Annotated in this window: 50 protein-coding genes (1 of these 50 only partly in view); 28 read left to right on the top strand and 22 right to left on the bottom strand. The window is 70.2% G+C overall.

What is annotated here, in order from left to right; all coding sequences use genetic code 11:
• Both CQ044_RS13615 and CQ044_RS13610 read left to right on the top strand, forming a co-directional pair.
• Positions 1–1,683: the 3' portion of an ATP-binding protein gene (locus tag CQ044_RS13615; protein ID WP_105688996.1), read on the top strand. The gene continues 1,089 nt to the left of window position 1, outside the view; the window shows 1,683 of its 2,772 coding nt (coding positions 1,090–2,772); the start codon falls outside the window, past its left edge; its stop codon occupies positions 1,681–1,683.
• The gene (locus CQ044_RS13610) at positions 1,680–2,360 is read left to right on the top strand and encodes a response regulator (RefSeq protein WP_105688964.1); all 681 of its coding nucleotides are present in this window, start codon (positions 1,680–1,682) and stop codon (positions 2,358–2,360) included. Before CQ044_RS13615 ends, CQ044_RS13610 begins: the two co-directional genes overlap by 4 nt.
• Before the next feature lie 113 nt (positions 2,361–2,473).
• On the opposite strand, the gene CQ044_RS13605 is transcribed toward CQ044_RS13610, so the two are convergent.
• The 3 genes from CQ044_RS13605 to CQ044_RS13595 form a co-directional block, all read right to left on the bottom strand.
• On the bottom strand, positions 2,474–4,588 hold the full coding sequence (locus CQ044_RS13605) for an iron ABC transporter permease (RefSeq protein ID WP_258133312.1): 2,115 nt from the start codon (positions 4,586–4,588) through the stop codon (positions 2,474–2,476).
• Positions 4,589–4,598: 10 nt separating this feature from the next.
• Positions 4,599–5,624, bottom strand: coding sequence for an iron-siderophore ABC transporter substrate-binding protein (locus CQ044_RS13600; protein ID WP_105688963.1), 1,026 nt, complete (start codon positions 5,622–5,624; stop codon positions 4,599–4,601).
• Positions 5,625–5,760: 136 nt separating this feature from the next.
• Positions 5,761–6,618, bottom strand: a complete 858-nt coding sequence (locus CQ044_RS13595; RefSeq protein WP_105688962.1) for an ABC transporter ATP-binding protein — start codon at positions 6,616–6,618, stop codon at positions 5,761–5,763.
• A gap of 24 nt (positions 6,619–6,642) precedes the next feature.
• Here CQ044_RS13595 and CQ044_RS13590 point away from each other — a divergent pair, with 24 nt between their 5' ends.
• On the top strand, positions 6,643–7,566 hold the full coding sequence (locus CQ044_RS13590; RefSeq protein WP_105688961.1) for a siderophore-interacting protein: 924 nt from the start codon (positions 6,643–6,645) through the stop codon (positions 7,564–7,566).
• Positions 7,567–7,880: 314 nt separating this feature from the next.
• A complete protein-coding gene (locus CQ044_RS13585) occupies positions 7,881–8,840 on the top strand; it encodes a DMT family transporter (protein ID WP_105688960.1) in 960 nt (319 codons plus the stop codon).
• A gap of 33 nt (positions 8,841–8,873) precedes the next feature.
• On the opposite strand, the gene CQ044_RS13580 is transcribed toward CQ044_RS13585, so the two are convergent.
• From CQ044_RS13580 to CQ044_RS13570, 3 genes are all read right to left on the bottom strand, one after another.
• On the bottom strand, positions 8,874–9,710 hold the full coding sequence (locus CQ044_RS13580) for an oxidoreductase (RefSeq protein ID WP_105688959.1): 837 nt from the start codon (positions 9,708–9,710) through the stop codon (positions 8,874–8,876).
• 129 nt (positions 9,711–9,839) lie between these two features.
• Positions 9,840–12,683, bottom strand: coding sequence for a helix-turn-helix transcriptional regulator (locus CQ044_RS19920; RefSeq protein WP_181158319.1), 2,844 nt, complete (start codon positions 12,681–12,683; stop codon positions 9,840–9,842).
• A 221-nt stretch (positions 12,684–12,904) separates the two neighbouring features.
• A complete protein-coding gene (locus tag CQ044_RS13570) occupies positions 12,905–13,273 on the bottom strand; it encodes a hypothetical protein (RefSeq protein ID WP_105688957.1) in 369 nt (122 codons plus the stop codon).
• Between the two features lie 239 nt (positions 13,274–13,512).
• On the opposite strand from CQ044_RS13570, the gene CQ044_RS13565 reads away from it, so the two are divergent.
• Entirely contained in the window at positions 13,513–14,550 is a 1,038-nt protein-coding gene (locus tag CQ044_RS13565) for an aromatic acid exporter family protein (protein WP_105688956.1), read from the top strand.
• 81 nt (positions 14,551–14,631) lie between these two features.
• Here the strand turns inward: CQ044_RS13565 and CQ044_RS13560 are convergent, their stop codons facing one another.
• Positions 14,632–16,401: a beta-galactosidase gene (locus tag CQ044_RS13560; protein WP_181158318.1), complete on the bottom strand. Its 1,770-nt coding sequence runs from the start codon at positions 16,399–16,401 to the stop codon at positions 14,632–14,634.
• A gap of 163 nt (positions 16,402–16,564) precedes the next feature.
• On the opposite strand from CQ044_RS13560, the gene CQ044_RS13555 reads away from it, so the two are divergent.
• On the top strand, positions 16,565–17,227 hold the full coding sequence (locus CQ044_RS13555) for a DNA alkylation repair protein (RefSeq protein ID WP_105688954.1): 663 nt from the start codon (positions 16,565–16,567) through the stop codon (positions 17,225–17,227).
• Between the two features lie 51 nt (positions 17,228–17,278).
• Here the strand turns inward: CQ044_RS13555 and CQ044_RS19610 are convergent, their stop codons facing one another.
• Entirely contained in the window at positions 17,279–18,451 is a 1,173-nt protein-coding gene (locus CQ044_RS19610) for a TetR/AcrR family transcriptional regulator (RefSeq protein WP_181158317.1), read from the bottom strand.
• A gap of 136 nt (positions 18,452–18,587) precedes the next feature.
• On the opposite strand from CQ044_RS19610, the gene CQ044_RS13545 reads away from it, so the two are divergent.
• The 3 genes from CQ044_RS13545 to CQ044_RS13535 are packed head-to-tail and all read left to right on the top strand — an operon-like array spanning position 18,588 to position 23,697.
• Positions 18,588–20,345, top strand: a complete 1,758-nt coding sequence (locus CQ044_RS13545; protein ID WP_105688953.1) for a sulfatase — start codon at positions 18,588–18,590, stop codon at positions 20,343–20,345.
• A gap of 47 nt (positions 20,346–20,392) precedes the next feature.
• On the top strand, positions 20,393–21,727 hold the full coding sequence (locus CQ044_RS13540; RefSeq protein ID WP_219844970.1) for an MFS transporter: 1,335 nt from the start codon (positions 20,393–20,395) through the stop codon (positions 21,725–21,727).
• Entirely contained in the window at positions 21,724–23,697 is a 1,974-nt protein-coding gene (locus CQ044_RS13535) for a sulfatase (RefSeq protein WP_105688952.1), read from the top strand. Before CQ044_RS13540 ends, CQ044_RS13535 begins: the two co-directional genes overlap by 4 nt.
• Before the next feature lie 56 nt (positions 23,698–23,753).
• On the opposite strand, the gene CQ044_RS13530 is transcribed toward CQ044_RS13535, so the two are convergent.
• Both CQ044_RS13530 and CQ044_RS13525 read right to left on the bottom strand, forming a co-directional pair.
• Complete coding sequence (locus tag CQ044_RS13530; protein WP_258133316.1) at positions 23,754–25,313, bottom strand: beta-N-acetylhexosaminidase; 1,560 nt, start codon at positions 25,311–25,313, stop codon at positions 23,754–23,756.
• A 99-nt stretch (positions 25,314–25,412) separates the two neighbouring features.
• The gene (locus CQ044_RS13525) at positions 25,413–26,096 is read right to left on the bottom strand and encodes a TetR/AcrR family transcriptional regulator (protein ID WP_181158315.1); all 684 of its coding nucleotides are present in this window, start codon (positions 26,094–26,096) and stop codon (positions 25,413–25,415) included.
• Positions 26,097–26,152: 56 nt separating this feature from the next.
• On the opposite strand from CQ044_RS13525, the gene CQ044_RS13520 reads away from it, so the two are divergent.
• The 7 genes from CQ044_RS13520 to CQ044_RS13490 all read left to right on the top strand — a co-directional run bounded on the left by CQ044_RS13520 (position 26,153) and on the right by CQ044_RS13490 (position 35,523).
• Positions 26,153–27,562, top strand: coding sequence for a GH1 family beta-glucosidase (locus tag CQ044_RS13520; RefSeq protein WP_219844969.1), 1,410 nt, complete (start codon positions 26,153–26,155; stop codon positions 27,560–27,562).
• Positions 27,559–28,815: an MFS transporter gene (locus tag CQ044_RS13515; RefSeq protein WP_105688948.1), complete on the top strand. Its 1,257-nt coding sequence runs from the start codon at positions 27,559–27,561 to the stop codon at positions 28,813–28,815. The genes CQ044_RS13520 and CQ044_RS13515 overlap by 4 nt, the downstream gene beginning before the upstream one ends.
• 25 nt (positions 28,816–28,840) lie before the next feature.
• Complete coding sequence (locus CQ044_RS13510) at positions 28,841–30,523, top strand: FAD-binding dehydrogenase (protein WP_105688947.1); 1,683 nt, start codon at positions 28,841–28,843, stop codon at positions 30,521–30,523.
• A 70-nt stretch (positions 30,524–30,593) separates the two neighbouring features.
• On the top strand, positions 30,594–31,307 hold the full coding sequence (gene deoD / locus CQ044_RS13505) for a purine-nucleoside phosphorylase (RefSeq protein WP_105688946.1): 714 nt from the start codon (positions 30,594–30,596) through the stop codon (positions 31,305–31,307).
• A 134-nt stretch (positions 31,308–31,441) separates the two neighbouring features.
• A complete protein-coding gene (locus tag CQ044_RS13500; protein WP_105688945.1) occupies positions 31,442–33,970 on the top strand; it encodes an RNA helicase in 2,529 nt (842 codons plus the stop codon).
• Between the two features lie 172 nt (positions 33,971–34,142).
• Entirely contained in the window at positions 34,143–35,186 is a 1,044-nt protein-coding gene (locus CQ044_RS13495) for a M4 family metallopeptidase (RefSeq protein ID WP_258133315.1), read from the top strand.
• Complete coding sequence (locus CQ044_RS13490) at positions 35,167–35,523, top strand: protealysin inhibitor emfourin (protein WP_258133311.1); 357 nt, start codon at positions 35,167–35,169, stop codon at positions 35,521–35,523. Before CQ044_RS13495 ends, CQ044_RS13490 begins: the two co-directional genes overlap by 20 nt.
• 69 nt (positions 35,524–35,592) lie before the next feature.
• Here CQ044_RS13490 and CQ044_RS19745 read toward each other — a convergent pair whose 3' ends face one another.
• Positions 35,593–35,886, bottom strand: coding sequence for a hypothetical protein (locus CQ044_RS19745; protein ID WP_219844968.1), 294 nt, complete (start codon positions 35,884–35,886; stop codon positions 35,593–35,595).
• A gap of 30 nt (positions 35,887–35,916) precedes the next feature.
• Positions 35,917–36,843 carry an NAD(P)/FAD-dependent oxidoreductase gene (locus CQ044_RS13480; RefSeq protein WP_105688991.1) on the bottom strand — a complete coding sequence of 309 codons (927 nt, stop codon included), beginning with the start codon at positions 36,841–36,843 and terminating at the stop codon, positions 35,917–35,919.
• A 77-nt stretch (positions 36,844–36,920) separates the two neighbouring features.
• Between CQ044_RS13480 and CQ044_RS13475 the strand changes: the two genes are divergently transcribed.
• The gene (locus tag CQ044_RS13475) at positions 36,921–37,523 is read left to right on the top strand and encodes a helix-turn-helix domain-containing protein (protein WP_105688943.1); all 603 of its coding nucleotides are present in this window, start codon (positions 36,921–36,923) and stop codon (positions 37,521–37,523) included.
• A gap of 21 nt (positions 37,524–37,544) precedes the next feature.
• On the opposite strand, the gene CQ044_RS13470 is transcribed toward CQ044_RS13475, so the two are convergent.
• A complete protein-coding gene (locus CQ044_RS13470) occupies positions 37,545–38,507 on the bottom strand; it encodes a YafY family protein (RefSeq protein ID WP_105688942.1) in 963 nt (320 codons plus the stop codon).
• A gap of 61 nt (positions 38,508–38,568) precedes the next feature.
• On the opposite strand from CQ044_RS13470, the gene CQ044_RS13465 reads away from it, so the two are divergent.
• Entirely contained in the window at positions 38,569–39,741 is a 1,173-nt protein-coding gene (locus CQ044_RS13465; RefSeq protein ID WP_105688941.1) for an epoxide hydrolase family protein, read from the top strand.
• A 110-nt stretch (positions 39,742–39,851) separates the two neighbouring features.
• On the opposite strand, the gene CQ044_RS13460 is transcribed toward CQ044_RS13465, so the two are convergent.
• The 5 genes from CQ044_RS13460 to CQ044_RS13440 all read right to left on the bottom strand — a co-directional run bounded on the left by CQ044_RS13460 (position 39,852) and on the right by CQ044_RS13440 (position 43,572).
• On the bottom strand, positions 39,852–40,040 hold the full coding sequence (locus tag CQ044_RS13460; RefSeq protein WP_105688940.1) for a hypothetical protein: 189 nt from the start codon (positions 40,038–40,040) through the stop codon (positions 39,852–39,854).
• A gap of 123 nt (positions 40,041–40,163) precedes the next feature.
• Positions 40,164–41,243: a DUF998 domain-containing protein gene (locus CQ044_RS13455; protein WP_105688939.1), complete on the bottom strand. Its 1,080-nt coding sequence runs from the start codon at positions 41,241–41,243 to the stop codon at positions 40,164–40,166.
• A 209-nt stretch (positions 41,244–41,452) separates the two neighbouring features.
• Positions 41,453–42,004 carry a hypothetical protein gene (locus tag CQ044_RS13450; RefSeq protein ID WP_146116793.1) on the bottom strand — a complete coding sequence of 184 codons (552 nt, stop codon included), beginning with the start codon at positions 42,002–42,004 and terminating at the stop codon, positions 41,453–41,455.
• Positions 42,005–42,174: 170 nt separating this feature from the next.
• The gene (locus tag CQ044_RS13445; RefSeq protein ID WP_105688937.1) at positions 42,175–43,152 is read right to left on the bottom strand and encodes an SRPBCC family protein; all 978 of its coding nucleotides are present in this window, start codon (positions 43,150–43,152) and stop codon (positions 42,175–42,177) included.
• A gap of 21 nt (positions 43,153–43,173) precedes the next feature.
• The gene (locus CQ044_RS13440) at positions 43,174–43,572 is read right to left on the bottom strand and encodes a helix-turn-helix transcriptional regulator (protein ID WP_105688936.1); all 399 of its coding nucleotides are present in this window, start codon (positions 43,570–43,572) and stop codon (positions 43,174–43,176) included.
• A gap of 141 nt (positions 43,573–43,713) precedes the next feature.
• Here CQ044_RS13440 and CQ044_RS13435 point away from each other — a divergent pair, with 141 nt between their 5' ends.
• Complete coding sequence (locus tag CQ044_RS13435) at positions 43,714–44,340, top strand: hypothetical protein (RefSeq protein ID WP_105688935.1); 627 nt, start codon at positions 43,714–43,716, stop codon at positions 44,338–44,340.
• Positions 44,341–44,398: 58 nt separating this feature from the next.
• Here the strand turns inward: CQ044_RS13435 and CQ044_RS13430 are convergent, their stop codons facing one another.
• Positions 44,399–45,154, bottom strand: coding sequence for an SDR family oxidoreductase (locus tag CQ044_RS13430; RefSeq protein ID WP_105688934.1), 756 nt, complete (start codon positions 45,152–45,154; stop codon positions 44,399–44,401).
• 177 nt (positions 45,155–45,331) lie between these two features.
• Here CQ044_RS13430 and CQ044_RS13425 point away from each other — a divergent pair, with 177 nt between their 5' ends.
• The 3 genes from CQ044_RS13425 to CQ044_RS13415 all read left to right on the top strand — a co-directional run bounded on the left by CQ044_RS13425 (position 45,332) and on the right by CQ044_RS13415 (position 47,172).
• Positions 45,332–46,219: an RNA polymerase sigma-70 factor gene (locus CQ044_RS13425; RefSeq protein WP_105688933.1), complete on the top strand. Its 888-nt coding sequence runs from the start codon at positions 45,332–45,334 to the stop codon at positions 46,217–46,219.
• Complete coding sequence (locus CQ044_RS13420; RefSeq protein ID WP_146116792.1) at positions 46,216–46,611, top strand: hypothetical protein; 396 nt, start codon at positions 46,216–46,218, stop codon at positions 46,609–46,611. The genes CQ044_RS13425 and CQ044_RS13420 overlap by 4 nt, the downstream gene beginning before the upstream one ends.
• 90 nt (positions 46,612–46,701) lie before the next feature.
• Positions 46,702–47,172 carry a hypothetical protein gene (locus tag CQ044_RS13415; protein ID WP_105688931.1) on the top strand — a complete coding sequence of 157 codons (471 nt, stop codon included), beginning with the start codon at positions 46,702–46,704 and terminating at the stop codon, positions 47,170–47,172.
• Between the two features lie 120 nt (positions 47,173–47,292).
• Here CQ044_RS13415 and CQ044_RS13410 read toward each other — a convergent pair whose 3' ends face one another.
• A complete protein-coding gene (locus CQ044_RS13410; protein ID WP_258133310.1) occupies positions 47,293–49,269 on the bottom strand; it encodes a bifunctional lysylphosphatidylglycerol flippase/synthetase MprF in 1,977 nt (658 codons plus the stop codon).
• Positions 49,270–49,433: 164 nt separating this feature from the next.
• On the opposite strand from CQ044_RS13410, the gene CQ044_RS13405 reads away from it, so the two are divergent.
• The 3 genes from CQ044_RS13405 to CQ044_RS13395 all read left to right on the top strand — a co-directional run bounded on the left by CQ044_RS13405 (position 49,434) and on the right by CQ044_RS13395 (position 51,820).
• On the top strand, positions 49,434–50,084 hold the full coding sequence (locus tag CQ044_RS13405) for a response regulator transcription factor (RefSeq protein ID WP_258133309.1): 651 nt from the start codon (positions 49,434–49,436) through the stop codon (positions 50,082–50,084).
• On the top strand, positions 50,081–51,196 hold the full coding sequence (locus CQ044_RS13400; RefSeq protein WP_105688928.1) for a sensor histidine kinase: 1,116 nt from the start codon (positions 50,081–50,083) through the stop codon (positions 51,194–51,196). The genes CQ044_RS13405 and CQ044_RS13400 overlap by 4 nt, the downstream gene beginning before the upstream one ends.
• A gap of 126 nt (positions 51,197–51,322) precedes the next feature.
• A complete protein-coding gene (locus CQ044_RS13395) occupies positions 51,323–51,820 on the top strand; it encodes a DUF2076 family protein (protein ID WP_105688927.1) in 498 nt (165 codons plus the stop codon).
• 81 nt (positions 51,821–51,901) lie between these two features.
• On the opposite strand, the gene CQ044_RS13390 is transcribed toward CQ044_RS13395, so the two are convergent.
• Complete coding sequence (locus CQ044_RS13390) at positions 51,902–52,507, bottom strand: hypothetical protein (protein WP_105688926.1); 606 nt, start codon at positions 52,505–52,507, stop codon at positions 51,902–51,904.
• 31 nt (positions 52,508–52,538) lie between these two features.
• On the opposite strand from CQ044_RS13390, the gene CQ044_RS19605 reads away from it, so the two are divergent.
• Positions 52,539–53,288, top strand: a complete 750-nt coding sequence (locus CQ044_RS19605; protein WP_181158314.1) for a hypothetical protein — start codon at positions 52,539–52,541, stop codon at positions 53,286–53,288.
• A gap of 160 nt (positions 53,289–53,448) precedes the next feature.
• Positions 53,449–54,807, top strand: coding sequence for an esterase family protein (locus CQ044_RS13380; RefSeq protein WP_258133308.1), 1,359 nt, complete (start codon positions 53,449–53,451; stop codon positions 54,805–54,807).
• Between the two features lie 50 nt (positions 54,808–54,857).
• Here CQ044_RS13380 and CQ044_RS13375 read toward each other — a convergent pair whose 3' ends face one another.
• The gene (locus tag CQ044_RS13375; RefSeq protein WP_105688924.1) at positions 54,858–55,178 is read right to left on the bottom strand and encodes a helix-turn-helix transcriptional regulator; all 321 of its coding nucleotides are present in this window, start codon (positions 55,176–55,178) and stop codon (positions 54,858–54,860) included.
• 83 nt (positions 55,179–55,261) lie between these two features.
• On the opposite strand from CQ044_RS13375, the gene CQ044_RS13370 reads away from it, so the two are divergent.
• Positions 55,262–56,500, top strand: a complete 1,239-nt coding sequence (locus CQ044_RS13370; protein WP_105688923.1) for an MFS transporter — start codon at positions 55,262–55,264, stop codon at positions 56,498–56,500.
• Positions 56,501–56,673: the final 173 nt, after the last annotated feature.

Below are 56,673 nucleotides of genomic sequence, written 5' to 3'. Positions count from 1 at the left end.
GTCACGCATGCCGCGGCCGGCCGCCGCGGACCGCTCCCGTCGATCAGCGGCGGAGCCCTCGGGTGGCGACGCCAGCTGATCGGCTTCGCGGTGGCCCTGGTCGGCGGACCGCTGCTCTCGTGGCTGCTGTTCGCGCTCAAGGCGCCGGGATCCATCACGAGCGACGTGCTGAGCTACCAGCTGCTCGTCGTCGTGGTCGCCCTCATCGGCGGGCTCCGCCCCGCCCTGTTCGCCGCGGTGCTGAGCGGCATCACGCTCGATTTCCTCTTCGTCGAACCGCTCTTCACGGTGACGATCGCGGATCCGCTGCACGCCCTCGCGCTCGTCCTGTACGTCGTGATCGCGGTGCTCGTGAGCATCGTCGTGGACCAGGCCGCCCGGCGAGCCCGTGCCGCCCAGCGCGCCGCCGGAGAGGCCGAGCTGCTCGCCGCCGTGGCGGGCAACGTGCTGCGCGGCGACAGCGCCCCCACGGCCCTGGTCGCGCGGGCGCGCGAGGCGTTCGGGCTGAGTGGCATCCGGCTGCTCTCCCCCGACGGCACGGTGATCGCCGCCGACGGGGAGCCGCTGGCGGGGCACATCGACGGGACGGATCCCTCCGATTCCACGTCCGGCGAATCCGCGGCGGCACGACTGGGGCCTGCCGCGATGACTGCACCGCAGGTCGAGACGGTTCCGGTCGGCGTCGGTACGGACGGACGCCCGCGCGCGGTCCTCGAACTGCACGGGGCCGATCTCGACGCCGCGGGCCGCCGTCTGCTCGACGCGATCGTCGCCCAGCTCGCCGCGGCGATCGAGCACACGGATCTGCGCGAGACCGCGAGCCAGGCGGCGGTGCTCGCCGAGACCGACCAGGTGCGCAGCGCGCTGCTCTCCGCGCTCAGTCATGACCTGCGCCGGCCGCTCGCGGCCGCCGTCGCCGCGGTCGGCGGGCTCCGCAGCGCACACCGCCTGTCGGCGGAGGACCGCGCCGAGCTCGTCGAGACCGCCGACGAGAGCCTCGCCACCCTGTCCCGCCTCGTGACGGACCTGCTCGATGTCAGCCGCGTGCAGGCAGGAGTCCTGGCCGTGTCGCTCGCCCGGGTGGACGCGGGGGGCGGCGTGGTCTCGGCGCTCGATGAGCTGTCGCTCGGTCCCGCCGATGTCGAGCTCGCCCTGGATCCGGCGCTGCCGGGACTGCGCGCGGATCCGGTGCTCCTGCAGCGCGTGCTCGTGAACCTGCTCACCAACGCCGTGCGGCACTCGCCCGCAGGCGTCCGGGTGATCGTGTCGACGAGCCGGCTCGGCGAGCGCGCGGAGATCCGCGTCGCCGACCGCGGCGAGGGCATCCCCGAGGATCAGCGCGAGAGCGCGTTCCTGCCGTTCCAGCGGCACGGCGACACCGACAACACGACAGGTCTCGGCCTCGGCCTCGCTCTGTCCCGCGGTTTCACCGAGGGCATGGGCGGTACGCTGACGGCCGAGGACACCCCCGGCGGCGGCCTCACGATGGTGGTGTCGTTGCCGCTCACGGAGGCTCCCGGTCCGGAGGTTCCGGATCCCGACGCCCTCGTCGACGGCCCCGGCCCCGAGACCGGATCCCTCTTCTCGCTCCCGTCGCGAAAGGTGCCGGAAAACCGCGCGGAAAGCGGCAGTCTTCGCGACGGGAACGACCTGAATACGCCCACCGAGGAGGACCCGCGATGAAACTGCTCGTCGCCGACGACGACCCGCAGCTCGTGCGCGCCCTGCGGATCACGCTCGCCGCGCACGGCTACGACGTGATCGCGGCTCCGGATGGCGCCGCCGCGATCGCGATGGCCGCGCAGGCGCACCCCGACATCGTGCTGCTCGACCTCGGGATGCCGAAGCTCGACGGGATCGCCGTGATCGAGGCGCTGCGCGGCTGGAGCGACGTGCCGATCCTGGTCGTGTCGGGACGGACCGGATCCGCGGACAAGGTCGAGGCGCTCGACGCGGGCGCCGATGACTACGTCACGAAGCCGTTCCAGGTCGACGAGCTGCTCGCACGGCTGCGCGCCCTCGCCCGCCGTCGCGGCGGGGCTCCCGCCGAGTCGTCCGTTGCGTTCGGCGAGGTGGAGGTGGACCTGGCGGCCAAGGCGGTGACGCGCGGCGGATCCCGCGTGCACCTTACGCCGACGGAGTGGCAGATCCTCGAGCACCTGGCCCGGCATCCCGGCGCGCTCGTGACGCGGCAGGAGCTGCTGCGCGAGATCTGGGGCACCGAGCAGATCACGGACACCGGCTACCTGCGGCTGTACCTGTCGCAGCTGCGCAAGAAGCTCGAGCGCACCCCCAGCGCCCCCGAGCACCTGCTCACCGAGCAGGGCATGGGCTACCGCCTGGTGCTGGACCCGGCCTGACCCCCTTCGGGGTCGTTGAGCGCCCTTCGTCTCGTCGCTGCGCTCCTCGCTCAGGGACCGATCATCGGTCGCTGCGCTCCTCGCTCAGGGACCGGACCGAGGGCAGCCCGGGCTCACACGTCGCGGGAGCGCCAGAGCAGCCAGACGAAGTACGGGGCGCCGAGCACCGCGACCACGAGCCCCGCGGGCAGCTGCGCGGGGGCGATGACCGTGCGGCCCACCGCATCCGCGAGGCCCACCAGCACTGCGCCCAGCAGCACCGCGACCGGGACCACACGCGCATGCCGGGCGCCGACCAGGGCGCGCGCCGCGTGCGGGGCGACCAGACCGACGAAGCCGATGACCCCGACCGCCACCACGCTGAACGCCGCGAGCAGCGCGGCGACCGCGAGGATCAGCAGGCGCGAGCGCTCGAGCTTCACGCCGAGCACGCGCGGGGTGTCCTCGTCGAGCGCGAGCAGGTCGAGCTCCCGGCGGCGCAGCAGCACCACGGGCAGCGTGATCAGCAGCACCACGGCCAACGGCACCACCTGATCCCAGATCCGGCCGTAGGTCGTGCCGCTCAGCCACGTGTAGATCTTCGGGGTGTCGAACGGGCTCGACCGCAGCAGCACGAACGACGTGAGCGCGACCGCCGCCGACGAGACACCGATCCCGATCAGGATGAACCGGTCCGCGCTGAGTCCGCCGCGCCAGGCCAGCAGGTACACGAGCGCGAAGGCCGCGATCGCGCCGACCACCGCCGCCACGAGCATGCCAAACGTCGAGGCCGCGGCGCTCGTCACCACGAGCACGGCTCCGAGCCCCGCCCCGCCGGTGATGCCGAGGAGGCCCGGATCCGCGAGCGGGTTGCGGCTCACGGCCTGCGTGAGGCATCCGGCGAGCGCGAGGGCCGCGCCCGCGGTGACGGCGGCGATCACCCGAGGAGCCCGCTCGTCCAGCGCGAACGCGATCTGCGGGGGCGCCTGCCCCTGCAGCCAGAGCAGCACATCCCCGGTGAGCAGCGGCGTCGCGCCCAGCAGCATCCCGGCGATCACGACGACGACCACGAGCACTGCCGAGATCGCGAGCACGAGCCGGAAGCGCAGCGGCCCCCGCACGCCGAACCGGATCGACGGCGGACGCCGCGTGGGTCCGGAATCGCGCAGCCGCCGCGCCATCACCACGAGCACGACGGATCCGAGCACGGTCGTCGCCACCCCCGTGGGCACGGCGATCGCGCCCTCGGCCCCGATGACGAGCCGCAGCAGGGCGTCGGCGACGATCACCACGAGCGCGCCGATGAGACCGGACGCGGGCAGCAGCAGCGCGTGCCGGCCGAGGCCGGGCACGATCCGCACGAGCAGCCGCGCGAGCACCGGCGCGCACAGTCCGACGAAGCCGAGCGGGCCGGCGAGGGTGACGGCGGTCGCGGTCAGCACCACCGACAGCAGGATCCCCAGGATGCGCGTGGAGCGGATCCGCACGCCGAGGGACGCCGCCAGGTCGTCGCCGAGGGCGAGCACGTCGAGGCGGCGGGCGAGGAGCAGCGCCAGCAGCCCGGCGACCACGACGACCGGAGCTGCGCGCAGGAACGCCTCGAGGCCGAGCTGCGACAGACTGCCGCTCCCCCAGGCGAGCAGGCCCTTGGTCTGCTCGCTGAACAGGATCAGCAGGGCGGAGGTCGCGGCCTGGAACGCGAGGGCCAGGGCGGATCCGGCCAGCACGAGCCGGGTCGTCGAGGATCCGGCCCCTCCCGCGAGTCCCAGCACGATCACCGCGGCCAGGAGCCCGCCGGCGAACGCGACGATCCCCGATGCCCAGAACGGGATCGAGATCCCGAAGGCGGCGACCCCGGTGATCGCGAGATACGAGCCCGCCGTCACACCGAGGGTGTCGGGTGAGGCGAGCGAGTTGCGCGCCAGCGACTGCATGAGCAGGCCGGCCACGCCCAGGGCGACACCGACCGCGACGCCCGCCGCGAGGCGGGGCAGGCGCGCACCGAGCAGGATCTCCGGATCGGCCCAGACCGCCCCGCTCGTCCCCTGTGTCAGATGCCAGCCCGCGGCGGCGACGAGCGCGAGCAGGAGGAGGATCAGCACCCCGACGGCGCCGAGGCGCGCGCGGACGCCCGTGCTCGGGGTCGCCCCGCGAACCGAAGGCGAGACGAGACGCCGCACTCTCGCTGGGGTGCCGCGTTTCGTCACTTCGACCGGCTCCGCCCGCTCTTCGACCCGCATCGCGCTCATCGCCTCCGGGTCACCGGGTGAACGCGGCGACGTACGCGTCGGCGATCCTCTCGGCCGAGCGGGGTCCGCCGAACGTCCAGATGCCGGTCGGGAACGCGTGGGTCCGCTTCTCCTTGACCGCCGGGATCGAGGCCCAGGCCGGGTTCTTCTCGGCCGCCGTGATGAAGCTGTCGCTGTCGGGGTCGTCGGTGCCGGTGTACAGCAGCGTCGCGGATCCGACGGTCGTCATGCCCTCGATGTCGGTGCTGCCGAGCCCGTAGGCGGGGTCGGTCTCGCCCTTCCACACGTTCGTGAGGCCCAGCTCGCCGCCGATCGCGCCGATGAGCGAACCGGTGCCGAACGGCCGCAGCGAGACGGTGCCGCCGTCGACCCAGCCGTCGAAGTAGACGAAGTCGGTGCTCTCCGGCTTCGCGGCGGCGAGGGTCTTCTTCGCCTCCTCGAGGTGGCTCTTCATCTCCGTCGTGACGACCTGGGCACGCTCGGTGCGGCCCGTGGCCTGCGCGATCAGGTCGAAGGTCGCGAGCAGTTGCTTCACCGGGTCCTTCGCATCGGCGCCGATGGTCACGAGCACGGGAACGCCGTACTTCTCGAGCTGGCCGATGATCGCATCGTCGCGGGTCTTCGCCTCGACGACCACCAGGTCGGGCTTGGTCTGGAACAGCGCGTCGAGGTTCGGCTCCTGGCGGGTGCCGACGTCCTTGACGCCTTCGGGCAGCGTCTCCGCCTTGTCCCACTGGCGGTAGCCGGCGGCATCCGCCACCGCGACGGGCGTCACGCACAGCGAGAGCGCGTCCTCCACCTGCTGCCACTCCAGCACGGCGACGCGCTCGGCGGGCTTGTCGAGCTTCACAGTGCGGCCGAGGGCGTCGGTCACGCTGACCGGCCCCGTGGCGGTGGTCGTGCTGTCCTTGGCGCACTCGGCGCTCGCGGCGGGTGCGGCACTGTCGGTGGGTGAGGCGACGGAGGTCGTCCCGCAGCCGGCGAGGGCGAGGGTGGTCGCCGCGAGCAGCGAGAGGACGGCGAGGGGCTTGCGCATGGTTCTCCAGGGTCGGTGGTCGGGGATGGTGAGGAAGATCGAGATCGGGGATCCGGCCGCGCCGAGACGCGTCAGCGCGGGGATGCCGTCGTGCGGCGCACCCGCAGGGATGCGGTGCGGACGCGTCCGCCGGCGGTCAGGCCGGCTGCGGTTCGCGAGCGGGGCGACGTGCGGCGTGCCGCCCGCGCGGGATCACGCGTACTCGACCGTCGTCGTCGAGCGCGGTGTCGATGCGCAGCCCGTAGGCCGCGGACAGGTTCTCGCCGGTGAGCACTTCGGCCGGGGTGCCGTCGGCGCGCACGCGACCGTCGTGGAGGAGCACGACGCGGTCGGCGACCGCGGCGGCGTGGTCGAGGTCGTGCAGCACGACGCCCAGGGCCGTGCCCGCGTCGGCGAGGTCGCGGATGAGGTCGAGCGTCTCGATCTGGTAGCGCAGGTCGAGGTGGTTGGTCGGCTCGTCGAGCAGCAGGATGGGCGTGGTCTGCGCGAGCGCGGTCGCCAGCCAGACGCGCTGCAGCTCCCCTCCGGAGAGCTCGTCCACGGGACGTGCGCCCATCGCGCCAAGGCCGGTGAGGTCGAGCGCCCTGTCGATGGCCGCGCGGTCCTCGTCGCGCAGGCCGGAGAAGCGGCCGCGATGCGGGTGCCGGCCAAAGGCGACGACATCGCGCACCTCGAGGCCCGAGGGATGCGGACGCGACTGCGACAGCATCGCCACGGTGCGCGCGAACTCCTTCGCGTCCAGCGCCGCGGCGTCGCGGTCGGCGCCGGCGGCGTCGATGCGCACGGATCCGGCGTGGATGCGGTGCAGCCGCGCGATGGCCCGCAGCGCCGTGGATTTCCCGCTGCCGTTCGGGCCGATGAGCGCCGTGACGGACCCGGGCCGGAGCGTGAGGGCGACGTCGTGCACGACGGGCGTGCGGCCGTAGTGCAGCGCCAAGCCCTCAGCCACGAGTCCGGCCGCCGGGAAGGAGCCGGAGGAATCCCGATTCGTCATGTTAGGGGAGCCTAACCTATCCTGATGAACGTGTCACATCACCCCTACCGCACCTATCGCACCACCGTCGCGCGTCGCGAGCAGCTGTCGCCGAACTTCCTGCGCATGACGCTGACCGGCCCCGATCTCGTGCATTTCGGCACTGCGGGCCTCGATCAGCGGATCAAGCTCGTGCTGCCGCTGTCCGACGGATCCTTCACCGACGTCGGCCAGTTCGACGAATCGGTCGGCATGATGGAGTGGTATCGCCGGTGGCGAGAACTCCCAGATGAGACCCGCAATCCGATTCGCACGTACACGATCCGCGCTGTCCGGCCCGAGACCCGCGAGATCGACGTCGACTTCGTGCTGCACGGCACGGAGGGCCCCGCATCCGCCTGGGCCTCCGCCGCGGGCCCCGGAGCGCCGCTGGTCGTGATCGGCCCCGATGCGCGCGCCGACGAGACCGGCGGGCTGGAGTGGAACCCGGGCGATGCCGGGTCGGTGCTCATCGCCGGGGACGAGACCGCGGTGCCGGCGATCTGCGCGATCGTCGAATCGCTTCCCGCGCACGTGACCGGATCCGTCTACATCGAGGTGCCCACCGAGGCGGACGCGCTGCCGCTCGCGGCCCCCGAGGGCGTGGCGGTCCGGTGGCTGGCCCGCGGAAGCGCCGCGCACGGGCTGCGGCTGAGTGCCGCCGTGCACGCCTGGGGCGAGACGAGGGTCGCCGAGACGACCGCCTCGGCCGGCGCCGCGCCCGCCGGGACGGAGCTCGCGGATCCGGACGAGGACGAGGTGCTCTGGGAGGTGCCGGAGTCGTCGGTCGGATCCTGCTACGCGTGGCTGGCGGGCGAGGCGAGCACGATCACGGCGCTGCGCCGCCACCTCGTGCGCGGCCTCGGCATCGACCGACGCTCGGTGGCGTTCATGGGTTACTGGCGCCGCGGACGGGCCGAGGCCGCCTGAAGGCGGCCGGGTCCGGGTCGGTGCTCCGCGCTGTCCCGTGCGCGGAGCACCCACCGGACCCCAGAACGCCTCATCGAGCGATTCCATCCGCACCGCGAGCCTGCGGGGGGCAACACCTCGCGACGCGGCGATCGCCCGCCCCGGCGAACCGAGGTGAGGCGCATGCGGGCGTGTCCGGGCACGCCCGACTAACAGTCAATCAGCCGCAGGGATGACCGGGGCCGGAATCCGCATCATCTCACCCTGTATTTCACCCGGATCGCCACGTCCGATTTCCGCCAGACCCGAGGTCGCGACAGGACGACGCTGGAGTCATGGCCGCTCCTTCGCGCTCCGCACTTCTCACCGCATCGGCGTATCTCGCACTCGCGCTCACGTGGGGATCGAGCTTCCTGCTGATGAAGGTCTCGCTCGGCTCTTTCAGCCCTGCGCAGATCGCGATCGGCCGCATCCTCATCGGCGCGCTCACCCTCGGCGCCCTCATGGCGCTCACGCGGCGCCGATGGCCAAGGGAGCGGCGGATCTGGGGGCATATGACGGTCGTCGCGGTGTTCCTGTGCGTCCTGCCGTTCCTGCTCTTCGCGTGGGCGGAGACTCTGCTGCCTTCCGGGATCGCCGCCGTCATCAACGCGACAACCCCGATCTGGACCGCGATCGCGACGGCGCTCACCGTGCGGGGAACTCGCCTGCATCCCGGCCAGGTCGTCGGCGTCCTGCTCGGCCTCTGCGGCGTCGCCCTGGCCATGGGCGCATGGCAGGTGGTGAGCGATCCGGCCTTCCTCGCCTCCTTCCCCGCGCAGCTCGCGTGCCTCGGAGCGACCGCCTCATACGGGATCGCCTTCACCTGGATGCAGCGCTTCGTGACGGGACGGCACCACCACGACGCGCTGTCGACCGCCGCCGTGCAGCTGACCGCGGCCGCGGCGATCGGGCTCCTCCTCGCTCCGTTCCTCGCGCTCGAGCCGATCCGCGGCGGTTTCGCGCCTGCTCCGGTGCTCGCGCTCACGACGCTCGGGGTGCTGGGGACCGGGTTGGCCTACATCTGGAACACCCGGGTGCTCTCGGCCTGGGGCGCCGTCGCCGCCGCGAGCGTCACCTACCTCACGCCGCTCGTCGGCATCGCGCTGGGCGTGATCCTGCTCGCGGAACCCCTCACCTGGTACGAGCCCTTGGGGGCTCTGGTGATCATCCTCAGCGTGCTTCTCGTGCAGCGCCGGTTCGACGAGCTGCTGCTCGTCCTCAGGCGCCGGTCGAGTGACGCCGCCGCCGTGTGACGGCGCCGTCCCATCGGCGCGGTCGGCCCTCGCTCAGCCGCCGATGCCCACGCCTCGCTGGATGAGGCGGTCGAACACACGGGCAGGCAGGATCCGGTGCGCGAAGACCAGGGGCTTCGCACCGAAGCCGATGCGATAGCGGGCGCGCGGCCGGCGGGCGGTCGCCGCCTTCGTGATCGCGCGGGCGACGACGTCCGGCGAGGAGGTCATCCTGGCTCCCGGCGATGAGCTGCCGGCGAGGGTGGTCGCGACCGCCTCCGCCTGAGCCCGATACGGGCCGTTGCCGGAAGTCTCCCGAACATTGGCCGCGGCGATCGCGCCCCACTCGGTGCGGATGGATCCGGGCTGGACGACGACCACCTCGATGCCGAACGGCGCCAACTCCATGCGCAGGGCGTCGCTGATCGCCTCGACCGCGTACTTGCTCGCGTGGTACCACGCGCCCAGCGGGGTCGTGAAGTTGCCGCCCATCGAAGAGATGTTGATGATCGTGCCGCTGCGCTGTGCGCGCAGCTGCGGCAGCACCAGCTGCGCCATCCTCGCGAGTCCGAGCACGTTCACGTCGAGCTGCGCCTGCGCCTCGGAGAGCGGCACGTCCTCGAGCGCGCCATACGATCCGTACCCCGCGTTGTTCACGAGGACGTCGATCCGCCCCTGCTCCACGAGGATCTGCGCGACCGCGGCCTGCGCCGAGGCATCGTCCGTCACGTCCAGGGCGATCGTGTGCACCCCGGCGTCCCGCAGCCCCGCCATCCGGTCCAGGCGGCGCGCGGCGGCGTAGACCGTGAAGCCCGCATCCTTCAGGTGGCGCGCGGCGGACTCTCCGATGCCGGAGGAGGCCCCCGTGACGAGTGCGACCTTCGTATCCATGACGACCTCTCCGCTTCTCCTGGAACCCGTGTTCATTATCGGACCGATGTTGGTCGGTCCGGGGATCCGTCGTTCCGCGCATGCCGCCGACTCGCGAGACGTGCGAGCGGGATTCGCAGGGCAGCCGGCTCAGCGGGCGCGCTGGGCGACAGCGGCCTCCGTGCGGGAGGAGACGCCGAGCTTGCGCAGGATCGCGGAGACGTGCACGCTCGCGGTCTTCCCGCTGATGAACAGGCGCTCGCCGATCTGCCGATTGCTGAGCCCCTCTGCGATGAGGTCGAGCACCTGCTGCTCGCGCGCGGTGAGCTCCACGCTCTCCGCGGCGTGCGCTGCACGCGATCCCGCGCGGTGCAGCCCTGCCGCCTCGATGAACTCCGCGGTACGCCGTCGCAGCCGGTCGTGGCCGAGCGCCTCCGCGGATGCGGCAGCCTCCGCGGCCATGTCGACCGCGGACGCCCTGTCGCCGTCCGCCACGAACACCCGTGCCCGCTCCAGCCGGACGAGCGGGCGGAACACCGCCGGCACGTCGTCGCCGTCGGCAGCCATGATCGCCGCATCGAGCTGCGCCCCGTCCGCATCCAGCACAGCCATCAGCACAGCCGCCCAGTGCGGATGCTGCAGCTCGACCGGCAGCGACGACCACGCGGCTCGCACGATCCCGGCGGTCTCCTCGGCGAGCGCGCCGTGGCCGTCCGCGCGCAGATCCGCGACCGCCCGACCGCCCTCGAGCAGGATCCGTCCCAGCAGCGCGAGCCGCTGCCCCGGATCCTCGATCACCTCGCGCAGCCCCGCCGCGGCACGGACCGGATCCCCGAGACCGAGCGCGATCAGGATCTCGACATCGTGCAGCGAGTACCAGACCTGTCGCTCGACGTCGGCGACGGCCTCGGCGGTCGCGCGCCACTCGCGCAGCAGCTGCTCCGCCTCATCCATACCGCCGCGCCACACCAGCGTGCGGATCCGCGACATCGTCGAGTACATCCGGAACACCTGCAGGGTGCGCATCGTCATGTCGTGCGCGGTCGCCTCCTCGGCGCGCGCGATCTCGCCGAGCTCGATGAGCGGCTCGACCATGTTGTGGGACAGGATCGAGCCGGTCGCCCGCTCGACGCCCAGCCGACGGGAATGCGCGACTCCGGCCTCGGCGACCTCGACCGCCTCGCGGAAACGGCCGATCATGTTCAGCGTGTCCGCGTAGTTGACCCGGTAGCGCAGTTGCGCATCGTGGTCGGTCGCGTGCTGCCAGGACAGCCGGAAATCATCGAGCCCCGCGGCCACCTGCCCCAGATGCACACGCGCGCAGCCGCGGAGGTTCCCTGCGACCGACATCGCACCGTCGAAGCCGATCGCCTCGGCGGCGCGGTACGCCTCATCCGCGGTGCTCACGGCCTGCTCCAGCTGCCCGCCCACGAGGTAGCGCCCTGCCAGATAGCCGAGCAGCGTCGTGCGCAGCCGCTCCTCGCCCTCGCGCCCCTCGATGACCGAGAGCGCTTCGGTCAGCAGCTCCACGGATCCATGCCGGCCGAGGTTCTGCAGGTAGAGGGCCTTGTCTCGCAGCAGCCGGGCGTGCACGGCCGGCTCGACCTCGGCGCGGTCGATCTCGGCGAGCGCGAGCGAGACGACGGTGAGCGCCCGCTCGCCGTCGCCGCCGTTGCGCAGGATCGACCCGAACTGGGCGAGCAGCGGGATCCGCCCGATGCCGGCGACCTCCTGCGCATCGGGCACCTGGTCCCACAGCTCCAGGGCGAGCTCGCCGAAGCGTGCGGAGGTCGAGAAGGCGTAGCTGTTCTTGGCCTGCAGCATGGCGGTGACCGCGGCGGCGAGCGCCCGCGGCGAATCGTGCGACTGATGCCAGTGGAAGGCGAGGGCGGACGCGGATCCCCCCGAGGCCTCGAGCGCATCGGCGTAGGCCCAGTGCAGGCGGGCGCGCTCGCCCGGCAGCAGGTCGTCGTGCACGGCCTCGCGCAGCAGCGCGTGCCGGAAGCCGTATGCGGAGTCGCCGCGCACCGCGAGCACGCCCGTGGCCATCGCCTCGCGGAGGGCGTCGTCGAGACGCTCGCCGTCGAAGCCCGCGAGCGTGGTGAGCAGGTCGTGCGAGATCGGATCGTCGGATCCCGACGCCAGCCGGACGATGCGCTTCGCGTCGTCCTCGAGGGCGTCGAAGCGCGCGAGCAGCACGTCGCGGAGGGTGTCAGGCATGGGCCCCTGCACGTTGCAGAGCAGTTCCTCGATGAAGAACGGCACGCCCTCGCTGCGCTCCATGAGTCGCGCGAGCCCCGCATCGTCGACCGTTCCGCGCAGGCGCTGCACCAGGTCGCGCACCTCGATCGCGTCGAGCCGCTTCAGGGTGACCCGGTCGAGCAGCCGGGCGCGCTCCGCCTCGGCGAAGAACGTGCGCACCTCGCCCCCGCGGCGCACCTCGTCGATGCGGCAGGTGAGCAGGAACAGCACGGGGCGGCCCGCAAGGGCGCGGAGCAGGAAGGAGAGCATCGACAGCGTCGCGGCGTCGGCCCAGTGCAGGTCTTCGATCACGACCACCACGGGACGGGTCGCGGAGGCCGCCTCGAGGAGGTTCGCGATCGTCTCGCGCAGCCCCTCCGGACGGATCGCGGACCGGTCGACCGGAGCGGTCGCGCGCTCGGGCAGCAGCAGCTGCAGGGCGTCGCGGCCCGGGCCTGCGGCCTCGTCTGCACGATCGCCGAGCTCGTCGAGCAGTCCGCGCAGGATCGCCGGGAGCGGGCCGAAGGGCGCCGGCGTGGATCCGTAGTCGAGGCACCAGCCCGTCAGCACGGTGACCTCGTCCGCCACGCGGCGGCGGAACTCGGCCGTCAGCCGGGACTTGCCGATGCCCGCCTCGCCGCCCACGAGCACGGAGGCGGACTCGCCGGCACCGGAACGGCGCAGGGCGTCGTCGAGGAGCGCGAGTTCGGCATCGCGCCCGACCATGGCGGCCGACGTGGTGGCGAGGGACATGTCTTCATCGTGCCACCAGCCACGGACATCGGGCGCCGCCACGGGCACTGCGCCGCTCTCGGCAGAACCGGGGGATGCCCCGCGAGACGCGGAAGAGCCTCCCGACGGCAGTGGATCCGGTGCCGGATCCGTCGTCGGGAGGCTCTCGAGGTCGGGCGCATCCTGGGTCGCAGGTCGCGCGGACGTCGCGGTGTCGGGCGCCGAGGCGGACGCCGGAGCGCTCATGCGGCGTGCGAGCCGCAGCCGACCAGCTCGCTCGCGCGGGCGTCGTCCTCGGTCTGCACGGATGCGGCGGGCACGAGCCCGGCGATCGGTGCGGGGGTTGTGGCTGCCGCGGGCACCGCGCTCGCACTCGCACGGCTCGCGGGAGCGGGCTCGGCGGGCGCCGTCGCGGCCTGCGCAGGCGCGGGGGCCGGCACGACCTCGGCACGGCGGTCCTGCAGCCGACCCAGCATCCGACGCAGGAATCCGTCGCGGCGCACGATCATGTCGGCGTGCTCTGCGGCCATCCTGGCGCGCTCGGCACGGATCGCGGCCTGCTCGATCTCGAGCGTGGTGATGCGGTAGCTCATCGCGTAGTTCAGTTCCATGATGTCTCCTCCTCCGGTACTCATACGCTCGTCGCTAAGGCCCCCTCCCCCCATCCGTCAGATGCCTTAACTTCCGCCCCAGGCACCTCAGATCTGATCCGCGAGACTGCAACTGGGCGACGAGACAGCGCCGCAGAAGCGCAGTCTCGTCGCGGAGATGGAGTCTCGCGGTCAAGGAGGGCGGGGGCACGGAGCCGCGCACGCCCGCGGGGCACAGGCGGCCGGACTACCGTGGGAGCATGCGCCCGCTCGCCGCCCTCCGTGCCGCCCGACGCGCGCCGCTGCTGCAGGTCGCGAAGTCGGCGGCGGCCACGATCGCGGCCTGGCTGGTCGCGGGCTGGCTCGTCCCGGGGCACCTGCCCGTGTTCGCGGCGATCGCCGCGCTGCTCGTGGTGCAGCCGAGCGTGAACCAGTCGTTCGCGAAGGCCGTGGAGCGCAGCTTCGGAGTGATCGCCGGCGTCGTGATCGCGGTGCTCCTGAGCCTCGCGCTCGGCGGGCTCAGCTGGGTCGTGCTGCTCGCGGTCGTGGTGGCGATGGTCGTCGCGTGGTCGTTCAAGGCCACCCCTGGCACCGCGAACCAGGTCGCGATCTCGGCGATGCTCGTGCTCGCGCTCGGCTCCGCGAGCCCCGACTACGCGGTGGACCGGATCCTGGAGACCCTGATCGGCGCGGCGATCGGCTTCGTGGTGAACGTCGCCGTGGTGCCGCCCGTGCTGGTCGCCCCTGCACGGCGCGACCTGACGCTCCTCGGCGGGGAGCTCGCCGCGACCCTCGACCGCCTGGGCGACGCGATCGCGGTGGAGCAGAGCCCCGCCCGCCTGCAGGAGCTCATGCTCGAGGCACGGCTGCTGCGCCCGATGAAAGACGCGGCCGACGCCTCGGTGATCGCCGGGGAGGAGTCGCTCACGCTGAACCCGCGCGGCTCGCGGCACCGTTCCGAGCTCGCCGCGTCGCGTGCGCTGCTGGAGCGCCTCGGACCGATCGTGACGCAGGTGATCGGCATGACCCGCGCCTATGTCGACCAGTACGACGACGCGCTCCCCGCTGAGCGGTCCGTCGCGCCGATCGCCGAGCAGCTGCACCGCGCGGGCCACGACGTGCGCCTCGCCGTGCAGCTGGCCGAGGTGGATCCGGAGCCCGAGGCGCTGACCTCCGCGATCCCGGCACTGACGTCGCCGCTGGACATCCGCCCGCCCTCGTCACGCCATTGGGTGCTGATCGGATCCCTCACGGAGGATCTGCGTCGTATCCGCGCCGGGCTGCGCGACGAGGACTGAAGCGAGAGTCCCGCACAGGGGCCGACCACAGACCGGTCCCTGAGCGAGGAGCGCAGCGACGACGAGTGCGATGCGCGCGCCTCAGGCCCCGATGAACTCCTCCACCGGGCCGAAGTCGGGTTCCTCGCGGATCTCGACCACGGATCCGAGCACGTCCGTCTCGAGCACGCGGATCTCGTTGCGACCGTTGCGCCAGAGCGGCGCCGGGGCGTACAGCGTGACCTGCGGGCCGACCGCGCGATAGCGGCCGAGCAGGAATCCGTTCAGCCACACCATGCCGTTCGCGCCGCCGGGGAAGGCGAGCCAGGCATCGGCGGGATCCGCGACGTCGAACACCGCCCGGGCGAGGCCGTCGGCCGGCCCGGCGCCGGCCGGAGCCGGAGCAGCGGCAGCGGGATCCGCCGGAGCGTCCTGCGGGAGGACCCGGTGCGTCCAGCCGTGCGCGAACCGGCGCCCGATCCGCACGCCCGCCATGATGCCCTTGCCCTCGCCGGTGTGCGGCCCGTAGTTGACCCGCCCCTGGCTCTCCACGATGAGCGTGAGCAGTCCGGATCCGCCCGTGGCGGGCAGGTTGAGCGACCGCACCCCGTCGCGCTCGAGCACGCCGAGGCGCACGCCGTCGAGATAGACGACCGCGCGGTCGTGCAGCACGTCGACCGTCAGGGCCGCCGCGGGCGCGTAGGTGATCTCGGACTCGTACGCGACCAGCCCGTCCTCGGCGACGAGCTCCTCGAAGGTGAGCGGCATCGGGGCCGTCGCGCCGGCGGGCTCCGCGCGCGCGACGTCGAACAGTGACGCCACGGGCACCAGCGATGCGGACGCGGCGGCCTGCCGACGCGGGGCGTCCGGCACCGGCGGGAGATCGCCGTCGTGGAACGGGGCGAAGGCCGCGCGCAGCGCGTGGAACTTGTCGTTCAGGGATCCGTCCTCCCCGATCGGCGCATCCGAGTCGTAGCTCGTGACGGTCGGCTGCAGCACGCCGTCGTGGTTCGCCCCCGCCCAGAGCCCGAAGTTCGTGCCGCCGTGCGCCATGTAGAGGCTCACGGATCCGCCCGCGGCCAGCAGCTCCTCGACCGTGCCGATCATGCTCGCGGCTGAGCGCACGTGGTGGTGCTCGCCCCAGTGGTCGAACCAGCCGCCCCACAGCTCCGCGCAGAGCAGCGCCTGGTCAGGTACGTGCAGGCGCTGCGCCTCGGCGACGCCGGTGCCGAACGTGAACGACCCCATCGCGCCCTCGACGCTGCCGTTGCGCACCATGTCGGCCGTGGTCCCGTCGGCGGTCGTGAGCAGCTCCACGATCCCCCGCGCGCGCAACCCGTCGCGCAGGTGCACGAGGTAGTCGTGGTCGCTGCCGAAGGATCCGTATTCGTTCTCGATCTGCAGTGCCGTGATCGGGCCGCCGTGGGCCGCCTGCAGCGCGGCGAGCCGGGGGATCAGCTCGTCGTACCAGGCGTCGACCGCGGCGAGGAAGGCGGGGTCGCTCGTGCGGAGGGAACGGGTGCGGCCGCTCAGCCAGAACGGGATGCCGCCGTTCGACCATTCGGCGCAGATGTAAGGGCTGGGGCGCACGAACACGTCGAGCCCGATCTCGCCCGCGAGCCGGATGAACCGCTCGGCATCGCGCCAGCCGTCGAAGTCGCTCTCCCCCTCGACCCGCTCGTGGAAGTTCCACGGGATATAGGTGTCGACCGTGTTCGCGCCCATCGCAGCGAGGCGGCGCAGCCGGTCCTCCCACTGATCGGGGTGGACACGGAAGTAGTGCACCGCGCCGGAGAGCATCCGGAAGGGACGGCCGTGGCGCCGCAGCGCCCCGTCCTCGTAGGTGAGCGCGGCGCGCGGGGACTCGGTCATGGCTCTCCTCGGGGTGCGACACGATGTTTGCGTCACCATAGTCTCGCAGGCAGCACGTGTCGACCGAAACCGGTCTCGAACTCAGTCGAATCCGCCCGCCACGCTCGGATCCGGCGCGGGGGCGGCCCGGATCGACTGAATTTCGCACGCGTAGGCTGGCGACATGCCCGTCACCCTCGCCGAAGCCCTCGCCGATCTGGCCGCCCTGGAGGATCCGAAGGCGCGCGCCGTCAACGAGCGGCACGGCGATGCCCACGGGGCGAACCTGTCTCGGATGCGTGCGCTCGCGAAGCGGATCGGCACGGATCCGGAGCTCGCCGGAGAACTGTGGGCATCCGGCGACGTGGCGGGGCAGCTCCTCGGGATCCTCGTGACGAAGCCTCGCGTCCTCGACGCGGGCGATCTCGACCGCATGGTGCGGGAGACCCTGAGCTCCAAGGCGCACGACTGGCTCGTCGCGTACATCGTGAAGAAGTCGCCGCTCGCGGAGGAGCTGCGCGTGCGCTGGCTGGACGACGCCGATGCCGACGCGCGCGCCGCGGCCTGGTCGCTCACCTCCGCCCGGGTCGCGAAGAGTCCGGAGGGGCTCGACCTCGATGCGCTCCTGGACCGGATCGAACGCGAGCTCGCCGGCGCCCCGGCGCGCGAGCAGTGGGCGATGAACGAGACGCTCGCCACGATCGGCATCCACCATCCCGCGGAGCGCGACCGCGCGATCGCGATCGGCGAACGGCTGCAGGTGCTCGCCGACTACCCCACCCCGCCGAACTGCACCTCGCCCTTCGCGCCGCTGTGGATCGCGGAGATGGTGAGCCGCCAGGGCTGAGGGCATCCTCGCACGCGGCGGGAAGTGCGGAGGCGATGCCGCCCGCACTCGTCAATCGATGCGTTCGAAATGGTGGCTGAACTCCTGGATGATCGCACCGGGCACGTCGATGTTCGGCGAATACCGGCGATGCACCTGCAGCCCGTCCCAACACGCCGTGAGCCAGATGGCGAGATTGCGGGGCGTCGTTCTCGTAGCGATGTGACCCGAGGCGAGGAGCGACACGATCCCTTCCTCGAAGCGATTCAGCACACGCAGATATCGGGACTGCAGGAACGAGTGCGCCGGATGACTGGGATCCACCGCCTCGCACAGGAGCGCTGAGTACAAACGGCTGACGTCCGGTCGTGTCTCCGCGAACTCGAGCCGGCGTGCGAGCTGCTCCAGTGGGTCATCGCCGCCATCGGCTGCGGTGAGCGGATAGTCGACGGCATCCGGCGCACGGAGGATGGCGTCGAGCAGCTGATCCTTGGTCGAGTAGTGGTAGATCAACGAGCCATGTGAGACGCCGAGTGCGTTCGCGATCGACCTCAGGCTTGCCGACCGGTACCCTTCATCCGCGAATGAACGCGTGGCCTGCTCGAGGATGCGGCGCGAGAGAGAGTCCTTGACAGGAACCGAGGCCGCGCGAACGATGCGGGCCGCCGCTCGCGCCCGTTCGAACATGCCCTCGTCGATCGGAGCCGGCGCGCGGCTGCAAAGGATGTCCGCCACGACCTCCGGCGGAGATACGTGGTCGGGCACATAACGCGCCGCGATGTCGATACCGTCCCACGCCGATGCGATCAGGTCCCCCCGGGAAGGGAAGAGCGACTCGACCCAGGCCTTCTGAGAACGCACCGATTTCGACAGGGCAGCGTGAGCAGGATGATCCGAGGAAGCAGCCTCTCCCATGAGCGTCAGATAGACGCCGAGGTTCTCGGCGTCTGATGACCGCGCGCGGACCGCCGAGAGGAGGTCCTCAACGGGTGTCGCCGCCGACGCTGCCGCCGGAGGATGCCAGAGCGAGATATCGAGCACGCTCATCAAGAGGGCGTCGCGCGTCGGGAAGTGCCGGAGGATCCCGTTGTGGCTGCGCCCGATGGACGATGCGAGCGCCCGAAGCGAAGATCCGCGGTAGCCGTTACGGCTGATATGCGACCTGGCGGCGCGGACGATGTCGCCCTTCGCAGAGGCTCGGGTCCGAGAGCCGTCCACCGGCGGACTCACTCCGTCGGTCGCCATGGATCGAGTGTATCGACCCGCCCAGATTTGACCAACTGGTCGCATCATCGTATGGTTTGACCAACTGGTCGCATTCCTCGGTTCCCGCCGAGCAGGCGAAGCCGCCCGGCCGGGATCGAATCGAAGGAGATCGCGGATGCGCGCCGTCATGGTCATGTTCGACAGCCTGAATCGTCACATGCTGCCGCCATACGGCTCCGACGAGATCGTGGCGCCGAACTTCCAGCGGCTGGCCGAGCGGACCGTGGTCTTCGACCGGTTCTATGCGGGGTCTTTGCCCTGCATGCCCGCGCGTCGTGAGCTGCACACGGGGCGCCATAACTTCCTGCATCGCTCCTGGGGTCCACTGGAGCCCTGGGACGATTCGATGCCTGAGCTGCTGAAGAAGGCCGGGGTGCACACGCATCTCGCCAGCGACCACTTCCACTATTGGGAGGACGGCGGGGCGACCTACCATTCGCGATACTCGACGTGGGAATTCTTCCGCGGGCAGGACGGCGACCCGTGGAAGGGGCGGGTGGACACTCCGGACATCCCATTGAAGTCGTTCCGTGGAGCCGTCCACCGCCAAGACGCCATCAATCGCGGCTATCTGCAGCGGCAGGCGGATCACCCCCAGTCGAAGACCTTCGATGCCGGCCTGGAGTTCATCCGTACGAACGCGAGCGCGGACGACTGGTTCCTTCAGATCGAGTGCTTCGACCCGCACGAACCCTTCTTCACGTATGACGAGTACCGGGCCCTGTATCCCCACAATTATGACGGCCCGGACTTCGACTGGCCTCCCTATCAGCGAGTCACTGAACCCGAGTCGCAGGTCGAGCACGCGCGGAACGAGTACAAGGCCCTGGTGTCGATGTGCGATCGATCCCTGGGGCGCGTCCTGGACGCGATGGATGAGCATCACCTCTGGGAAGACACGCTGCTCATCGTCAACACCGATCACGGATTCCTGCTGGGAGAGCACGGATGGTGGGCGAAGTCCGTGCAGCCTTGGTTCGACGAGCTGGTCCACCTGCCGGCTTTCCTCTGGGATCCGCGCACGAAGCAGTCCGGCGTGCGCAGCGATGCGCTCGCGCAGACGATCGACATCGCGCCGACCCTGCTCAGGCATTTCGGCATCGAGACCCCCGCGGACATGCAGGGCCTCCCGCTGCGGACGGAGGACGACCAGGCCGGACATGCCCCTCGTGACGGTGCGCTGTTCGGCATCTACGGAGGTCACGTCAACGTCACCGACGGCCGGTACGTGTACATGCGCGCGTGCGCTGCTTCCGGCAATACGCCACTCGAGGAGTTCACGCTGATGCCCACTCACATGAGAAGCCGGTTCGGCGTCAACGAACTTCTCCACGCGGAACTCGCTTCGCCGTTCGGCTTCACCAAGGGTGTGCGACCGCTCAGAGTGGCTGGTCGAACGCTCTACAACCCGTTCCGATTCGGCACGCTGCTGTACGACCTCGAAACGGATCCCAAGCAGGAGAAGCCCCTTCAGGATCAAGACCTCGAACTCCGCATGCTTCGCCTGCTGGCCCGCCTGCTGCGGGAGACGGATGCGCCGAGGAGTCAGTTCGAACGACTCGGGATCCCCTGGGACGGAGAGCCTTCGGAGGAACACCTCCTCGTCGGTGCTCAGCGCGACCTCTCCGAGGCCGCGGCCGCTCCTCTACCGCCCCGCACCGAGTTCGCGGCCGATTCCGGCGTGCACACCCCCATCCGTACGCTTCTGGGCGACCCGGCTGCTCGCACGGTCGTCCACAAGCACCTTCCGATCCTCGCGGACACCGAGGTGCTCGGGTTCGTGGCGGGCACGACCCTCTACGACGCCGCGGCGACAGCCATGATCCCGCCCCGCGTCCTTCGCGCGCTCAGCGCGGAACTCGCCGCTCTTTGACCCACCCCATCCGCCCGCTCCAATCAACGAAGATTCAGGAGGATCCCTTGACCGTCACGACCCCCACGGCCACCATCCGCGCGAACAAGGCTTCCCACGTCAAGCACCGTTGGCGGAATCTGTTCACCCTCACCGGCATCAACGTGATCGAGAACGCCGAGACGGGAATGGCGTCGACGCTCTTCCCGACGATCGCGAAGGCGCTCGATCTCAACAACGGCCATCTCGGCATTCTCGCCGCAGCGGGCAAGATCGTCGCCGTCCCGCTCGGGCCCGTCTGGGTGGCCGTTTCCAACCGCGTCCCCCGCCGCACCATCATGGTCGTCAGCACCGCGCTCGCAGGAGTCTTCGGCCTGCTCGCCGGTTTCGCAGAATCGTTCGAGATGCTGCTGTTGTTCAACACCCTCATGGCCGCGACCCTCGTAGGAATCGGGCCGATCGCGAACTCCGTGATCTCAGACTCGTTCGACGACGCCCACCGGGCGCGCGCCGTGGGAATCTACTTCGGCGTGGCCGGAGTCCTGTCTTCGCTGCTCGGGCCCGTCGTCGGACAGCTCTCCCGCTTCGACAGCGGCTGGAGATGGGGGCTGTGGGGCATGAGCGCCATCTGCATCCTCTCCTCGATCGGGATCCTGGTCGTGTTCAAGGATCCCGGTGTCGGCGCCGCGGAGAAGCAGCTCGTCGACCTCGACGAATCGGATCGGCGGGGCGGGGCCCAGTCGTTCCGCGAAGCCGTGTCCGTGGTGAAGGTCCCGACCTTCGCCGTGATGCTCCTGTCTCGGCTGCTGTCCGGTCACATGCTCTTCCTCGTGTTCGGGGTGCAGTTCCTCGTGACCGAACGAGGATTCTCGAACGCGGTCGCCGCCATCGCGATCGTCCCCTACGGGCTGGGGTTCTTCCTCGGAACGGTCGGCGGCGGCCTGCTCGTCTCCTGGATCGATCGCAAACTGCCCCTGCGCGGGAGGGTGCTGCTTCTGCAGCTCGCGCAGGTGTGCTTCGCCACCGCGGCCCTTCTCGGCACACAGCACGCGTTCGAGCACTTCTGGGTCTACCTGATCTGCTGGGGTGCGATCGGGCTGTCGCAGGGCCTCAACCCGACGATCAATCGGCCGATCATCATGGCATCGATCATGCCCGAGTCCCGAGCGCCTGCGCTGGCCGTCCTGATGACGATCGTGGAGCCGTTGGCGTGGGTGATCTATGCCCTCGGCGCAGGCGCCCTGGCGAACGTGCTCGGCCTGCAGACCGTGTTCTTCTTCGTTCTCGTCGTGATGATCCTCATCAACGCGGTCGTCCTCTCCGCGCTGTACGTCACCTACCCGCGGGACGTCCACAAGGTCGAGCACGCCCTCGACGCCCGCCGCAGGGAGGCGCTGTCGTGACCGAACACGCGCGCGAACGGCGACGGGAGCCGAAGACCCGCCCGGTTCGTCCCAACATCCTCTGGATCGTCGGCGAAGACTGCCCGCCACGGTTCGGCTGCTACGGCGACGAGCTGGCGCACACCCCGGCGATCGACGCGCTCGCCAGGCGCGGCGTGCTCTACGAACGTGCGTACTCGAATGCGCCGGTCTGCGCCCCCTCGAGGTTCTCGCTGCTCACCGGGATCCCCGCTGAGAGCCATGCGCCGGCTGATCGCATGCGCGCGTCGGCCACTCGACCCGAGTGGATGCTCGGTCACCCCGAGCTGATGCGGTCCACCGGCTACTACACGGTCAACAACGCGAAGACGGACTACAACCTGGATGTCGACGAGAGCGAGATCTGGGATGCGAGCTCGCCGGAGGCGCACTGGCGGACCAGGGCTCCCGGGCAGCCGTTCCTCGCGGTCTTCAACTTCGATCCGACGCATGAATCGTCTCTCTTCGATTCCTCGTCGCCCGTCGCACGCGCCGCCGCCGCCCTTGCTGCCCGCATGCCCGATCGGAGGATCCCCGCGATCAAGGATCTGCCCCTCGGCGTCCCGCCCGAAGAGGTGCGTGTCCCGCAGTACCTTCCCGACACGGAACCGATCCGGCGAGACATCGCGCGCACATACACGCTGGTGCGCAAGTTCGACGAGTTCGTCGGGCTGCTGCTCTCACAGCTGGAGGACGATGGCCTCACCGACGACACGATCGTCATCCTCACGTCCGACCACGGCGGAATCACGCCACGGAGCAAGCGCTACTGCTACGACGAGGGCCTCCACGTGCCGTTGATCCTGGCCGCTCCCCCGCAGTGGGCCTCTTCCTTGCCCGCGCCGGGGTCTTCCTGGCCCGAGCCCGTTTCGACAGTGAGCCTGCCGTCGACGACGCTGGACGCCGCAGCCATCGATGTCCCGGCGTACATGAGCGCCCCCTCCCTTCTCTCTGCACGATCGGAGGAGGACGACGCGATGGTGTTCTCACAGCGGAACAGGATGGACGAGAGGTTCAGCCTCGTACGCACCGTGCGCAGCAGGCGATACCGCTACATCCGCACCTATACGCCGCATCGACCCACGATCCAGTACCAGGCGTTCGCGTGGAACGCGGAAGGCTACCGGTCCTGGGAGGAAGAGCACATCGCCGGCAGGCTCTCCCCGGAGAGTGAGCGCATGTGGAACTCCCCCGCACCGGTGCAACTGTACGATCTGGACTCCGACCCCGACGAACTCAGGAACCTCGCGGGTACTCCCGGGCTCGAGCTGGTCGAGCGACGCCTTGCCGACGCGCTCAGACAGCACATCCTCGACGTCCACGACAACGGGTTCCTCCCCGAGTACTCCGACGTCTGCGGGTGGGACGCCAGTCGTGCTCCGGACGCGTACCCTCTCGAACGGATTCTCAGCATCGCGGATCTCGGCTTCCGCGAGGACCCGGGAAGCATGCTCACGCTGACAGCTGCCCTCATGGACACTCATCCCACCGTCCGACGGTGGGCCGCGCTCGGGATACTCAGGCGCGTCTCCGCTGCCGCTGCGACTCGGCCGCCTGTCGCGCTTCGTGAGCCGATCGCGCGGCTGTGCGAGCACCTTTCGGACCTGCCCGAGGTGGCGATTCCCGCGGCCGAAGCCGTCGCGCGGGCGACATCGGCGCCGGAGGCGATCGACACCCTGCTCGAATTGGCGGCACCCGGAAACGACGTCGGGATCAGGCTGGAGGCGGTCGATGCGCTCACGGCGCTGCCGCAGGATCTCACCCTCCCGCGGCTCGCCGCGATCGAGGACGCGGGCAGAGACGCGGACGAATACCTCGGCAACGCGATCCGTTACCTCGTGACGCGCCTCCAGGGGCGGTACACGCCGGACGCTCAGATCTACTCGATCGCGTCCCTGCTGGCGCAAGGAGAGCGAGCACGATCCGGGCTCAAGGTGCGCGCGGCGACGTGAGCAGGCGCGGGACGCCTTGAATGGGCCGTGGCTGATCCTGCCGGGTCGCCGCGACGCTACAGGATCCAGTCGATTTCGTCGGTCCGGTACCAGTTCCAGCCGCGTCGCGTCCAGGCACGAGCCTGCGGCGCGAGCCTGGACGCGTACTCCTCCCAGTCGCTCGTGTGCACGGACCATGCCTTCTCGGCGATGCCGCAGAGTCGAGGCAGGAGCATGAACTCGAGATCGTCTCGATCCGTGATCGTCTCGGACCAGATCGCGGCCTCGACGCCCGCGATCTGGGTCGCGTCCTGGATGTCACGAGTGTCCGCGACTGGATCCCAGTCCACTCCCGCACGCAGGCTTACCGGCGGATAGAGCGAATGACCCACCCGGGTCCGGGTCTTCTCCTGAGCAGGGTCGAGCGGGGATCCCGTATGAGGGGCATCGAAATACGCACGCGTCGCTGGGGAGACCAGTATCCGTGCGCCTGCTGCGAGCGCGTTCGGGATGTCGGTCCGGCTCTTCTCCAGAGCAACCGAAAGAAGGTCGCGGCGGTGTGCGGGAAGCCTGTTGAGCATCGGGGCGACCTCCTCGGGCGTGGCATCGATCCAGTACTGGATCGCGTCGTGCCGGGTGAGCGGCCCGGCGGCCATTTCCTGCCACCCGATGACGCGTCTCCCCCGAGCCCGAACGGCGGTCATCGCGCGCTCGACGAACCACGAGTACGCGTCGTCCGGCAAGCCGAACACTTCGTCCGCACCGATGTGGATGTATGCACTGTGCGGAAACTGCGTCACCACGGCATCGAGAACATCGTCGACGAGCGCCCACGTGCCTTCGTTCCGATGGTCGAGCGTATCGGGTATGACACCGGAAGATCGCGAAGAGGTGCCCTCGTGCAGGGTGGCAAGCTCCGGGTAGGCGCGCAGGGCGGCCGCAGAATGCCCGGGCATGTCGATCTCGGGGACGATCGTGACGAACCGGGCCGTCGCGTAGGCGACCAGCCCGGCCATCTCGGCGGCCGAGAGATGTCCGCCGGGTCGGCCATCACGAGCCCCGGCGCCTCCGATCTCCGTCAGCGCAGGACGCCCCGGAACCTCGAGCCGCCAACCCTCGTTGTCAGTGAGGTGGAGGTGCAGGACGTTGATCTTGTAGAGCGAACACATGTCGATGACGCGGCGGATGGTCGACGGATCGTGGAATGTCCGCACGACGTCCAGAGCCAGCCCCCGCCAGGAGAACCGCGGGCCGTCCTGGATCCGCAGGAACGGCACCACCCCGTCCGCCGAGGCGACCAGCTGACGCAGGGTGGTCAGGCCACGGTGGATCCCTTCCCGCGTCGACGCCTTCAGCCGCACTCCGTGTGCGTCCACCTCGAGTCCATAGCGCTCGTCCGCAGGGGTAGCGAGACTCGCCGCATCCGCCCGGAGGCCTTCGGCAGCGGGCGCCGAGAGCTCCGCCGACGTGACGAGTTCGAGGACGACCTGCGCGGTGGAGAGGACTCTCGTCTCCGCGAGGACCGGGCCGCCGTCCGCAATCACGTCGGCGATGAAGACGCCGACGATCTCGCGCAGTTCGACGTCGGCCGTGAAGATCGTGTCACCGTCAGCCAGCCTCGATGACCCATGGGTCATCGAGAGGCCGTACGGGCGCGGGATAGGGGAAATCGGCATGGCGTTCCTTCGTGACGAGGACGGGCCCGCGCATGCACGCATGCACGGCCTCGTGGGTGGCTATGCGGTAGCCGGGCGGGCGCCGACGTCGGTCGCCCTGACATCGCGCCACAGCAGCGCGAGCATCTCGTGCATCCCCCGTTGCATGTCGAACGCCTCATCGACCAGCCACTGATTCTCAAGGCCCTCGAAGGCGGTCACCACGAAGACGCCCACCTCGGCCGGATCGATGTCGCGCCTCACGGTGCCCGCCTTGATGCTGTGCTCCGCGGCGGCTGCGGCAAGCCGCCGGACGCGAGCGTGACGCATTCGCGACCACTGCACCGCCGTCGCCGACGCAGGTCCGCTCTCCAGGGCGCACAGGTGCGCGAGCCGCACGAGGGGGCGCTGGGCCTGGGACAGGCCTACAAGGGACTCGATGATCGCGATGGCGTCCTCGAGGCCGACGCCGGCGTATTCCGGCGAGTCCAGATCGATCTCATCGAGATGCTCCGGCAGGTCTCTCGACGTGGGATTCCAGGGTGAAAGGCCCTTGCGCCCCTGCTCCTCCAGCACGGCGAGCAACAGGGCGGTCTTGTTCCGGTAGTGGTGGATCACCAGCGGGCGTGTCACTCCGGCCTTGCGGGCGATGGCGTCCAGAGACGTCGAATGCAGTCCCGACTCGGAGAACAGGTCGAAGGCCGCGGCCAGGATGCTCTGCCTCGTCGCTGCGCCTGATTTCGCGCTGAGGTCTGTAGTCGCCATGGGAAGGAACATAGCAGCGTTTCCCGCTCTAGCTGACTATCTGTATAGTCAGCCACATGAATGCTCAGACAATGGGGTCGATCTACCCGACCGCCCCTCGAACGGCACCGGTCACGCGCGACGAGTTCGGCGCAGACTTCACCTGGGGCGTGTCTACCGCCTCGTACCAGATCGAAGGCGCCGCGGCCGAGGGGGGCCGCGTCCGGTCCGCATGGGACGACTTCGTCACAATTCCCGGCCACATCCGGGGCGGTGACACCGCAGATGTGGCGGCGGACCATTTCCACCGCTACCGCGAGGACGTCGAACTCATGAGAGAGCTGGGCGTCACTGCCTATCGCTTCTCCTTCGCATGGCCGCGGATCCAGTCCGAGAGCCGCGTGATCACGCAGGGCCTCGACTTCTACGACCGCCTAGTGGATGAACTGGCTGGCGCAGGCATCGAACCGGTCCCCACGATCTTCCATTGGGACACTCCGTCGTGGGTGGAAGCCCGCGGCGGGTGGCGGACGCGTGATGTCGCCGACCGGTTCGCGGACTACTCCACGCTGCTCGCCGACCGTTTCTCGGATCGCATTCAGCGGTGGATGACGCTCAACGAGCCCGTCGCACTGACGATGCTCGGCCACGGTGTCGGACTGCACGCGCCAGGACACACCATGGGACTCGACGCTGTCGAGGTCGGGGCGAATCTGCTGCTCGCACACGGCAAGTCCGTCGCCGCGTTGCGCGCGGCCGGTGTCACGAGCATCGGCATCGCCAACGCGCACACTCCGGTGTGGCCAGTGGACGACACGGCGGAGACCCGCTCGGCCGTCGCGTTCTACGACGCGCTGCAGAACGGACTGTTCATGCAACCGCTTCTGCGGGGTAGCTGGCCGGCGCCGTTGCGCGAGGCCCTCACGCACCGCGACGAGGATCTGGCCACGATCTCTGCGCCGATCGACTGGTACGGGGTGAACTACTACCACCCCACGGCGATCGGCCCAGCGGGCGCCGGCGGAACGCCTCTGCAGGGCGAGATCCCGCTGCCGGACGGGCTGCCGTTCTCCTTCGGCCCGATCGAGGGCTACCCGACCAGCGACTTCGGCTGGCCGGTCGTCCCACGTGCGCTCACGGAACTCCTGGTCGGCATGCGCGACACCTATGGCGATGCCCTTCCGCCGATCATGATCACGGAGAACGGCACCTCGAACACGGTGGAGCGCTCGGAGGACGGACGGTTCCGAGACGACTTCCGCATCGAGTTCCTCGCCGGACATCTCGCCGCGGTTCGCGATGCGCAGGACGCCGGGGTCGATGTGCAGGGGTACTTCCACTGGTCGCTGATGGACAACTTCGAGTGGGCGGAGGGGTACTCACAGCGTTTCGGGATCGTCGACATCGACCCGGTGACGCAAGACCGCACACCCAAGGACAGCTACCACTGGTACCGGTCATTCCTCACCGGATCGGCGAGGTCATGAGCGCGGCGGCGCCCCCAGCCGTCACGGACGACCAGGCCATCGCCCGCCCGGGGGCGCGCTTGTTCGCCGGCCTGCCGCTGGCGAACTTCGCAACGAGTCTGGTCTGGGGCTCGGTGCCCACCGTGCTGTTGGCCCTCCAGGTGCAGGAATCGCTCGGCGAAGCAGACAAGGTCGCGAACCTGGCGATCATCACCACCATCGGTGGAATCTTCTCGGTCCTCAGCCAGCCGATCGCAGGTGCGCTGTCCGACCACACGCGGAGCCGGTTCGGCAGACGCGCGCCGTGGATCGCTCTCGGCGGGCTCCTCGGCGGGCTTGCCCTGATCGGGATGTCGTTCGCCAGCACCCTCGCCTCATTCACCGTGGGCTGGGTCGCCATCATCATCGGATTCAACTTCGTGCAGGGGCCCTTGACGGCGATCATCCCCGATCGGGTCCCGCGCACCCTCCGAGGCACCTTCGCTGCCTTGCTCGGACTCGGGCTGATGGTCGGATCGATGGGTGGCCAGATCTTCGCGTCAGCGATGTCGAAGCACATCTCTCTCGCCTACTATCTGCTCGCCGGATTCGCCGTGATCGTTCTGACGCTGTTCCTCACTCTCGCGCCCGACCGCAGCAGCACCGGGCTCGTGCGCGAGCCGTTCCGCCTTCGATCCTTCCTCGGCACCTTCTGGGTCGACCCGCGCAAGCACCCCGATTTCGCCTGGGCGTTCACCAGCCGACTTCTCCTCTACACCGGGTACAACGTGGTCTTCGGCTACAAGCTCTATCTCCTGCAGGACTATGTCGGCCTGGGCGAAGCGGCGACAGGCGTCCTCCCGATCATGGGCATAGCGGCAGTCCTCGGCCTGCTCTCGACCACGGTGGTCGCGGGTCGCCTGTCCGATCGCCTGGGACGACGACGGATCTTCGTCCTCGTGTCCGCGACGGTCGTCGCGATCGCGGTTCTGGTCCCGCTGTTCCTCCCGAATACGACGGGGATTCTGATCATGGCCGCTCTCGGCGGCATGGGCTTCGGGTGCTTCCAAGCCGTCGACACCGCCCTCATCACCGAGGTGCTGCCTGCGGAAGCCGACTACGGCAAGGACATCGGCGTCGTGAACATGGCCTCGACCCTGCCGCAGGTGCTGGCGCCCTCGATCGCGGGGCTCATCGTGATCACCAGCGGAGGGTTCGCGCTGCTTTTCCCGATCGCAGCGATCAGCGCCCTCCTCGCGGGGATCGTGATCCTCCGCGTGCGTTCGGTTCGCTGAGCCGGCCATTGAAAGGAAGACGAAGATGTCAGAAGCGGCAGATGTGGTGGTCGTGGGCGCGGGACTCGCCGGGCTCGTGGTCGTGGACGAGCTCCTCAGACACGGCAAGCGCGTGATCGTCGTGGATCAGGAGAACGAGGCGTCCTTCGGGGGGCAGGCGTTCTGGTCCTTCGGAGGGCTCTTCCTCGTCGACAGCGCGCAGCAACGACGGATGGGCGTCCGTGACAGCGTGGACCTGGCATGGGGCGATTGGCAGCGCAGCGCCGCGTGGGACCGCATGGACGGCGTGCTTGCCGAGGACGAGTGGGCGGCGAAGTGGGGGCGCGCGTTCGTCGAGTTCGCCGGCGGCGAGATGGCGTCCTGGATCTCCAACCGCGGAATCGCCCTCACGCCGATGGTGGGCTGGGCGGAACGCGGGAGCCTGTCGATGTCAGGACATGGCAACTCCGTCCCCCGCTTCCACGTCGCCTGGGGGACGGGAACCGGCGTCATCGGCCCCTTCGCCCGCCGCGCTCAGCAGGCGGCGAGAGACGGCCGCCTTCGGGTGCGCTTCCGGCATCGGGTCGACTCTCTGATCGTCGAAGACGGCGTGTGTCACGGAGTATCGGGCACGCTCCTGGCTCGTGACGACCAACCTCGGGGCGTGGAGACGACGCGAGAGACCGTCGGCGAGTTCGAGTTGCGGGCGTCGGCCGTCGTGGTCGCCAGTGGAGGTATCGGGGGCGATCACGAGAAGGTCCGTCGTTGGTGGCCGGAGCGACTGGGGCAGCCGCCCTCGGAGATGATCACCGGCGTTCCGGCGTCGGTCGACGGACGGATGCTCGACATCGTCGCGGCCGGCGGGGGCCGCCTCGTCAATCGCGACAGGATGTGGCACTACACAGAGGGTGTGCGCAACCACGATCCGATCTGGCCCGACCACGCGATCCGGATCCTCCCGGGTCCCTCGGCACTGTGGCTGGATGCCCTCGGTCGCCGGCTGCCGATTCCGGCACTGCCGGGCTTCGACACCCTCGAGACCCTCCGGATCCTCCGCACCGATCCCGCTCTCGTCGGACACGACCACTCCTGGTTCATCGCGACACGGAAGATCGCCGCCAAGGAGTTCGCTCTCTCCGGATCCGAGCAGAATCCAGACATCACCGGCCGAAAGCCGTTGAAGGTGGTTGCCAGCCGCCTCACCGGAAGCATGCCAAGCCCTCTGCAGGCGTTCCTGGACCGGGGCGAGGACTTCGTGCAGGCGGAGTGCCTGGACGAGCTCGTACGGAAGATGAACGATCTCACGGATGTCCCGCTTCTCGATCCACGAGCAGTCGAAGCAGTCGTCGCCGAGCGCGATCGGGCGATGGCGAATCCGTTCGGAAAGGACGCACAGGTCCTGGCCATCCACAACGCCCGACGCTACCGCGGCGACCGTCTCGCTCGGGTCACCCGGCCGCACAGACTCGTGGACGCCAAGGCCGGCCCGCTCATCGCGGTGCGATTGCGCACTCTGACGCGCAAGTCCCTCGGAGGCATCCAGACCGACCTCGAGGGGCGTGTGCGAGGACAGGACGGTCAGCCCGTCCCCGGGCTCTATGCGGCCGGGGAGGCCGCTGGATTCGGCGGCGGCGGCGCGCACGGTTACAACGCCCTGGAGGGCACCTTCCTCGGCGGATGCCTCTTCACCGGGCTCACCGTCGCACGTTCGCTTCAGCGTGGCGTCTGATCCGGCGCCCCCGCCACGCGCATCCGCGCGCGCCTCGCCCCCGGGGGATCCTCGCGAATACCCTGATCGCATGAGCACGCACATCGCCGCCGCGCCCGGTCAGATCGCCCCCGTCGTCCTGTTCCCCGGGGATCCGCTGCGTGCCAGATGGATCGCAGAGACCTTCCTCGACGACGCCGAGTGCTATTCCGAGGTGCGCGGCATGCTCGGCTTCACCGGCACCTGGCAGGGCCACCGGGTCTCGGTGCAGGGGTCCGGAATGGGACAGCCTTCGATGTCGATCTATGCGAACGAGCTGTTCCAGGAGTACGACGTGCAGACGATCGTGCGGGTCGGCTCGTGCGGCGCGCTCACGGAGAAGGTCGGCATGCGCGACATCATCATCGCGAACGGCGCATGCACCGACTCCGGGATCAACCGGGTCCGCTTCCACGGCCAGGACTACGCGCCCGTCGCCGACTTCGGACTCCTCCGCCGCGCCGTCGAGGCGAGCGAGCGGATGGATCTCGACCATGCCGTGCACGTCGGCCTGCTCTTCTCGAGCGACCAGTTCTACAGCACCCGCCCCGAGCTGACCGAGCCGCTGGTGCGGCACGGCGCCCTCGCCGTCGAGATGGAGACCAGCGCGCTCTACACGCTCGCCGCATACTACGACCGCCGGGCCCTCAGCATCTGCACCGTGTCCGACCACCTGGTGACGCACGAGGAGACCACGGCCCTCGAGCGCGAGCAGAGCTTCGGCGACATGGTCCGCATCGCCCTCGAGGCCGCGCTCACGGTCTGACCCTTCTGACCGCGAGACTCCATCTGGGCGACGAGACTGCACGCCTCGCCCGCAGTCTCGTCGCGGAGTTGCAGTCTCGCGGGTGAAGAGGGACGCCCGGGGCGGGGGTGCACGGGTGGGATGATCGATGCATCATGTCTGCGCGCCTCGATCCGTCCGTCGTCCGCTCCGCCGAGGGGGATCCGGATCCGGATGCCGTCTACCTGGCCTTCGTGGAGTGGGCCGAATCGACGGGGATCTCGCTCTACCCGGCGCAGGACGAGGCCGTCATCGAGATCGTGTCGGGGCAGAACCTGATCCTCAGCACCCCGACCGGCACCGGCAAATCGCTCGTCGCGGTCGCCGCCCACTTCGCGGCCCTCGCGGACGGGCGCCGCACGTACTACACCGCCCCGATCAAGGCGCTCGTCAGCGAGAAGTTCTTCAGCCTGGTCGAGGTCTTCGGCGCCGAGAACGTCGGCATGGTCACCGGCGATTCCGCCGTCAACGCCGACGCCCCGATCGTGTGCTGCACGGCCGAGATCCTCGCGAACCTGGCGCTGCGCGAGGGCCCGGATGCCGAGGTCGGCCAGGTCGTCATGGACGAGTTCCACTTCTACGGCGACCCGGATCGCGGCTGGGCCTGGCAGGTGCCGCTGCTCACGCTGCCGCAGGCGCAGTTCATCCTCATGTCGGCCACGCTCGGCGACGTGACCGAGCTCGCCGCGGACCTCACCCGCCGCACCGGCCGCGAGACCGCCGTCGTCACCGGCGTGGAGCGGCCCGTGCCGCTGCACTTCTTCTACGAGACCACCCCGATCCGCGAGACGATCGAGGACCTGCTGCACACCGGCCAGGCGCCGGTCTACATCGTGCACTTCTCCCAGGCCTCCGCCATGGAGCGCGCCCAGGCCCTGGCGAGCGCGAAGGTCGCCACCCGCGAACAGCGCGACGAGATCGCCGAGCTCATCGGCGGCTTCCGCTTCACCACCTCGTTCGGCAAGACCCTCGCGCGCCTGCTGCGGCTCGGCATCGGCGTGCACCACGCAGGCATGCTGCCGAAGTACCGCCGCCTCGTCGAGCAACTCGCGCAGCGGGGGCTCCTGCGCGTGATCTGCGGCACCGACACCCTCGGCGTCGGCATCAACGTGCCCATCCGGACGGTGCTGCTCACGGCGCTCACGAAGTTCGACGGCACCAGGATGCGCCAGCTCAACGCCCGCGAGTTCCACCAGATCGCCGGGCGCGCGGGCCGGGCCGGCTTCGATACGGCCGGCACGGTCGTGGCGCAGGCGCCGGAGCACGAGAGCGAGAACATCGCCGCGATCCGCAAGGCGGGCGACGATCCGAAGAAGAAGCGCAAGATCATCCGCAAGAAGGCGCCGGACGGCTTCGTGTCATGGGGGGAGCCGTCGTTCCAGAAGCTCATCGCCGCCGAGCCCGAGACCCTGACCTCGCACATGCAGATCACGAGCGCGATGATGCTCAACGTGATCGGGCGCGGCGGCGACGTCTTCGCGAATATGCGCTCCCTGGTATATGACAATCATGAGTCCCGCGCCACGCAGCGGATCCTCGCCATCCGGGCGCTCGGGATCTACCGGACGCTGCGGGAGTCGGGGATCGTCGAGCGCGGCCCCGACGGCACGGTCCGCCTCACGGTCGATCTGCAGCCGAACTTCGCGCTGAACCAGCCGCTCTCCCCCTTCGCCCTTGCGGCGTTCGAGCTTCTGGACCCTGCGGATCCGACGTTCGCACTCGACATGCTCTCGATCGTCGAGGCCACCCTCGACGACCCCAGGGCCATCCTCAGCCAGCAGGAATTCGTCACCCGCGGTGAGGCCGTCGCGGTGATGAAGCGCGAGGGCATGGAGTACGAGGAGCGCATGGAAGCGCTCGAGGAGATCACCTACCCGAAGCCGCTCGAGGAGCTGCTCTCCGCCGCGTTCGAGACGTTCAGCACCGCGCAGCCGTGGATCCGCGACTTCGAGCTGCACCCCAAATCGGTCGTGCGCGACATGTACGAACGGGCCATGTCGTTCGGGGAATATGTCGCGCTCTACAAGGTCGCGCGCTCCGAGGGCGTCGTGCTGCGCTACCTCTCGGACGCCTACCGGGCGGCCTCCCAGACGATCCCGGAGCACCTGAAGAGCGAAGAGCTGCGGGACCTCATCGAATGGCTGGGCGAGCTCGTCCGTCAGGTCGACTCCTCGCTGCTGGACGAATGGGAGGAGCTCATCTCGGGCCATCCCGTCTCGCACACCGACGAGCCGGTGGTGCCGCCCGCGCCGAAGCGGCTCACGACGAACGTCCGCGCTTTCCGGATCCTGGTGCGCAACGAGCTGTTCCGCCGCGTGCAGCTCGCCGCCCGGGAGGATCTGGACGCCCTTGCCCAGCTGGATCCGGAGTTCGGCGCCGACGGCTGGGATGCGGCTCTCGACGCCTACTTCGCGGAGCACGACGAGATCCGCATCGGACCCGACGCGCGCAGCGCGGCGCTGCTCATCCTCGATGAGACCGGCGGCCCGGACCATGAGCGCCCCGCCAGGGCGTGGGCCGTGCAGCAGATCCTCGACGACCCGGCAGCAGACCACGACTGGCGGATCTCCGCGATGGTCGACCTGGATGCCTCAGACGAAGCTGGAGAAGCCGTCATCGCCGTGACCGGGGTGGCTCGGCTGTAGCCGGACGGCGCCCTGCATCACGCTCCCGCCGCTTCGTCGTGCTCCCGTGACGATGTCCGGCCCCCGGCGTATCGTCGAAGACACGCGAGCGGAACGGAGGGGCATCTTGACGATTCACGAAGGCCGTGGGGGGCCGCGGACGCCGGCGCGGCAGGCGCAGCTCCATCAGGGCATCGTGCCCTCCTATCTGCTGGCGAAGCTGGCCGAGTCCGAGCGCTACACCCAGGCCGCCGAGGCAGCCCGGCAGACCCTGATCGCCCCGGCGCCGGCGGAGCACCGCGCGCAGCTGCGACTGTCGATCGACGAGAACGGCTCGCTCGTGGCCACGGTCGAGGCGGCGCCGAACCGCACGATCAGCGACGCGCACGGCACCGAGACCCTCCCGGGCACGGTGGTGCGCACCGAGGACGAGCCGACCGTCGCCGACGTCGCCGTGAACCAGGCGTTCGACGGACTCGGCGCGACGTTCCAGATGCTGCTCGACGCCTTCCAGCGCAACTCGATCGACGGGAAGGGCCTGCCGCTGGACGCCACGGTCCACTACGGATCCGGGTACGACAACGCGTTCTGGAACGGCGAGCGCATGGTGTTCGGAGATGGCGACGGCCAGGTCTTCCAGGGCTTCACCGGTTCGACCACCGTGATCGGCCACGAGCTGGGTCACGGCGTCATCCAGCACACCGCGGGTCTGGAGTACGAGGGGCAGCCCGGCGCGCTGAACGAGTCCCTCGCCGACGTGTTCGGCGCCCTCACCGAGCAGCACCTGCTCGGCCAGACCGCCGATCAGGCGACGTGGCTCATCGGCGCGGGCATCTTCACCCCGGCCGTCCACGGCAAGGCGCTGCGATCGATGCTGCATCCCGGCACCGCCTACGACGACCCGGAGCTCGGCAAGGATCCCCAGCCGGCGGACATGAGCGGCTACGTGCAGACCACCGACGACAACGGCGGCGTGCACCTCAACTCGGGCATCCCGAACCGCGCGTTCGCACTGTTCGCGGTCGAGCTCGGCGGCTACGCGTGGGAGACGGCAGGATCCGTCTGGTACCGCGCGCTGACCGGCGGGCTGTCGGCGTCCGCGACGTTCGCGCAATTCGCGAAGGCGACGATCGCCGAGGCGGATGCGGTGAGCCCTTCCACGGGCGACGCCGCGCGCACCGCGTGGGCGTCGGTCGGCGTGATCAAGGCGACAGGCGATGAGCGAGCCGCCGGCTGATCCGCCCGTCGGGATCCCCGTGGACTCCGACGCCGGCGGGGACGACGGCGTCGCGATCCGCGTCGCGCGCAGCGGCGGCATCGCCGGGATGACCCGGCGATGGAGCGTGCAGCCGTCCGGTGGCGATGCCGCGCACTGGATCGTCCTCGTCGAGCAGTGCCCGTGGGACGAGAAGGTCCCCCATGGCACCGGAGCGGATCGCTACTCGTGGCGTATCGAGGTGCGGATCCGCCGGGAGCGCCACGAGCAGGTGATCCCGGAGGAGCACCTGCTCGGCCCCTGGCGCGCCCTCGTGGACGCCGTGCAGGAGGCGGACGCGGGCACGACCCGCATCTGATCGTCTGCCGATGAGGCCGCCAGAGGAGGTCGCGGCTCCGTCTTGAACGCGGCTCCGGGCGGTCGCTGCCTAGGACCTGCGGGACATTGCCCAGCGGCGGCGGAGCTTGTGCAGCAACGGCATGATCCCGTAGATCACGATCGGCACGGCGATCGTCACGGTGATGACCGTGCGGGGGATCACCGGGATTCCGGCCATCAGCGGGCCCAGCAGCAGGTTGATCGCCAAGAGGGTCGGGGTCACGGCGATCCAGATCATCAGAGCGAGCGTGTGCTGACTCGGAGGCCGCGGAGCTGCAGGGGCGGCGGGCGTGGGCGGGGCCGCAGGGGCGGCGGGGACGGCGGAGGCGGCTGTGCGCTTCATGTGGTGTTCGTCTCTCTGTTCAGTCTCTGCTCAGCGGGTTTCGAGGAGTTCGACGCGGACGTCGTCGTCGACGAGGTCCGCGTTGACGTCCATCGCGACCGCGTTGGCGTGGCCGGCGGCGGTGATCACCTGTCCGCGGGGATCCACGAGGTTGCCCGTGACCCAGACTCCAGGCACCGAGGTGCGTCCCGAGGCATCGAGGTGCGCGAAGCCCGCGCCGTCGACGACGCCGCCGAGAGCCGCGACGAGCTCGGTGCGGGGGCGGGACTCCGGCCGGAGGAACACGGCATCGACGGGGACCACGTCGCCGCTCTCGAGCCTCACTCCGCGGAAGCGCTCCCCGTCGAGGAGCAGTTCCGCGATCCGTCCGTCGTGCACGCGGATGCCCCTCGCGCCGAGCAGACACGCGTCCTCCTTCGCGATCGCGCTCCCGTTCGCGAAGTAGGTCAGATCGGACGACCACTGCCGGAGGAGGAGCGCGTGCCTCACGGCGCCGGGAACACCGCCGAAGACGGCCAGGGATCCGTCCCCCACCTCGTAGCCGTGGCAGTAGGGGCAGTGCAGGAGGAATCGTCCCCAGGCCTCGCGAGCCCCGGGGATGTCGGGAAGCACGTCTTCGACACCGGTCGCGAGGATGATCCGACGGGCGACGATCTCGACCCCCTCATCGGTCGTGAGCACGAACCCGTCCCCGGCGTCACCCGTCACCGACGTCACGGAATGCGGAACCACGCGCGCACCGTAGGAGGCGATCTCCTCACGCCCGATCTCCAGAAGGTGCGAGGGCGGGAAGCCGTCACGCGAGAGGAAGCCGTGCATGTGCGCGGCGGGGGCGTTGCGCGGTGCGCCCGCGTCGAGGAGCACGACGGAACGGCGGGAGCGGGCGAGGACGAGCGCGGCGCTCAGCCCCGCGGCTCCGCCTCCGACGATCGCGATGTCGAACAGCTCTCGGGTCATGACCACAGGCTCTCAGGCGCCCCGACGATATGGCAATTGAACTTGCGAAAACTGCAAAGCTCTGATGTTCTGGTCCGGTGAACACGAACGCAGATCTCGCGGCCGCGCTGGACGGGATCGGACCCCGCCTGCAGCGGATCCGCACGAGCCGCGACCTCACCCTCGCCGAGGTCGCAGCACTCGCCGGCACGTCCACCAGCACCGTCTCGCGACTGGAGAGCGGCCTGCGTCGCCCCAGTCTCGAACTGCTCTTCCCCCTCGCCCGCGCATACGGGATGAGCCTGGACGACCTCGTCGGCGCGCCCGAGTTCGGAGATCCGCGCGTGCAGCTGCGCCCGCGGCAGAGGAACGGGCGCATCGTGATCCCGCTGAGCCGCAACCCCGGCGGTGTGCAGGCGTGGAAGGTCGTGATGCCCGTCGAGCAGGACCCTGGCGTTCTGCGGACGCATGACGGATCCGAGTGGATCTACGTCCTGAGCGGGCGGATCCGCCTCATCGTCGGCAAGAGGGATCTCGTGCTCGGCCAGGGCGAGGTCGCGGACTTCGACACCCGCACTCCGCACTGGTTCGGGGCCACGGGCGACGCACCCGCAGAGATCCTCAGCCTCTTCGACCGCAACGGAGCCCGCGTGCACATCCCCGAGGCGGGCGACGCCGGCGACGACACGCCTGCGCACTGAGCGCGAGCTCAGCCGGAAGCCTCAGCCGGCGGCCTCCGCCAACCGCGCCGCGACCGTGCGCAGTGCCGCGCGCACCTCATCGCCCTCCAGTACCTCGAAGCGGATCCCCGAGGCTCCGAGGTAGAGCGCGAACTCCTCGGGCGCGCGGGATCCCGCGACCAGGATGCTCGTCTCCGCCCCTTCCTCGATCACGACCGCGACCGTGGTGTCGAAGTGCCGGCGCACCTGGGCCGCGGAGGCGTGCATGCGCACCCGCGCGCGATAGCGGTAGGGCGCGGTCGTGATGCTGTGGGCCGTGAACTCCCGCAGCGCCTCCTCCGGGATCTCCCGGACCGGGAAGCCCTCCCGCAGCATCAGCGGCCGCCGGATCCGGTCGATCCGCAGCGTGCGCCACGCATCGCGCTCCGGATCCCGCGCGACGAGGTACCAGCGCCGCGCGGTGTGCACGATGCGGTGCGGCTCGACGATCCGCTGCACGTCGGTGCCGTCGTGGCGGGTGTAGTCGACGCGGAGGCGCTGGCGGACGTCGATCGCGGTGGCGATGGCCGCCACGATGCCGGGATCCACGGCGCCCTCCGCATCGGCCGACGGGTCCAGTGGAACCAGGGCCCGCTCGACCTCGGAGATGCGGCTGCGCGCCGCGGAGGACAGGGACTGCTCGAGCTTCGCGAGCGCGCGGCCCGCGGCCTCCTCCATCCCGGTGACGACGCTGTTCGCGGCGGCGCGCAGCCCCACGGCGATCGCGATCGACTCGTCGTCGGACAGCGCCAGCGGCGGCACGCTGGCGCCCGGCCCCAGGCGGTACCCGCCGTGCCGCCCACGGGTCGCGTCGATGCCGTACCCGAGCTCGCGGAGATCGTCGATGTCGCGCCTCAGGGTGCGATCGCTCACCTCCAGCCGCTCGCGCAGCTCGGCGCCGCTCCACTCGCGACGGATCTGCAGGAGCGAGAGGAGGGCGAGGGTGCGTCCGGTCGTTCGGGTCATGGTCTCAGCCTTCTTGCCTTTCCGGTCACATTGTGACCGTTGTGAGCGAGAACCTGAAGTCATGAACGCAGACACGAACGAAACCGCCGTCCGCCCTTTCCGCGTCGAGATCTCCGAGAGCGCCGTCGATGACCTCCGCTCCCGGCTCCGCGCCGCGCGCTTCCCCGAGCCGCTGCCGGGCGACGACTGGCGCGACGGCGTGCCCGTGGCGGTGCTGCAGGATCTCGTCGCGCGATGGGGGCGCCATGACTGGCGGGCCACCGAGGAGCGCCTCAATGCGCTCCCGCAGATCGTCACCCGCATCGACGGCCAGACGATCCACGCGGTGCACGTGCGCTCCCCGCATCCCGGTGCGACCCCGATCCTGCTCATGCACGGCTGGCCCGGATCCTTCCTGGAGTTCGAGGGACTCATCGGACCGCTGACGGATCCGGTCGCGCACGGCGGCGACGCGGCCGACGCCTTCGACGTGATCATCCCCTCGCACCCCGGGTTCGGGTTCTCGACCCCGCTGGAGGACGCGGGCTGGACCATCGAGCGGACCGCGCGCGCGTTCCTGGAGCTCATGTCCCGCCTCGGCTACGACCGCTTCGCGGTGCAGGGCGGCGACCACGGCGCGGCGGTGGCGCCTGAGCTGGCACGCCTCGCCCCGGAACGCGTGATCGGCGTGCACGTCAACGGCTCGCTCGGCGGATCCTTCCTCGGTGAGATCGACGAGGAGACCGCGGCCAGGCTCACGCCTCTCGAGCAGGACCGGCTGCGTCGCGTCGCGGAGTTCATGCAGCGCGAGTTCGGCTACATCGCGATCCAGGGGACCCGGCCCGGCCTCATCGGCGCGATGACCGCAGACAGCCCGGTCGCCCAGTTCGCGTGGATCTACGACAAGCTCCAGGCATGGACCCACCCCGCCGAGCGGGATGCCGTGGATGTCCTCGGCGAGCGCTTCGTGTTCGACAACGCGTCGTTGTACTGGTTCACGGCGAGCGGCGGGTCGTCCGCGGCCCTCGTCTACGCGTTGAACACGGCATGGGAGGCGCCGAAGCCGAGCTCCGGCGTGCCGACCGCGGTGATCGCGTTCGCTCACGACATCGGCCTGCGGTTCGCCGAGGAGCAGCATCACCGCATCGTGCGGTGGACGGACGTCGAGGACCGCGGCGGGCACTTCGCGGCCATGGAGGAGCCGGAGCTGCTCATGGACGACATCCGCGCGTTCTTCGGATCCCTGCGCGGCTGAGCATCCGGGAAGCCGGCGCTCAGGTGGCGGGCTCGACGCTGTGGCGGGCGCCGGCCCCGGGCGCCGGTGACCGGCCTCCCGTGGTGGCTGCGCTCAGTTGGTGGCGGCGCTCAGACCTCGGGCTCGGGTGGCATCGGGATCGCGACGGTCGTCCCGGAGGCGGGTGCGCCCAGCCCCAGTGCCAGCGGATCCGCGACGGGAGCCTCCGGCAGGTCGATCGCCTCGTCCTCGTCCAGCGGCTCTCCGGGCAACGCCGCCCAGGTGGCCTTCTCCTCCGGCTTCTGCGTGAACATGCCCATGCGTCCATTGTGCGCCCGATCGCGCGTACCGGGCCCGTCGCGTGCGGGTGGCGGATCCGCGAGAAACCAGATCCTGCACGAGACACCGGCCCTGACGTGGTGGCTCGTGCAGGATCTGGTGTCTCACCGATCGCGACGCGCGTCCCCCTCACCCCGCCAGAGCGTCGCCCTGGCCGACACCCGCGGAGCGTCCGGCACCAGCACGGCGAGCACGCGGACGAACGTCGTCATCCACACCAGACCCAGCCCGACGGCGATCGCCTCGAGTCCGGTCGAGGAGTACAGCCGCACCGGAATGTGCAGCAGCACAGCCGCCACCAGCAGGACGCCGAGTCCGATCGTGGCGACCAGCAGCGCGCGCGGCGGACCGGGCAGCGCCTTCGTCGACATCGCCGCGGCGAGCGCGAACAGCACGAGCGTTCCGATCGCGGCGATCCAGTGCACGACCCGGTTGAGCTCGATCGGCACGAAGCCCACGACAGCCAGAGCGAGCCCGGTGGCGCCCCAGAGGGCGACCACCACGGCGATCCCGCGCAGGGCGCGGTCGCCGCGCAGCCGGTGCAGGTCGCGGCCGATGTAGGCGCCGACCGTCGCGAACAGCAGCCCCGCCACGACGAGCGTGCCGTTGAACGCCCAGCCACGGGCGCCGAGACCGAGCTGCGAGAAGTTCTGCTGCCACCAGAGCGGATCCGCCGCGGTCGCCATCGCGAAAAGCGTCCCGATGGTGAGGAAGCCGAACAGCAGCGTCGCGAGATCCCGCGTGCGGATGCCCACGCCCGCCGTGTAGGCGAAGCGCCCGCCGATCGCCGACGCGACCCCGGCGATGAGCGCGCCGCCCAGGGCCGGCGTCGTGAAGTCGTGGAGCCCCGCGCCGAAGACGAGCCCGCCCAGCAGCACCCCGAACGCGGTCACCGCCGCGAAGGCCACGGTCAGCGCGACCGCCGAGGCGTGCGAGATGGCCGTCTGCCACGGCGGCATCCGATCCGTCTCGCCGCGGCGGTGCTGCACCGTGCTGACGACGAACGCGGCGGCCGCGACGATCCCGGCGATCACCGCGATGGGCTGACTCAGCGATCCTGGTCCGGTCAACGCCCGGGGCGAGCCCTGCAGCACGACGAGGCCGGCCGCCGTGCCGAGGGCGAGGCAGAGCGCCGTCGCCCACACCGTCTGCGTCTCGTTGCGCAGCCCGCGCGAGGTGTCCATGCCGTCATCGAACCACGCCCCGCCGACACTTCGGAACGCCGCGCCCGCCCCGTGCCGCCGCTCCGCTCCGTAGCCTCGCCCGCCCCACGGCCGCGCAGCGCCCGCCCGCTCACAGGCCCCACTCACCGAGTCGTCCCCGTCAGCGGACGCCATGGGGTCCGCTGACGGGGACGACCGCACAGTGGAGAGGACTGTGGAGGGGGGCGAGCTCAGCGGGCGGCGCCTGCTCCGCCGTGCATCTCGCCTCGGAGGGGCCAGCGTCCGTTGTGCTGCCGGAACTCGTTCGCGCGCAGCAGTGGCGAGACGTCGAACAAGCGCGGATTCAGGCGCAGCCGAGGGCCGGAAGAGCCGCGCACGGTGAGCCGGAACTGCCCGCCGGACGCCTGCACGGAGAAGTCGGTGATGTCGGCGTAGGCGATCACGGCCTCACGCCCCCAGATCGTGCGGAACGCGATCTCGTCCACCCGGGGTTCGACGTAGAAGTTGCGGTAGATCAGGAGGAAGCCGACGCCCGCGAGGACGATCGCGACCGACGCGATCCGCAGCGGCCACAGCATGCCGTCCACGTTGTTCTCCGTGAACGAGGCGAGCGCCATCAGGCCGCCGAGGGCCACGAACAGAGCACCCACGAGCGGGACGAACACCGGCATGCGCTGCCGCACGGGCCCCACCGAACGCCGCCCGCGCATCCTCGACACGGCTGCCGCCACGAGGATCAGGACGGCCAGCACGATGAGGACCTTCACCACGACCGCGGACACTCCTTGAAGGTACCGCTCGCGGACCCCTCCCACGCCCGGGCGGTCCGCCCGCCGGAGCGTGCGCAACGCCGAGGCCCCGCCGCCGGAGCGCGCGCAACTCAGGAGATCCCGGCCGGATCCGCTCCTGAAGAGGGAGAGGCGACCAGGATCTCCTGAGTTGCGAACGTTCGTCAGGCGAGGACGAGGTCCTCCATGCGGGCGTACGAGGCCTCCATGCCGTCGACCATGCCCGTCGCGAGGATCATGTCGCGGGTCTCGAGGTCGGGGTACTCGACGAGGAGCGTGATCAGCGTCGCGCCGTCCTCCTCATAGAGGTTGAGGTCGTTCAGCGTGACCGGACCCTCGGTGCCCTGCATCTTCTCGGTGGTGACGGCGCGGCGCGGGGCGTCGACGAGCAGCGCCTCGCCCTCGAACCCGAACGCCTGCCCCGGGGTGTCCCCGACGGGGGCCCAGGAGCTGCGGTAGGTCTGACCGGGCTCGGTCGCGACCGTGCACTCCGTCATCTCCCACCCGTCGGGCCCGAGTAGCCACTGCTTCATGAGCTCCGGCTCGTAGTGCGCACGCCAGACGAGGTCGCGCGGCCCCTCGACCAGCCGCGTGATGCGCACGTGGGTGTCATCGAGCAGCTCGATGCGGGTGCCCTTGCCCTGGGCGTAGTCGCGCAGATCCTGCAGCACGGTGTCGAGCTGGCTCATCGCCATCTTCGTGCCCTCGATCACGCCCATCGCGACGACCTGCTCCAGCGCCTCGGCCGACTCGAAGTGACTGGTGCCGACCATGCGGGTGCCCTCGGCGGTCGGCGAGAACTCCAGCGTCATCCGCATCGCCGGGAACTCGGCGATGGGCTCGCCCGCGTCGTCGACGAACGAGTCGAGCACCTCGAACAGCGTCGGCGCCTCGATCCGGGTGAACTCCCAGCGCCCCGACGACTTCTCGCCCCGGGGACCGTCGAGCCGGTACTGCGCGATGCCGCCGATCGTGTGGTCGAAGGCGGTGAAGGTGGCCGGCCATCCTGGCGGGCCCCAGAAGCGCTCGAGCTGGCGCGGATCGGAGTACGCCGCCCACACCCGCTCCACCGGGGCGGCGAAGTCGGCGAGGATCGTCAGCGTCAGGTTCTCGGGATCGGTGGTCACGTCGGTGACAGGCATGTCACCCTCCTTCTGGGTCGGTCAGGCGGTGGCGGATCCGCGCGGCGCGGATCCGGGATCGGAGTCGGGTTCGGAGTCGGTGTCCGAGTCCTCGGCGAGCAGGTCGTCGAGGCGGGAGATCCGGCTTCGCCACAGGTCTTCGTAGCGGGCCAGCAGCGCCCTGGCACGCGCGATCATCTCGGGATTCGCGCGGACCAGCCGCTCGCGTCCCTCGGCGCGCTTGACGATGAGCTCGGCCGCCTCGAGCACGGCGACGTGCTTCTGCACCGCCGCGAACGACATGTCGTAGTCGCGGGCGAGTTCGGACACGGACTGCTCGCGGGCGATCGTGCGGCGCAGGATGTCGCGCCGCGTGCTCGCCGCGAGGGCCTGGAACACACGGTCGGTCTGTTCATCGCTCAGTTCATCTCTTACAACCATTTGGTTGTAGATTACGACGGCCGGATCCGGGTGTCAAGGGGTGCGGGACGTAATCGCGACGCGGTCACAAGGACGCCTCTCCGCCGGTCATTCCTGACAGCGGCGGGCCCGCCGCACTCAGGACACGCGGAAGGCTCCCCCATGATCGATTCCCCCGAGGCGGCATCCGCCGATCTCACGACCCTGCACAGCGCGCTGGCGACCGAGCAGATGGTGCTCCAGTCCGTCGCGACGGCGACCATCAGCGAGGCCGGCGGAAGATCCACGATCTACCTTTCGACGCTTTCGAGCGGCCTCGTCGCGCTCGGATTCTCAGCCTCGACTCCGGGGCTCCTCGCCACACTGACGTTCACACTGCTGCCGACGATCTTCATGCTCGGCTGGTTCACGGTCGTGCGCCTCGTCGACACCACGGTCGAGAACATCGCCGTGCGGAACCGGATGGAGAACATCCGAGCGCACTTCGCGAGCCTCCATCCGTCGGGCCCGTCCCTGCTCGTCAGAGGCGACGCCAGTACCGGCGAATACGGCGTGCGCTACGGGCGCAGCTCCTTCCTGTTCACGATGGCCAGCATGGTCGCCGCCGTGAACTGCGTGCTCGGCGGCGCACTGATCGCTCTCGCACTGTCGGTGGGACTTGGCCTGCCCGCGCTGTCCGCGCAGCTGACCGGCGCGGCGGTCGGCTTCGCCCTCCTCGTCGCGACGCTCGCCTACGAACGCCGCCGGATCCGCAGGGCGAGTCTGCCCCACCGTACGGTCGGGCGCTAGGACGCCGATGGGCGGGGAGCGCCGCATCCGGCGCACCCCGCCCGCGGCGGAATCGGCGCTACTCGCGCGGCGGGTTCAGCGGCAGCCACTCCTCGAGGGTGGTCGCGAAGAGGCGTGCTCCATCGATCGGGATCAGAGTCCGCTCCTCGATCTGCGCGCCGTAGTAGGGCGCGGCGTCGTCACGGACGACCTGTCGCGGATCGTGACGGAACGCGAGGGCGCGGCGGGCGAACTCGTCCATGCCGAAGGCCTCCGGACCCGCGATCTCGATGTCGCCGACGGGCTCGCCGGCCGCGGCCTGCGCGACGGCGGTCGCGACATCCTCGGCGGCGATCGGCTGGATCAGGGCGCCGGGGAGAGTGACCGTGTCGCCTTCTGTGGAGATGTCGGCGATGCTGCCGACGAACTCGAAGAACTGCGTGGCGTGCACGAGCGAGTAGCGGATGCCCGACTCCCGGATCAGTTGCTCCTGAGCCGTCTTCGCCGCGAAGTACGGGATGTTCTGCGGACGGTTCGTCCCGACGATCGTCAGCGCGACATGGTGCCCGACGCCGGCCGCGGCTTCCGCGGCGAGCAGGTTGCGCGTGGAGGTGGTGAAGAACTCCAGCACGTCGGCCGGGGCGAACGAGGGCGAGTTCGACACGTCGACCACGACATCCGCACCCTCCAACGCCTCTGCGACCCCTTCCCCGGTGAGGGAGTTCACGCCCGTGATGGGTGAAGCGGCGATGGCCTCGTGGCCGTGCGCGCTGAGCTTCGCGACGACCTTCGAGCCGATGAGGCCCGTGCCTCCAATGACGACGATCCTTGCCATGTCCAAGCCTTTCGTACGGGGATGAGACGCCGGTTCCAGCGTCTGAAGGGATGACAGGCCAGCAGGGTCGACTGTGACATCCGCTCGATCCGTCACAGATCCGCACGCTATCCGGTCAGACCCGGCGGAACCGGTGTTGCCGGAGACCGCCCTGCAGAGGAGAGTGAGAGCGTGGCAATGAGCGTCGAGGCCGAGGGCCTGGAGGTCGCCGCGGAGGTCTTCGCCGCGCAGCGGCGTCGGCTGTTCGGCATCGCCTATCGGATGGTGGGCACGGTCGCGGATGCGGAGGACATCGTCCAGGAGACGTGGATCCGCTGGCAGGGCGCCGACCGGGCTTCCGTAAAGGAGCCGGCCGCCTTCCTCACCACCGTCGCCACGCGACTCTCGATCAATGTGCTTCAGTCGGCCCGCGTGAAGCGGGAGACCTACATCGGCCCGTGGCTGCCCGAACCCGTGAACACCGACGACGATCCGGCGCTGGGCGCCGAGCACGCCGAGGCATTGCAGTTCGCGATCCTGCTCACGCTAGAGAAGCTCACCCCGACCGAGCGGGCCGCGTACATCCTGCGCGAGGCGTTCGATTACCCGTATCCGCGCATCGCCGAGATCATCTCCTCGAGCGTCGTCAGCGCCCGCCAGCTGGTCAGCCGCGCACGATCCCACCTTGCGTCGGATCGGCAGGCCGCCGTGGAGCCCGGGCACGAGCGCCGGTTGCTCGAGGCCTTCCTGGCCGCCGCCCAGAAGGGCGATGCGCAGGAGCTCGAGAGACTGTTCGCCGACGATGTGGTGAGCTACACCGACGGCAACGGCGTCAAGCTCGCCGCGCGCATCCCGGTGATCGGCCGCGGCCGGGTCGCGAAGTTCGTGGCCGCGTTCGCGCATCACTTCTGGATCGGCAAGTCGATCGGATGGGTCGAGGTCAACGGCCAGCCCGCTGCGGCCCTTGTCCAGGACGGTGAGGTCACCACCCTCGTAACCGTGACGGCATCGGCCGGGGGCATCGCACAGCTGCTGTGGGTGATGAGCCCCGACAAACTCGGCACCGTGACCGCGGCCGTCGCATGAGCCGGGTCGACCGCCCCGCGTGGTTGCGTCGACGAGGCCGAGGAGCCGCGGATCGGGACCTCATGGAGGAGCTCGCGATCGCGCTGATGACCGGTGCCGATTCGATCACACGGTCATTGCTGCATCGCGACGTGGTGATGCTCGTCGATAGTGGCGGGATCGCACCGGCGATGGAGCGCCTCAACGGACCGAACGAGGTGGCGGCGGCCCTGCGAGCCCTGACAGCCGAGACCTCCATCAGCGCGGCGTCGATCAACGGCGCTCCCGGGTTCGTGCTGACCCGCGACGGCGTCGTGATCGGGACGGTCACAGCGGAGATGCGCCGCCGGCTGCTGACGAGCGTCTGGGTCGTGTCCAGCCCTGAGAAGCTCCGGCACTGGAACCGTCGGTGATGGTGCGGATTCAACGGGAGGAGCGAGCGCGTTCCACTGCGCTCCGAAGGCGTCTCGGCCACCCCGGCGCCCGAGCCGTATCCTGATCGGGTGATCGAGAACCCGGATCCGCACCTCGTCGCCGACGACCTCTTGCCGACGCCGTTCACGGCCGACGAGATCCGCGCCACACTGCGCGGCGGGGCCGTCATCCGGGTGCGGACGGAGGCACCTGACGGCACCGTCACGGACCGGATCAGTCGCTACTCCGCCGCCGACGACGAGGGCGTGCTGCTGGAGAGCCACCCCATCGGCGCTCCCGAGGCGGCGACGGGCGCACGGGTCGCGTGGCACGAGCTGCAGGCGCACGCGGCCTTTCCCGCCGAGCACACCACCGTCCGCTCCGAGACGATCGAGCATCCCCTTGGTCGACTCGAATGTCTGCGGTACGACGTGCGCGATGACAACGGTCGCGCCAGGTTCTGGTTCGCGCTCGCGCATCCCGGGATGCCCGTGCGCTACGAGACGACGGGCGCAGCGGGTACCACGTGCACGACCGTGCAGGAGATCATCGCGGGCTGACGTCGGTCGACCGGCGGTCGAGCTGGCGCGGCGCAGGGCCCGCTGCCCCACGGGACCGCATGCGGCCGAGCCGAGCGGGCGTCGATGATCCGCGTCCGGACGGCGTTCCGTCCTCCGGCATCAGGACGGGACGCGCAGCGCGCGCACGACCTGCGTCAGTTTGAGCGAGGGCACGTAGGTGCGCAGCAGCGCGGGACCGATCCTGGGCAGGTGGAGCGGCTGCGGATAGCTCATCCAGAGCGCTTCATGCCGGGCGCCGAACTTGGCCTTGAACCGTTCGAGCGACGAGAAGCCGTAGCTGGGTTCCAGCAGGCGCGACATCCGGCGGGACAGCCAGCCGACCTGCTGGCCTTCGTGCGCAGCCAGCGGGGTACCGGACAGACCGATCGTCTTGAGTCCGTCTGCTGCGGCTTGCTGGACGGCCGAGACGATCGCGAACTCCATCGCACCCGGCATCGCACTGCGATCGCGACGCATGACGTCGAGCGTCCACCCGACGAGCTCTCCATCTCGATGAAGCGGGAGCCAGCTCGTCACGACCTGGACGCGGCCGTCCGCTCCGATCGCCAGCATCAGCCGCACCTCCGGGTCGGTCAGCTCTGCGAGCCCGCCGAGGGTGAACCCCATCTCCGGAAGGCGCTTGTCGTCGGCCCAACCGGCGCAGAGCGCGTCGATCTGCTCCCGTACCGAGGGAGCAGCGTCGGCATACGTGGTCCACACGGCTGAGACCCGTTCACGACCGGCCCGGTTGACGGCGGTGCGGAGATCGGTCCGCCGCCGGCCGCTGAGCGTGAAATCCTCCACGTCGATCACCGCGTCCGTGCCGACGGGGATGCGCGTCCACCCTTCCGCCTGCAGCACCGACGCCGACTCGTCATGGATGCTGTAGAACACCGGCGTCCAGCCCCGCGATTCGCAGAACGCGGCGAACGAGCGCAGCGCGAGGCGCGGATCATCGGAGATCGGATCCCCGACCGTGAAGGCGATTCCATCGCGGACCCGGTACGCGACCGCTGAGCCGTCGGCTCCGAACCACAGCGAGTTGCCCGCCCAGGTGGCCATGTGCGCGAACGTCGTGTCGCCCGACGCCTTGAGCGCCGCGTGCAAGCGCCGACGGTCCACGGCCGTCGCGACCGGAGCGGGCCGACGGACGACTTTGCGTGCTCCCAGGGCCAGGAGCAGAGCGGCCAGCGCCGGCAGGCCGCCCGACAGCAGCACCATGATCAGCAGTTCGGCCTCCTCACCCGTGAGCCCTCGCCAGATGATCTCGCCGTCGAGCATCGGGCGCACGATCCACTCGATCGCGGTGTTCGCCGCGACCGCGGCAAGAGCAGTGCCTCCCAGGATGACGCCGAGGATCCGGCCCCGCATGATGAGTACGGCGCTCACGACGAGCAGGACGGAGGCGATCGGAGCTGCGATCGGGTCGATCGCCGCGCCGGTCCAGGCCAGCACGCCCGTGGCGTTCGGCGAGACGGAACCCAGCGCCAGCGCGCTCGCGACGATCACCAGGATCGATGCCAGGACGCTGCGCCAGCGGGTCTGCACGCTGGGCCTCCAGTCCGTACCGAGGACCGCGGGGCGACCGATCGTCGCCACCGGCACCGCGGCGAGCGCGGCGAGGATCCGCGCGACATCGGATGCGTGTCCTGACATGAGCAGCAGCGCCACGACGCCCGTTCCGACGACCCAGCGCAGCGTGCGGCGAGGCGCCGGCCTGAGACGACTGGAGACGGCCACGAGCAGCGCGGCGCTGGTCACGGACGGCGTCCACACCTGATAGCCCAACGCCTCCTGAGACATCGGCTCCCCGAGGGCCGCGGCCGCCGACAGCACGCCCCACGCGGCCACGACGCCGGCGGCCGTCGCGGCGGCGGCGACGCTGAACGCCCATCGACTGCTCACCAGTCGCTCGGCCGTCGCGACCGACACGATGAGAAGGATCCACGAGAGCACACTGAAGTGCGCGCCTTGGAGCTCCACTTCGCTCGCCCAGGTGGCTCTGGCGACCCCCGCCCCCAGCGCTGCGGCGGCGAGGGCCAGCGACAGCGGGTACCGCAGCGAACTGCGGGCGAGACGGGACAGAACGTGGCGCATGCCACCAGTCCAGCGGTTCGCCCGCTCCGTGCCGTCAGCCGATCGGCGTAACCGCATCCGTCGACCGGCGGGGATCCGATCCATCTGGCGACGGAGACCGGACATCGGGTGGTTGTTTGCCCTAGCGTTCTCTGGAAGGGGAGGAGGAACCCATGATCCGTGTCGTGATCGTCGACGACGAGGCACTGGTGCGCACAGGCTTCACGATGATCCTGAACGCCAACGACGACATCCGTGTCGTCGGGACCGCGTCCGGCATCGAAGCGCTCGATGTGATCAAGGCCGAGAAGCCCGACGTGCTCCTGCTCGACATCAGAATGCCCCAGATCGACGGACTGACCCTGCTGGGCATCATCTCGACGCTGCCCGAGCGCCCCGCCGTGGCCATGCTGACGACCTTCGACGCGGACGAGTACATCATGACGGCTCTCGGCTCAGGCGCTTCCGGATTCCTCTTGAAAGACACCGAACCCGAACAGCTCGGTCAGTATGTGCGCGCCTTGGCCGCGGGCGGAGTCGTGCTGTCCCGACGGGCCTCCCGAACTCTGCTGGACACCCACCCCGGCCTGGGCGCTGCGCTCGATGAGGAGGCCGAACGGGTATCCACCCTGACCGATCGTGAACGCCAGGTTCTGACGCTCGTCGCCGAGGGCCTCTCGAACGCAGATATCGGCGCACGACTGTACCTCGGTGCCGGCACGGTCAAGGACCACGTCAGCGCCATTCTCGCCAAGCTGGGCGTCACGAGCCGGGTGCAAGCCGCCCTGGCGGCGCAGCGCGCCGGCGTGCTCGACGAACGGCGCCCTGGCCGATGAACCGGCTGCTGGCGATCTGGCAGCGCATACCTCCCTGGGTGACGGACCTCCTCGCCGTCGCCATCGCTGTCGCCGATACCCTCCTCTTCTACTACGACCAAGGAGCGCTCAGCATCGGCGCCAGTGCTCTCGCCTGCGCCGCACTGCTGATCCGCCGCCGATGGCCGCTGATCGCCTTCGCGCTGACCCTGCCCGCCGCGCTCATCGCGAACATCCTCGCCGCGCCGATCATCGCTCTGCTCGCGCTCGCGAGCCGCACCCGTCGGCGATGGCTGCTCTTCATCTGCGGAGCACTGTTCGCTGCCGCCGAGGCCATCGGCTGGCCTCTCACGAATCTGTTCACGGCCGATCAGAACTGGACGGCCGTGACCTTCGTCTATCAGCTCGCCACAGCCGCCGCTCCGATCCTGCTCGGACAACTGACGCTGGCCGCGTCCGATCTGCGGGCCAGGATCGCAGAGATCGAGGCGACGAAGCAGCATGAGCAGGATCTCTACGCACAGAGTCTCCTCACGCAGGAGCGCAATCAGCTCGCCCGGGAGATGCACGACGTGGTCTCGCACCAGGTGAGTCTGATCTCGGTTCAGGCGGGCGCGCTGCAGGTGACGGCCACGGATCCGGAGGTGAGCAGTGCGGCCCGATCCATCCGGACGATGGCCGCCACGACCCTCGACGAGCTGCGCTCCATGGTGATGCTGCTGCGGGCCGCCGGCACACGCAGCCCCGGGCTGGCCCCGCAGCCCACCATCGCCGAACTGACCGACCTCATCACCGCGAGCGGCCTGCCCGTCACCGCGATGGGAGAGCTTCCGCGCGATCTCCCGCCCGCCGCGCAGCGCGCCGTGTACCGGACCGTGCAGGAGGCGTTGACGAATGTCCGCAAGCACGCACCCGGATCCGCGATCCGCGTGAAGCTGTGGTCCGATGACAAGTCCTGCGGCGTCATCATCAAGAACAGCCGAGCCTCCGAACCGCCGTTGAGTCTCCCGAGCGCGCAGCTGGGCCTTCTGGGCATCAGGGAGCGCGCGGAACTGCTCGGCGGCACCCTCGTCGCGGGCCCCAGCGGCGACGGGTTCGGTGTGCAACTCACCCTTCCCCGCTGCCCCGATTGACCCACCGATCGGGAGCCCCCTTCCCGCCACACGGCGGATCTGCTTTCTCTCCGACATGAACAGCATGGATTTGTCGACACCGATCGACGTCGATGAACGATCCATCACCGTGAGAAGGGATTCCCCATGCAGACCTCCGATGCGCGCCTGATCATCGATCTGGCGGACTCCGTGCGCAACGCCGCCCCCATTCAGAAGGATGCCGAGGCCGCGCAGCTGATCTCCCAGCTGATCGGCTCCCAGCCCGATGCGCTCTACTTCCTCGTGCAGACCGTGCTGCTGCAGAAGGAAGCGCTCGCCGCCCAGCAGGCTCAGCCCGCCCCCGATGGCGGCGGTCCGTATGCGGCCTCGGCCGCGGCCGCCCCTCCCGCCCCCGCCGAGACCGAAGAACGGCGCGGGCGATGGGGCGGACTGTTCGGTTCGCGTCGACAGACCGGTCCGACGGAGGGCGGTTCCGGGGGAGGCAGCTTCCTCAAGACGGCGGCGGCGGGAGCGGCCGGCGTGGCAGGCGGCGTACTGCTCGCGCAGGGGATCTCCGGCCTCATGTCCGCGCCGCACGACCAGAATCACGCGGAGGACGACGACGACTCCGACTGGGACGACGACGGCTGGGAGTCGTTCTGATCCGGCGGTGCCCTGAGCACGAAGAACGGGCCGACGCGCGCCGGGATGGAGAGGACGCCCGGCGCGCGGTGCAGCGGTCGGCTACGAGCCGCCGCTGAGCCGGTCGCAGGGCACCCTGACCTGCCAGCCGAGGGTCTGCTCCAGGATGACGTCGCCCCGGCCGGGATCCTGCTCGCAGAGTTGCCGGGCGGCAGCGACCTGCGGAGTCCACGCCGGCCCCTGAGATCGCCGCGTGTCCCATGGCACGAAATGAAGCACCATGGAGGCGACGACTCCTGCGACGGCGAGCCGGGAGAGCAACACCCGCCGGCGGATCACTCCTGTCGACTCCCCTCGTGGCGCCCTCGCGACGCCGTCTGCCGCGACGACGATCGCTGAGGCGATGAGCGTGGACGGAAGCACGCCGTACCGCGGAAGCCAGATCGAACGCAGTTGTTCGGCCGTGTGGCGCGCGTAGTCGTAGTAGTCCTCGGGGTTGGCGTAGACGCTGCCGCAGTAGATGACGACGGCCCCTGCCAGAAGCACGGCGACGAGGATCCGATGCGACCGCGACGAGGAACGCAGCAGCACGCCGAGAAGAAGGAGGGTCGCCGCCGCGGCGCCGACCACGATGGCGAGACCGTGCCCGGCCAGCGCCGGTCCGATCGCCTGCTGCGGAAGAAACGAGGGGCAGGACCGCGTTCGCAACGAACCCCTTGACGTAAGACAGAGGCTCGACGTGGCCGAAGGCCGTCTGCCTGCGCGGGCTCAGCAGCGAAGCCGCCACCTGCGCGGCGAGTCCGGTGAGCAGGCCGGCGAGGACGATGCGACGCATCGGATCGCGGACCCGCCACAGTGCGACGGGGATCAGCAGCACCGCCTGGATCTCGGTCAGGGCGGCGAACGCGGCCACGATCGCCACGACGACGGCGACGCCTCGACGGCGAGGCGTGACCAGCAGCAGCCACAGGAGGGTCCACATCATCAGCGTGTGCAGGTTGGCGGTGTTGCCCAGCACCTCGCGCGCCGCCAGTGGCGCCAGGACGGTCAAGGCGGCGACGACGGCCGCATGGACCGGAAGGAGGATCTGGCGTGCGCACAGCCACACCACCGCCGTGCAGACCCCGGCGACCAGACAACTGCCCGCGGTCATGGCGACAGCCATGGACTCGACCGGCAGAGCGGCAGCGAGTCCCGCGATGAGCCGCGGGATCACATGCAGATAGCCGCCGTAGGGCACGAACACCTCGTCGAAACCCGAGTCGATCGCCCCCTGAAGGAAGTCCCGTCCGTCCTCGGCCCAGAGGGTGTCGCGGGCGGTCCCCGGCAGCCGCAACCAGGCGGCCGCGGCGCCCGCCACGGCGATCACGGCCGCCATGGCGATCACGATCGCCCTGCGGGGCGGCACGCTGCTGCGGCGGCCAAGATCCTGCTCGTCACGGATCGCCGCCATTGCGGTCATCGTGCTCTCGCCGTGGCTTGTCATTGAGTTCCCGGATGCGCGTCGTGGTCGGCGTTCTGCTCTTCCATCGTTTCTGGCGCACACGACGGCCGGATCCCCTGACCGGGGGTGCAGGCACCGCCGGTCAGGGGGAAGAAGCAGAGGTTCTCCGGATGCCTTCGGCATCCCGCCCCGCGAAGATCGGAACGTGACCGACTTCTTCTCCGCGCTCTGGCTCGGGTTCCTGCACGTCCAGATCATCGACGGCGTCGTTCCCGTGGTCGTGTACGTGATCGCCGGAGGCAGCGTCGCCGTGCTCCTCCTCTGGGGGGTGACGAAACGCTGGATCCTCACCGCAGCGTTGGCGATGACCGCGGGCGCCGTCGCCGCGGTCGCCCTCTGGCTGGTCTGCATCCGGTGGCTCGACCTCTTCGGAGGGAGTCTGGGAACGCCCACCTACCTCTGGCTCGCCGGGACGCTCGCCGCCGTCGCTGTCGGAGTCGCGTCGCTGTTCCGCCGAGGGGCACTCCGGCGCAGCGTCGCCGTGATCGCCGTTCTCTCCTCCGCCGCCGCCGGCACGCTCGGCATCAACGCGGGCTTCGGCCTGAATCAGAGCATCGGCAACCTGCTCAACATCGTCGTGGAGAAGCCGCTCCGGCTGCCCGCCGCTTCTGCAATCACGCAGAACCCGGGCGCCCCCGCCCAGCCCCTCTGGGAGACCTGGGTGGCGCCTGCCGATATGCCCGCTCAGGGCCGCACGGGAACGGTGTCCATCCCGAATTCCAACAGCGGATTCAGCGCCCGCAGCGCCGGCCTCTACCTTCCTCCCGCCGCACTGACGGCGACGCCTCCCCGCCTTCCCGTCGTGCTCATGCTCATGGGGCATCCCGGCAACCCCGACCCTCTGCCCATCTCGCAGGTCCTGGACAGGTACGCCGCAGCCAACCACGGCCTCGCCCCGATCGTTCTGGTCGCGGATCAGGTAGGGGCCGAGGTGAAAGACACCGGGTGCGTGGATTCGCGCATCGGAAAGGCTCGCACCTACCTCACACAGGACGTGATCCCCTGGATGCGCGCGAATCTCAACGCATCGCCCGACCCCCGCCTCTGGACCATCGCCGGGTATTCCAACGGCGGTCAGTGCGCGATCTCGCTCGGCGCCGAACACCCGGAGATGTTCGGAACGGTGATCAGCGTCTCCGGAGAGGAATTCCCCGGCGCCTCCAGCCCTGCGGACGCGCTCCAACGCCTCTTCGATGGCGATGCCCGGAAGTACGAGCAGGCGAAGCCGCTCACGCTCCTGGCACAGCACAGCTACACGGGAACGACAGCCGTCTTCACCGCCGCCAAGGACGATCCGCGCTTCCTGCTCGTCGCCCAGAAGTTCGCGGCAGCGGCCCAAGCGGCCGGCATGGACGCGCAGCTTCGCGAGATCCCTCACGGCGGGCACGGTGCCGCGGCGCTCGCCGGCGGTCTCCAAGCCGCCTTCGCCGTCGCCTACCCGGCGCTGGAGCTCTCGCCACCGGGCCGAGAGGCGACATCGTCGCCATCGGCGAAAGGCCCCTGACGAGAAGGCCCGCCGCCGGGCCCGGCGGCTCCGTGACGCCGGTCCCGGGATCAGACCTCCGGCGAACCCAGCACTGCCTCGAGCAGACCGGGGAACTTCGCGTCGAGGTCATCCCGGCGCAGGGTGAGGAGGCGACGCCGGCCGTGGGGCTCGTTGCGGATCACGCCCGCCTCGCGCAGCACCTTCATGAAGTGCGACTTGGTGGACTTCGGCAGATTCGGATCCGTCGCGTGGCACGAGGCCATGTCGAGCGGACCGTCGGCCAGCTGGCGCGCGATGGACAGGCGTTCCGGATCGCTCAGCGCGAAGAGCACCGCCGTGAGCTCGATCTCGGAGCGTTCCGGATGCGGGAGGTCTGTGGCGCCAGGCATGGTTCGATAATACTTGTACCTTTCGCGCAGGGCGAGTAGTCTGCTCAACGTTCGAGAATTCTCGAACGGATGAGGAGCAGTCGATGACCACTCAGCCGATCGCCGTGCCGCGGATCCCGCAGTCCGGCGCTCTGCCCGTGCAGCCCGTGCGGCCCACCCGCGCCCGTTTCGGGTTCGCTCTCGCGATCGTCGCGCAGATCCTGATGATGGCCGGAGCCAGCGCGCCGTCGCCGTTCTATCCGGTGCTCGCGCAGCACCTCGGGTTCGACGCGATCGTAATCACCGCGGTGTTCGCCGTCTACGCGGTCGCCCTGCTCCTCACGCTGCTCACGGCCGGATCGCTCTCGGATCACATCGGTCGTCGGCCGGTGATCGCCGTCGGGCTCGTGCTGCTCGCCGCCAGCATGCTGCTGTTCGGGAACGCCGGATCCGTGATGCTGCTCGTGCTCGCCCGGATTCTGCAGGGCGTCGCGAGCGGACTGCTCATCGCGTCGCTCTCCGCGACCGTCCTCGACCTCGCGCCGCCGGCGCGCCCCGCGACGGCGGCGCTCTGGAACGCGCTGAGCCCCGGGATCGGCCTCGCCGCTGGTGCGCTGATCGCCGCACTCGCGCTGGATGCGACGTCGGAGGCGCTGGGCGACGTGTTCATCCCGCTCGCGGTGGTGTACCTCGTACTGGCCGCACTGGTGGTGGTCACGCCCGAGACCGCGCCGCGCCTGCCCGGCGCCTGGGCATCGTTGCGCTTCCGGCTCTCCGTGCCGGCGGACATCCGCGCCGAGTTCTGGCGCGCTGCGCCGGCGGTCATCGCCGGCTGGGCGACCGGCGGGCTGTTCCTCTCCCTCGGCGCGACGATCGTCCGCGGCGAGCTGGGTGGCACCGCGCACCTCTGGCAGGGCCTCGCCGTCGCCCTCCTGGCCGGAGTCGGCGCCGTCACCGCGTTCGCGATCCGGCGCCGCACGGCCCGCACGATCGTGATCTTCGGCACCGCCGCACTCGCCGCGGGCACCGGGCTCTCGCTGCTCGCGCTCGCGATCGGCTCGCTGCCCGCGTACCTGATCGCCGCGTCCGTCACGGGCATGGGGTTCGGCACGGCGTTCTTCGGGGTGGTCGGATCCCTCGCGCCCCGGATCCCCGCGACCCAGCGCGCGGATGCCTTCGCCGTGCTGTACGTGCTCGCGTATCTCGCCTTCGGCGTGCCCGCCGTCATCGCCGGGGTGCTGGTCGCCCCGCTGGGACTCGGGACGGTCTGCCTCGGCTACGGGGTCGTGGTCATCGTGCTGTCGCTGATCGCGCTCGTCCTCCGCGCCCGACGGCGCGCCTGAGCGCCTGAACACGTCGGGCGACCCACCCGGCGGCCTGCGTCACCGACTGTTCATCCGTGAGCAACCCGGTGTCCGCTTGGGGTGGCCAGGGTCGAATCGGATCCCGCACGCGGATGGTCGACGTCCGGATCGCGGATCCGCACCCGCCCCCGCATCCCCTGGAGACCCCCGTG

Source organism: Microbacterium sp. MYb64 (assembly GCF_002979495.1).
GTDB lineage: Bacteria > Actinomycetota > Actinomycetes > Actinomycetales > Microbacteriaceae > Microbacterium > Microbacterium azadirachtae_A.
The sequence above is the reverse complement of the archived record's forward strand: the minus strand, read 5'-3'. Positions and strand labels throughout refer to the sequence as shown.

What these genes read in the sequence shown, in the direction of transcription:
- CQ044_RS13610 (WP_105688964.1), top strand. Translation starts at nt 1,680, where the DNA reads ATGAAACTGCTCGTCGCCGACGACGACCCGCAGCTCGTGCGCGCCCTG.
- CQ044_RS13605 (WP_258133312.1), bottom strand. Translation starts at nt 4,588, where the DNA reads ATGAGCGCGATGCGGGTCGAAGAGCGGGCGGAGCCGGTCGAAGTGACG.
- CQ044_RS13600 (WP_105688963.1), bottom strand. Translation starts at nt 5,624, where the DNA reads ATGCGCAAGCCCCTCGCCGTCCTCTCGCTGCTCGCGGCGACCACCCTC.
- CQ044_RS13595 (WP_105688962.1), bottom strand. Translation starts at nt 6,618, where the DNA reads ATGACGAATCGGGATTCCTCCGGCTCCTTCCCGGCGGCCGGACTCGTG.
- CQ044_RS13590 (WP_105688961.1), top strand. Translation starts at nt 6,643, where the DNA reads ATGAACGTGTCACATCACCCCTACCGCACCTATCGCACCACCGTCGCG.
- CQ044_RS13585 (WP_105688960.1), top strand. Translation starts at nt 7,881, where the DNA reads ATGGCCGCTCCTTCGCGCTCCGCACTTCTCACCGCATCGGCGTATCTC.
- CQ044_RS13580 (WP_105688959.1), bottom strand. Translation starts at nt 9,710, where the DNA reads ATGGATACGAAGGTCGCACTCGTCACGGGGGCCTCCTCCGGCATCGGA.
- CQ044_RS19920 (WP_181158319.1), bottom strand. Translation starts at nt 12,683, where the DNA reads ATGTCCCTCGCCACCACGTCGGCCGCCATGGTCGGGCGCGATGCCGAA.
- CQ044_RS13570 (WP_105688957.1), bottom strand. Translation starts at nt 13,273, where the DNA reads ATGGAACTGAACTACGCGATGAGCTACCGCATCACCACGCTCGAGATC.
- CQ044_RS13565 (WP_105688956.1), top strand. Translation starts at nt 13,513, where the DNA reads ATGCGCCCGCTCGCCGCCCTCCGTGCCGCCCGACGCGCGCCGCTGCTG.
- CQ044_RS13560 (WP_181158318.1), bottom strand. Translation starts at nt 16,401, where the DNA reads ATGACCGAGTCCCCGCGCGCCGCGCTCACCTACGAGGACGGGGCGCTG.
- CQ044_RS13555 (WP_105688954.1), top strand. Translation starts at nt 16,565, where the DNA reads ATGCCCGTCACCCTCGCCGAAGCCCTCGCCGATCTGGCCGCCCTGGAG.
- CQ044_RS19610 (WP_181158317.1), bottom strand. Translation starts at nt 18,451, where the DNA reads ATGGCGACCGACGGAGTGAGTCCGCCGGTGGACGGCTCTCGGACCCGA.
- CQ044_RS13545 (WP_105688953.1), top strand. Translation starts at nt 18,588, where the DNA reads ATGCGCGCCGTCATGGTCATGTTCGACAGCCTGAATCGTCACATGCTG.
- CQ044_RS13530 (WP_258133316.1), bottom strand. Translation starts at nt 25,313, where the DNA reads ATGACCCATGGGTCATCGAGGCTGGCTGACGGTGACACGATCTTCACG.
- CQ044_RS13525 (WP_181158315.1), bottom strand. Translation starts at nt 26,096, where the DNA reads ATGGCGACTACAGACCTCAGCGCGAAATCAGGCGCAGCGACGAGGCAG.
- CQ044_RS13520 (WP_219844969.1), top strand. Translation starts at nt 26,153, where the DNA reads ATGAATGCTCAGACAATGGGGTCGATCTACCCGACCGCCCCTCGAACG.
- CQ044_RS13515 (WP_105688948.1), top strand. Translation starts at nt 27,559, where the DNA reads ATGAGCGCGGCGGCGCCCCCAGCCGTCACGGACGACCAGGCCATCGCC.
- CQ044_RS13510 (WP_105688947.1), top strand. Translation starts at nt 28,841, where the DNA reads ATGTCAGAAGCGGCAGATGTGGTGGTCGTGGGCGCGGGACTCGCCGGG.
- deoD (WP_105688946.1), top strand. Translation starts at nt 30,594, where the DNA reads ATGAGCACGCACATCGCCGCCGCGCCCGGTCAGATCGCCCCCGTCGTC.
- CQ044_RS13500 (WP_105688945.1), top strand. Translation starts at nt 31,442, where the DNA reads ATGTCTGCGCGCCTCGATCCGTCCGTCGTCCGCTCCGCCGAGGGGGAT.
- CQ044_RS13490 (WP_258133311.1), top strand. Translation starts at nt 35,167, where the DNA reads ATGAGCGAGCCGCCGGCTGATCCGCCCGTCGGGATCCCCGTGGACTCC.
- CQ044_RS19745 (WP_219844968.1), bottom strand. Translation starts at nt 35,886, where the DNA reads ATGAAGCGCACAGCCGCCTCCGCCGTCCCCGCCGCCCCTGCGGCCCCG.
- CQ044_RS13480 (WP_105688991.1), bottom strand. Translation starts at nt 36,843, where the DNA reads ATGACCCGAGAGCTGTTCGACATCGCGATCGTCGGAGGCGGAGCCGCG.
- CQ044_RS13470 (WP_105688942.1), bottom strand. Translation starts at nt 38,507, where the DNA reads ATGACCCGAACGACCGGACGCACCCTCGCCCTCCTCTCGCTCCTGCAG.
- CQ044_RS13465 (WP_105688941.1), top strand. Translation starts at nt 38,569, where the DNA reads ATGAACGCAGACACGAACGAAACCGCCGTCCGCCCTTTCCGCGTCGAG.
- CQ044_RS13460 (WP_105688940.1), bottom strand. Translation starts at nt 40,040, where the DNA reads ATGGGCATGTTCACGCAGAAGCCGGAGGAGAAGGCCACCTGGGCGGCG.
- CQ044_RS13455 (WP_105688939.1), bottom strand. Translation starts at nt 41,243, where the DNA reads ATGGACACCTCGCGCGGGCTGCGCAACGAGACGCAGACGGTGTGGGCG.
- CQ044_RS13445 (WP_105688937.1), bottom strand. Translation starts at nt 43,152, where the DNA reads ATGCCTGTCACCGACGTGACCACCGATCCCGAGAACCTGACGCTGACG.
- CQ044_RS13440 (WP_105688936.1), bottom strand. Translation starts at nt 43,572, where the DNA reads ATGGTTGTAAGAGATGAACTGAGCGATGAACAGACCGACCGTGTGTTC.
- CQ044_RS13435 (WP_105688935.1), top strand. Translation starts at nt 43,714, where the DNA reads ATGATCGATTCCCCCGAGGCGGCATCCGCCGATCTCACGACCCTGCAC.
- CQ044_RS13430 (WP_105688934.1), bottom strand. Translation starts at nt 45,154, where the DNA reads ATGGCAAGGATCGTCGTCATTGGAGGCACGGGCCTCATCGGCTCGAAG.
- CQ044_RS13425 (WP_105688933.1), top strand. Translation starts at nt 45,332, where the DNA reads ATGAGCGTCGAGGCCGAGGGCCTGGAGGTCGCCGCGGAGGTCTTCGCC.
- CQ044_RS13420 (WP_146116792.1), top strand. Translation starts at nt 46,216, where the DNA reads ATGAGCCGGGTCGACCGCCCCGCGTGGTTGCGTCGACGAGGCCGAGGA.
- CQ044_RS13410 (WP_258133310.1), bottom strand. Translation starts at nt 49,269, where the DNA reads ATGCGCCACGTTCTGTCCCGTCTCGCCCGCAGTTCGCTGCGGTACCCG.
- CQ044_RS13400 (WP_105688928.1), top strand. Translation starts at nt 50,081, where the DNA reads ATGAACCGGCTGCTGGCGATCTGGCAGCGCATACCTCCCTGGGTGACG.
- CQ044_RS13395 (WP_105688927.1), top strand. Translation starts at nt 51,323, where the DNA reads ATGCAGACCTCCGATGCGCGCCTGATCATCGATCTGGCGGACTCCGTG.
- CQ044_RS13375 (WP_105688924.1), bottom strand. Translation starts at nt 55,178, where the DNA reads ATGCCTGGCGCCACAGACCTCCCGCATCCGGAACGCTCCGAGATCGAG.
- CQ044_RS13370 (WP_105688923.1), top strand. Translation starts at nt 55,262, where the DNA reads ATGACCACTCAGCCGATCGCCGTGCCGCGGATCCCGCAGTCCGGCGCT.